The 51,457-nt window shown below is 52.7% G+C and carries 33 protein-coding genes; 26 read left to right on the top strand and 7 right to left on the bottom strand.

Going from position 1 to position 51,457, the window contains the following annotated elements:
- Together VF399_13105 and VF399_13100 are read right to left on the bottom strand one after the other, a co-directional pair.
- Positions 1-1,914: pyruvate formate lyase family protein (locus tag VF399_13105; GenBank protein HEX7321281.1), on the bottom strand; the 1,914-nt coding region annotated here is incomplete at its 3' end.
- Between the two features lie 9 nt (positions 1,915-1,923).
- Positions 1,924-2,751: a glycyl-radical enzyme activating protein gene (locus VF399_13100; protein ID HEX7321280.1), complete on the bottom strand. Its 828-nt coding sequence runs from the start codon at positions 2,749-2,751 to the stop codon at positions 1,924-1,926.
- Positions 2,752-2,874: 123 nt separating this feature from the next.
- Between VF399_13100 and VF399_13095 the strand changes: the two genes are divergently transcribed.
- The 12 genes from VF399_13095 to VF399_13040 all read left to right on the top strand — a co-directional run bounded on the left by VF399_13095 (position 2,875) and on the right by VF399_13040 (position 18,205).
- Entirely contained in the window at positions 2,875-5,628 is a 2,754-nt protein-coding gene (locus VF399_13095; GenBank protein ID HEX7321279.1) for a HEAT repeat domain-containing protein, read from the top strand.
- Between the two features lie 29 nt (positions 5,629-5,657).
- The gene (locus VF399_13090) at positions 5,658-7,184 is read left to right on the top strand and encodes a right-handed parallel beta-helix repeat-containing protein (protein HEX7321278.1); all 1,527 of its coding nucleotides are present in this window, start codon (positions 5,658-5,660) and stop codon (positions 7,182-7,184) included.
- A 118-nt stretch (positions 7,185-7,302) separates the two neighbouring features.
- Positions 7,303-10,269 carry a preprotein translocase subunit SecA gene (secA, locus tag VF399_13085; GenBank protein ID HEX7321277.1) on the top strand — a complete coding sequence of 989 codons (2,967 nt, stop codon included), beginning with the start codon at positions 7,303-7,305 and terminating at the stop codon, positions 10,267-10,269.
- Complete coding sequence (locus VF399_13080; GenBank protein HEX7321276.1) at positions 10,266-11,369, top strand: aminotransferase class I/II-fold pyridoxal phosphate-dependent enzyme; 1,104 nt, start codon at positions 10,266-10,268, stop codon at positions 11,367-11,369. Before secA ends, VF399_13080 begins: the two co-directional genes overlap by 4 nt.
- A gap of 13 nt (positions 11,370-11,382) precedes the next feature.
- Positions 11,383-12,822, top strand: coding sequence for an HD domain-containing phosphohydrolase (locus VF399_13075; protein HEX7321275.1), 1,440 nt, complete (start codon positions 11,383-11,385; stop codon positions 12,820-12,822).
- Positions 12,823-12,907: 85 nt separating this feature from the next.
- Positions 12,908-13,711, top strand: coding sequence for a phosphate ABC transporter substrate-binding protein (locus VF399_13070; GenBank protein ID HEX7321274.1), 804 nt, complete (start codon positions 12,908-12,910; stop codon positions 13,709-13,711).
- The gene (gene pstC, locus VF399_13065) at positions 13,708-14,541 is read left to right on the top strand and encodes a phosphate ABC transporter permease subunit PstC (GenBank protein ID HEX7321273.1); all 834 of its coding nucleotides are present in this window, start codon (positions 13,708-13,710) and stop codon (positions 14,539-14,541) included. Before VF399_13070 ends, pstC begins: the two co-directional genes overlap by 4 nt.
- 6 nt (positions 14,542-14,547) lie before the next feature.
- Positions 14,548-15,390, top strand: a complete 843-nt coding sequence (pstA, locus tag VF399_13060) for a phosphate ABC transporter permease PstA (protein HEX7321272.1) — start codon at positions 14,548-14,550, stop codon at positions 15,388-15,390.
- Between the two features lie 211 nt (positions 15,391-15,601).
- Positions 15,602-16,348, top strand: a complete 747-nt coding sequence (locus tag VF399_13055) for a phosphate ABC transporter ATP-binding protein (protein HEX7321271.1) — start codon at positions 15,602-15,604, stop codon at positions 16,346-16,348.
- A complete protein-coding gene (gene pstB, locus VF399_13050; GenBank protein HEX7321270.1) occupies positions 16,345-17,094 on the top strand; it encodes a phosphate ABC transporter ATP-binding protein PstB in 750 nt (249 codons plus the stop codon). Before VF399_13055 ends, pstB begins: the two co-directional genes overlap by 4 nt.
- A gap of 16 nt (positions 17,095-17,110) precedes the next feature.
- Complete coding sequence (phoU, locus tag VF399_13045; GenBank protein HEX7321269.1) at positions 17,111-17,776, top strand: phosphate signaling complex protein PhoU; 666 nt, start codon at positions 17,111-17,113, stop codon at positions 17,774-17,776.
- A gap of 111 nt (positions 17,777-17,887) precedes the next feature.
- Positions 17,888-18,205: a hypothetical protein gene (locus VF399_13040; GenBank protein HEX7321268.1), complete on the top strand. Its 318-nt coding sequence runs from the start codon at positions 17,888-17,890 to the stop codon at positions 18,203-18,205.
- Between the two features lie 7 nt (positions 18,206-18,212).
- Here VF399_13040 and VF399_13035 read toward each other — a convergent pair whose 3' ends face one another.
- From VF399_13035 to VF399_13015, 5 genes are read right to left on the bottom strand one after another with little or no spacing between them, the layout of a single operon-like run.
- Complete coding sequence (locus VF399_13035) at positions 18,213-18,695, bottom strand: hypothetical protein (protein ID HEX7321267.1); 483 nt, start codon at positions 18,693-18,695, stop codon at positions 18,213-18,215.
- Between the two features lie 40 nt (positions 18,696-18,735).
- Entirely contained in the window at positions 18,736-22,566 is a 3,831-nt protein-coding gene (locus VF399_13030; protein HEX7321266.1) for a C25 family cysteine peptidase, read from the bottom strand.
- 18 nt (positions 22,567-22,584) lie between these two features.
- Complete coding sequence (locus tag VF399_13025; protein ID HEX7321265.1) at positions 22,585-22,773, bottom strand: Trm112 family protein; 189 nt, start codon at positions 22,771-22,773, stop codon at positions 22,585-22,587.
- Positions 22,752-24,239 (bottom strand): glycosyltransferase, encoded by a 1,488-nt coding sequence (locus VF399_13020; protein ID HEX7321264.1) that lies wholly within the window; start codon positions 24,237-24,239, stop codon positions 22,752-22,754. The genes VF399_13025 and VF399_13020 overlap by 22 nt, the downstream gene beginning before the upstream one ends.
- Positions 24,236-25,423, bottom strand: coding sequence for a hypothetical protein (locus VF399_13015; GenBank protein HEX7321263.1), 1,188 nt, complete (start codon positions 25,421-25,423; stop codon positions 24,236-24,238). Before VF399_13015 ends, VF399_13020 begins: the two co-directional genes overlap by 4 nt.
- Positions 25,424-25,663: 240 nt before the next feature.
- On the opposite strand from VF399_13015, the gene VF399_13010 reads away from it, so the two are divergent.
- From VF399_13010 to VF399_12945, 14 genes are all read left to right on the top strand, one after another.
- Entirely contained in the window at positions 25,664-26,893 is a 1,230-nt protein-coding gene (locus tag VF399_13010; GenBank protein HEX7321262.1) for a hypothetical protein, read from the top strand.
- Between the two features lie 153 nt (positions 26,894-27,046).
- The gene (locus VF399_13005) at positions 27,047-27,877 is read left to right on the top strand and encodes a T9SS type A sorting domain-containing protein (protein HEX7321261.1); all 831 of its coding nucleotides are present in this window, start codon (positions 27,047-27,049) and stop codon (positions 27,875-27,877) included.
- 128 nt (positions 27,878-28,005) lie between these two features.
- Positions 28,006-29,151 carry a poly-gamma-glutamate synthase PgsB gene (pgsB, locus tag VF399_13000; protein ID HEX7321260.1) on the top strand — a complete coding sequence of 382 codons (1,146 nt, stop codon included), beginning with the start codon at positions 28,006-28,008 and terminating at the stop codon, positions 29,149-29,151.
- Between the two features lie 88 nt (positions 29,152-29,239).
- Positions 29,240-29,689, top strand: a complete 450-nt coding sequence (gene pgsC, locus VF399_12995) for a poly-gamma-glutamate biosynthesis protein PgsC (GenBank protein ID HEX7321259.1) — start codon at positions 29,240-29,242, stop codon at positions 29,687-29,689.
- Between the two features lie 11 nt (positions 29,690-29,700).
- Positions 29,701-30,813: a poly-gamma-glutamate system protein gene (pgsW, locus tag VF399_12990; protein ID HEX7321258.1), complete on the top strand. Its 1,113-nt coding sequence runs from the start codon at positions 29,701-29,703 to the stop codon at positions 30,811-30,813.
- Positions 30,810-31,640, top strand: a complete 831-nt coding sequence (locus VF399_12985; protein ID HEX7321257.1) for a hypothetical protein — start codon at positions 30,810-30,812, stop codon at positions 31,638-31,640. Before pgsW ends, VF399_12985 begins: the two co-directional genes overlap by 4 nt.
- A gap of 19 nt (positions 31,641-31,659) precedes the next feature.
- Positions 31,660-32,628, top strand: coding sequence for a hypothetical protein (locus VF399_12980; protein HEX7321256.1), 969 nt, complete (start codon positions 31,660-31,662; stop codon positions 32,626-32,628).
- A 9-nt stretch (positions 32,629-32,637) separates the two neighbouring features.
- Entirely contained in the window at positions 32,638-33,609 is a 972-nt protein-coding gene (locus VF399_12975; protein HEX7321255.1) for a hypothetical protein, read from the top strand.
- A complete protein-coding gene (locus VF399_12970; protein HEX7321254.1) occupies positions 33,606-37,169 on the top strand; it encodes a C25 family cysteine peptidase in 3,564 nt (1,187 codons plus the stop codon). The genes VF399_12975 and VF399_12970 overlap by 4 nt, the downstream gene beginning before the upstream one ends.
- 28 nt (positions 37,170-37,197) lie before the next feature.
- Positions 37,198-38,508, top strand: a complete 1,311-nt coding sequence (locus VF399_12965) for a YCF48-related protein (protein ID HEX7321253.1) — start codon at positions 37,198-37,200, stop codon at positions 38,506-38,508.
- Positions 38,509-38,671: 163 nt separating this feature from the next.
- Positions 38,672-42,097 carry a C25 family cysteine peptidase gene (locus tag VF399_12960; protein ID HEX7321252.1) on the top strand — a complete coding sequence of 1,142 codons (3,426 nt, stop codon included), beginning with the start codon at positions 38,672-38,674 and terminating at the stop codon, positions 42,095-42,097.
- A gap of 320 nt (positions 42,098-42,417) precedes the next feature.
- A complete protein-coding gene (locus tag VF399_12955; protein ID HEX7321251.1) occupies positions 42,418-45,399 on the top strand; it encodes a C25 family cysteine peptidase in 2,982 nt (993 codons plus the stop codon).
- 109 nt (positions 45,400-45,508) lie between these two features.
- Positions 45,509-48,574 carry a C25 family cysteine peptidase gene (locus VF399_12950; protein HEX7321250.1) on the top strand — a complete coding sequence of 1,022 codons (3,066 nt, stop codon included), beginning with the start codon at positions 45,509-45,511 and terminating at the stop codon, positions 48,572-48,574.
- A 189-nt stretch (positions 48,575-48,763) separates the two neighbouring features.
- Positions 48,764-51,457, top strand: a 2,694-nt coding sequence (locus VF399_12945; protein ID HEX7321249.1) for a C25 family cysteine peptidase, incomplete at its 3' end; no start/stop codon positions are given.

Below are 51,457 nucleotides of genomic sequence, written 5' to 3'. Positions count from 1 at the left end.
GAAATGACCGCCCTTCGTGTTGGGCCGTCCGTCGACAACTTTGAAAAAGCTCTCAAAGATGCGCCGCATGACGCGGTCGGCGTAGTCGTCATCATTGCCGTACTTAGGTGTACGGTCCCGAACCAGCTCAAGGACCGGCGCGTATCCCTTGAAATCCTGCCGCAGGGCTTTTGCCAGTCGCTGCATCGTGAAATTCTTGTGGTCAAAAACATTGTATTTCACAGCGGTCAGCGAATCGGTCACGGTCCCGATGCCTACGCCCTGGATATACGTCGTGTTATAGCGGGCTCCACCGCCGTGGTAATCTTTCCCTTTCTTGATACAATCATCGATAAGCAGGGACATGAATACAGCCGGCATATGCCGGGCATAGATCCGCTCGATGGTCTTGTTGCCTTTGATCTTGATATCAATGAAATACTTTAGCTGGTGCTCAAAAGCGGCGTACAGCTGGCCATAATTCCTGAATTTCCCCGCCGTGCCGGTCCGCCTTCCGATATAGCGGCGGGTCAGGGGATCCTGGCCATTGTTCAACGTCAGTTCAAGGATCTTGGGCAGGCTATAGTACCCGGAAAGGATATAGCTTTCCTTGCCGAAAGCGCCGGTCTCGACGCAACCGCTCGCGCCGCCGTTGCGGGCGTCGATCAGTGATTTCCCCTGTCTGAGCATTTCCTTGATGATGATGTCGGTGTTGAATATTGAAGGCTGTCCAAAACCGGTCCGCACGATCTTCAGTGCCCGGCGCAGGAATTCTTCCGGGCTTCTGCGGCTGATCTGGACCATGGAACCAGGCTGGAGGATCCGCATGTCCTCGATCACGTCAAGGATCATGTACGAAAGCTCGTTGGTGGCATCCGAGCCGTCCGACTTGAGACCGCCGAGATTAATCAGGCAAAAATCCGTGTAGGTGTTGCTTTCCTGAGCGGTCACACCGACCTTCGGGGGCGCTGGTTGGTTGTTGAATTTGATCCAGAATGCCTGGAGCAGTTCCCGCGTTTGTTCCCGCGTGAGGACGCCGCGGTCCAGGTCCCGTTTGTAAAACGGGTACAGGTGCTGGTCAAGGCGGCCTGGATTAAATGAATCCCAGGTGTTAAATTCGGTCACGACGCCAAGGTGCACGAACCAATAGTACTGCAGGGCTTCCCAGAACGTACGGGGAGGGTGCGCGGGCACACGCCGGCATATATCCGCCAAGCGCTCAAGCTCGCGCCGGCGCACCGGGTTTCGTGCGCGTTCGGCGAGCTGCCGGGCAGCGAGCGCGTGGCGCTGCGCGAACTGTATCAGGGCGTCAGCCGCGATCGCCATCGCCGTAAGTTCCTCCATTTTGCTTACGGCCTCAGGGTCGCGTCTGAAATCGAGCCGGCCGATCGCCTGTTGTATCAGAATTTTTAAGTCATTGAATCCGTTGCAATATATTTTATTATCGAGCACGGCGTGACCAGGCGTGCGCTGTTCCATAAATTCGGTGAAGACGCCGGCGTGATAAGCTCGTTTCCAGGGTTCATCAACCTCCCGAAAGATCCGCTCCCTGATCGAGCGCCCTTTCCAGAAAGGTATGATCATCTTTTCATAGATCTCCCTGGTTTTTGGCGCGACGCGGAAAGAAACTTTTTCACGATCGTTGATGATCCTGAGGTCCTGGAGGCTGTGGACGCAGATCTCGGGATAGGTGGGCGTTGCCTTGGGTTCAGGGCCCCTTTCGCCGATGATCAGCTCACCGTCCCCGATGTAAATCTTTTTGCGGCGCAGGATATGTGCGAAAGCAAGCGCGCGCGCGACCGGGATCGATACGCGGCCAGGCATGGCGCTTTCGTAGAAGCGGGTGATCAATAACGCGCGTTCCGGCGAGACCGAAGGCCTGGCGCCGACGCTTTTTTCGCGCAAGGCGCGTATCCTTTTGCTCAAACGGACCATGGTCCTGTCCTAGCCGCCAATGCGCACCGGGATCCCGCCCGATATCAGTTCCTTTTTTACCGATTGCAGCCGTCTGGGGGTCGGCGGTTTCAGACCGGCGAGCTGGAATTTTTTGTGCATGCGGCGGTACTTGTCCGGGCACAGGTAATTGTACGGTAAAACACTGACTGACTCGATCCCCCGCAGCGAAGCGGTAAAGCGCGCAAGCGCGCGGAGATTTCGACTGCGATCAGTGATGCCCGGTATGACCGGGAACCGGATACAGACCCGGGCTTTATTCCGGATCAGCCAACGCAGGTTTTCCAGGATCTGATCATTGGTAACACCGGTGTATTTCCGGTGTTCGTTTTCATCCATGAGCTTTAAGTCGTACAGAAACAGATCGACCAGGGGATAGATCTTATTGAGGACCGGCCGCGGGGCGTGCCCCGATGTATCAAGCGCGGTATGGATCCGGGCCTTCCGGCATGCCCTGAGCAGGGCTTCAAGAAAGACCGGCTGCATCAGCGGTTCGCCGCCGGAGACCGTGACCCCGCCGCCTGAACGCTCGAAAAAAGGTTTGTCCTTTATGATCTCGTTCATGAGCCGGCTGACGGTTATATCATGGCCCACCACATTTTTCTTAGCCGTACTGCTCATGAAAAGGCGCGTGTACTTGGGCCGGAAAAGATCAGTGATCCTTTCGGGCCGGGGGTTTAGACTTTCAGGGTTCTGGCACCACTTGCATGACAACGGGCATCCTTTGAAAAAAACCGTGGTCCGGATGCCCGGTCCGTCATGGATCGCGTACCTGATCAGGTCAAAAATAATGCCATGCGCACGGTTCCCGGTCGTCACGAAGCTATTATTATGATTTTGCAGCAGTTGTCAATAACGCTGCCGCAATAGGTATTTTGCCGCCGTTGACAGCACTGAGGATATGAATATGCTATGGTCCATGACATCCCAATAGGAGGAACCATGATTTTCATGATCCTGTGTGTTTTTATCTCAACCGAGCCGGACAGCCTGTGGCGCGTGGAACATAAGTACGTCGTAGAAGGACTCAGCCTTTTAAATCTGAGCCGGTCTGACCTTGAATATGATAAACAATGGATACAGGATGATTTCCGGCTGCAAGTTGTCAGCAACCTGATGGACCATCCGCTGCAAGTACCTGATTATGTCCTGGCGTCGGGCCGGGCATTGAAGGGCATGAAACAAATGGAATACTATTTTGGATTTGCCTGCCTGCAAATGACCGGCAAACAGTTCAGCGTAACCCGACCCAAAGGAAAAGATATCGAAGAACTCGTGGCGGGGACATGCCAGGAGACCAAAATACGGCTGGATAAGGCATTCGCGCGATTGACCGCGGCTGAACGCGACAGCTTGATCTACACCGCACCCACGCTGTGGGCCGACGAGGCCGATTCTGAGGTACGCGGATATGCTGGCGCGGTCCAGTCCGAGTTCGGCGTAAAGCGCGATACCGGTTTTACACTCGAGCTGGTGGAGGTTCTGCGCCTTTCAAAGAAGATCGACATAACGGAGATCAACGGCGCCGGCGCCATGCTGGCCCGGGGTGTGCAGGCACTGCTCCCGCTGGTTAAGGAATTAAAGAAAAATATCGGCCCCATGAGAATAAATATCGAGGGCGTGGAAGGCGGCATCATCAGCACCTTTGAACTGCCTGGTGGCGGCCGCGCCGTCATCGGCGGCCCCGAGGATAATGTCTACCGCGATGACTTTACCGTCATCATTGATCTGGGCGGTAATGACGTGTATGAAGGCAGGGTCGGCGGCGCGGTCGGTGATTACGGATATCCGGTGAGTTTTGTTCTGGATCTTGCCGGTGACGACATGTACCGGAACAACAAGAAACTGGTAAATCAGGGCGCAGGGTTGTTCGGCGCAGGAATGGTTTGGGACCTCGAAGGAAATGACACCTACACGGCGTTCCATATTTCCCATGGAGCCGGACTGTACGGCTGCGGTATGCTGGTTGATGAAAGCGGCGATGATGATTATCGCGCCGGTTACTTCACGCAGGGCGCGGGCAACTTTGGTTCGGGGTTCATGATCGAACGCAATGGCGACGATCGCTTTCAGGCATTCACCTGGGCCCAGGGCGTGGGCGGTCCCCGGGGATACGGTCTTATTGCCGACGACAGCGGTGATGATACATATTACACGGGCGGTGTTTACCTGCACATGCCCCTTGATCCCGATCAATACCGCTCGTTCTCGCATGGTTTCGGGTTTGGCTGGCGTGATGTCGCATCGGGCGGGATCGGTTTTTTGTATGATCGCAGCGGCAATGATAAATACATCGCTGAAGTCTATGCCCAGGCGTCATCGTATTGGTTCGCGTTGGGCATGCTGCTTGACGAGCAGGGCAATGATTTATATTGTGCGGCCCAGTACTCGCAGGGCGCCGGGATCCATTTTTCCGTGGGCGGTTTGCTCGACCTTGAAGGCGATGATCATTATTTCTCAAGGTTCGGACCTTCGCAGGGCGAAGGGCATGACCTTGGCATTGGTTGGCTCCTGGACAAGGACGGGAACGATGTTTATTACGCCTCGGGAGGCCAGGGGATAGGTTTGAGCAATGGCATGGGTATCTTCGTGGACACGCGCGGCAATGACGACTACGGCTCGCGCGAATCAATGAGCCAGGGCGGGGTCAACTGGGCCCGAGGCACGGGCAGCATGGGTCTTTTCGTCGATTTGCAGGGCGATGACCGGTACGCGGAAAAGAACAAAGGAGCGAACGATCACGTCTGGACATACGGAGAGACAGCCCTGGGCATGGACCTGGACGCGGTGGAACCTAAAATCGAGGAATGGGAAGACACGACCGCAATTTTTCCTGAAATGGATACGATGAAGACCGATTCAGCGAAGATGGCGCAGTTGTTCCACTATGCATCATTATGGCAGGTGTGTGCCGATATCGGCAAGGTGCGCACTGGCCGCCGCATGCTCAAACAGCTTTATGGTTCCAGGGCAGTAGCTCACATTTTCAATTATGAGTTCGCTACCTCTGACGGACTGGTCTTTGAGGCGATCGAAAATATTTTCAAGGAGTTCAAGGATACGGCCACGGTTTATCTGTACAAAGGCCTTAAAGCCGAAAATGACACGGTCATGCGCAACTCGATCTATTTCCTTGGAAAACTTGAGATCAAGGAAGCATGCGACTCGTTGACCAAGATGCTGGAAGATGCCGATAACGATACTTTAGTAGGTCCGCTCGTTCAATCCCTGGGTTGGATCAAGGACCGCAAAGCTGTTCCCTATATCATTAAATTTCAGGATCACCGTTTCGAACGCACGCGGCTGCGCGTGGCGGTCGCGCTTGCAGATATCAAGGATACGCTGGCCATACCAACTCTGATTCATCAGTTGTCCGACCGTTCATTACTGGTAAGGATCGCGGCCGGTGCCGGCCTGTCCCAGATGGGCATGGCGTCGGTAAGGCAATTATTGCAGGAACTGGGCCGGGCGAAAACTGATCCGTATCGCGCGCTTTTGATAAAAACCCTGGTCATGTCCTATCAAAAACTCGAAGCAAGGGATAAGACCGCGGACGTGAAAAAGCAGTTGGCAAGCGCGGTGAAACCATACGTGTCATCAGAGCACGCAGCTTTGAGAAAGCATGCGCTGGCGCTCATCAGGGAAGCGGAGGGGAAAGGCATGCTGGCGCCGACGGAGCTGTTTTTAAATGATTGAAGAAAAGTAAATAAAAACAGGAGGCTTGAATGGTAAAAATATTTTTGAAAATCATCATAGCCTACTTTATTTTTGGCATGTGCTTTATGTCGACGGCTACGAATTATTACGTGGCGACATGGGGTAATGACAGCTGGAGCGGCCTTTCATGGGATTCGGCGTTCGCCACGCTGCAGCATGCAGCAGATATAGTCAACCAGGGCGATTCGGTTTTTACGGCAAACGGTGATTATACGGGTTTTGATCTAAGATCAGGCGGCACGCAGTTAGCACCTATTGTTTTTAAGGCTAATGGTTCATCGGTTCAAATTGTTAACCAAAACCCGGTCACGCCTGATGGCATCAACATAGAGAACGCGGACTGGGTGGTCATTGACGGTTTTGAAGTCATCGGCATAACCAGGGCGGGAATACGCGTCGCGGTATCACAGCACGTGACCGTGCGAAATAACTACTGCTCAACCAATGGCCGGTGGGGAATATTCACGGGATTTGCCGACTATGCGGTGATCGAAAACAACGAATGCTGTTATTCGCAGCAGGAACATGGGATTTATTTCTCGAACAGCGCAGACCATCCGGTTATCAGCCATAATGTTTCGCATCACAATAACGCCAACGGCATACACATGAACGGAGATGCATCAATGGGCGGCGATGGCTTGATAACCGATGCAACCGTGGAATGCAATATCATCTATGAAAATGGAGCGGCCGGCGGGTCGGGCATAAACTGCGACGGCGTTGCCGAGTCGAGGATCTATAACAATCTTCTGTACTCAAACCATGCATCGGGGATAAGTCTATACATGATCGATGGTTCTGCCGGTTCGTATCGCAATAAAGTCTACAACAATACGATTCTGAACGCGTCGAACGCGCGCTGGTGTGTTAATATCAACAGCGGATCATACGGCGATACTCTTTACAATAATATCCTGATAAACCTTCATGACTGGCGCGGCAGCATTTCGATTGATTCGTCCTCCATGCCCGGATTTTGTAGCGACTATAATGTCGTGATCGACCGCTTCAGCACGGACTGGGGCAATACCGTTATCACGCTGGCAGAGTGGCAGGCATTGGGTTATGACCTGCATTCAATGCTCGCCGACCCGCTCGACAGTATATTTGTGAACTACGCGGCAGGGGATTACCATTTGCGAACATTCTGCCAGGCAATGGATGCCGGCACATCGGCAGTTTTTCCGCTAGTTCTTTTTGATCTCGAAGGTATTTCCAGGCCACAGGGACCGGAATATGATATCGGGTGTTACGAAGTATACCAGGGGAAGATAGAAGAAGAAAAAGTCAGCGGTCCAGAGAAAGCAAATAATGCCGGTATTCGTATATGTAAGGATAAAATCACGTTTGAAGGGGTTGAACACGGTACTATAATCTCGATCTACGATCTTTCAGGCAGTCTGGTTCATAAAACGGGCAGGCTTTACAGCTCTTTTTATGTTACCCGGCAGCCTATGTCCGGCGGTGTCTATTTCTGCCGGCTTGAAACTCCAGACAGAACGTGCATCGATAAGGTATTATTGCTGAAGTAATACTGATAACACGGCAATCTTTCCGAAAAGTTTTCTCCCTTGAAACCAACCATTTTGACCTCCGTCAACGCGTACATTGACACGCTTATTTTATTCTATATAATATTGGCGAAAGATCATGCTGCAAAAGGTTTTAGGCAAGATATTCGGCACGCAGACCGAGCGCGAATTAAAGCGGCTGTGGCCGATTGTCGATGAAATTAACGAATATTTTGAAAAATTCAAAGGCATTGACCTCCTAAAAACATCAGAAGATCTCAAGAAAAGGATCAGCCAGGGCGAAACTCTTGAGGCTGTCCTGCCCGAGGCGTTCGCCCTGGTCAAGGAATGCTGCCGGCAGCTCGTCGGGAAAAAGTGGACCGTGGTCGATATCGAGACGGAATGGAACATGGTGCCTTTTGACGTGCAGCTTATCGGCGGGATCGTGCTGCAGGAGGGGAAGATCGCTGAAATGAAGACCGGTGAGGGTAAGACCCTAGTCGCTACGATGCCGATGTGCCTGAACGGGTTATCGGGCAAGGGTGCCCACCTGATCACGGTGAACGACTACCTCGCGCGCCGCGACCGTGAGTGGATGGGGCCCGTGTACGAGTCCCTGGGTCTGACGATCGGCGTGCTTCAGCAGGGCATGGACAATGTCGCGCGCAAGGCGGTCTATAATTGCGATATTAGTTACGGCACCAATAACGAGTTCGGCTTCGATTATCTCCGGGATAACATGGTCTGGCGGCTCGAGGACAAGGTGCAGCGCGGCCATAATTACGCGATCGTGGACGAGGTGGACAGCATCCTGATCGATGAAGCCCGGACGCCGCTGATCATTTCCGGTCCGGTGGAGCACGAGACTAAGGGTTTTGACGACCTCAATGCCATCGTGCAGCGGCTGAACTCGGCGCAGACCGTGTTCGTGAACCGGGTCGTCGAGGAGGCGAAAAAACTCCTGGCCGAAAATAAAGAGCAGGAGGCGGGCTTAAAGCTTCTCCAGGCGCGGCGCGGTTCGCCTAAGAACAAGCAGCTCCTCAAACTGGAGCAGGAGACCGGTATAAAGCGTCTCATCGAGGAAGCCGAGCTGTCCCTGCTGAGGGAAAAGAGTTACCACAAGATCGACGACGAGCTCTTTTTTGTCATCGAAGAGAAATCCAACGTGATCGACCTGACCGAAAAGGGTCTGCAGTCCCTCTCGCCGAATGATCCCGAGAAGTTCGTGCTTCCGGATTTGAGCATGATGATCGGCGCCGTTGACCGTGACGATAAACTGACGCCCAAGGAAATAATAGCGGCCAAGGAAAAAGCATACCAGGACTATGGTAACAAGAGTGAGATCCTCGCCAGCCTGCGCGCCCTGCTCAAGGCTTATTCACTGTTCGAGAAGGACGTCGAGTATGTCGTGCAGGAAGGCAAGGTGCTGATCGTTGACGAGTTCACGGGCCGGCTCATGCCGGGCCGGAGGTTCTCGGACGGCCTGCACCAGGCCCTTGAGGCCAAGGAACATGTGCGGGTGCAGGAAGAGACGCAGACGCTCGCGACGATCACGATCCAGAACTATTTCCGGATGTACTCAAAGCTCGCCGGTATGACCGGTACGGCGGCGACCGAAGCCAACGAATTCTTTACAATTTATAAACTGGACGTAGCCGAGATCCCGACCAAGGCAGCGGTGCGCCGGATCGACTATGAGGACATCGTGTACCGCTCCAAGCGCGAGAAATACAATGCGATCATCGACGAGATCGCCAAGTGGTACGAGAGGAAGCGGCCGGTCCTGGTCGGCACGACGAGCGTCGACGTATCCGAGGTTCTTTCCCGCCTGCTCCAGCGCCGCGGCGTGCCCCATGAAGTGCTCAACGCGAAGCACCACCAGCGGGAGGCCGTGATCGTCGCCCAGGCCGGTCAGGCCGGGGCGGTCACGATCGCCACGAACATGGCGGGTCGCGGCACCGATATCAAGCTGGGGCCGGGCGTCGTTCAGTGCCCGAGCAAATGCGTGGTCAAAGGAGAGGCCGCGAACGTCGACCCGGTGAAGGAGAAGGTGTGCCTTGAGGAACTCCCATGCGGGTTGTACATCATCGGCACCGAGCGCCACGAAGCCCGCCGGATCGACAACCAGCTGCGCGGCCGGAGCGGACGGCAGGGCGACCCGGGTTCGTCAAAATTTTTCCTATCCCTGGAAGATGACCTGATGAGAATCTTCGGTTCTGACCGGGTTGCCGACATCATGGACCGGTTCGGCGGCGGCGACCAGAAACCGCTGACCCATCCGCTGGTGACCCGCGCCATTGCCAACGCGCAGAAAAGGGTTGAAGAGAACCATTTTGAGATCCGCAAGCACCTGCTTGAGTACGATGACGTCATGAACAAACAACGCGAGGTCGCCTACAAGCTGCGGGACACGATCCTCCGAGGCGAGGGCTTGAAGGATATGGTGTTCAAACATTTTGAGGACGCCATCGAAAGCAGCCTCCTTAAATATTCCGACCCCAAGGTGAATCCGGAAGAATGGGAATGGGACGCGATCAAGGGTGAATTCAACATGCTGTTCCTTACCGAAGTGCCGATCCCGTCGGAAATGATATCGCGGATCAAGCAGGAAGAGCTGCTTGATTACCTGCTGGACAAGGCGAAGGAACGGTTCAGCTGGCGGGAAAAAGAGCTGCCGCCGGAATTGCTGAACGATCTCATGAAGTACGTGCTTCTGGGCACGATCGATAACCGGTGGCGCGAACACCTGTACGCGCTGGACGCTTTGCGCGAGGGTATTAATCTGAGGGCTTACGCCCAGAAAGATCCCCTGATCGAATACAAGCAGGAGTCCTTCAAGATGTTCGATGATCTCTTAAGTGACGTTGCGCGGGATATCACGGGTCTTATTTTTAGGGCCCAACCGGGACCGGTGAAACGGAAACCGGTGCAGACCCGTGAGTACAAACCGAACGCCGACGTGAAGCCCGGAACCTCCGCGGAGCAGCCCGGGCCGGTAACTGCCACCGCTCCGCTTGCGGCACAGCAGAAGGTCGGCCGCAACGATCCCTGCCCCTGCGGCAGCGGTAAAAAGTACAAAAAGTGCTGCGGAAGGAATGCTGCATGAGGCCGTATCAGGTGCATCTTTTTAACGATGAGGCGAAGGTCCCCCGGATCCTGCCCGCCGACCCCGTGTTCATCCATGAGAACCGGCGGTACGTCAATTTCGCGACGTTCAATTGCCGGCATTTGTATAACAACGAGCATTTGAAGGAGACCGCGAAGCTCACGATCGAAGAACGGGGATTGGCACCAGCTGATGGCGAGACCGAGATCATCAACGAGATCAAAAAACGCATGACCGATTTCAAAAAGACCGATTCCCTGATGTTGTTCCCGGATGAAATAACCGCGATCTTCGCCATCTGTTCGCTGTTCGGTGACAAAGTGACTTATTTCGCCGATCATGAAACATCAGCCGGCATCCTGTCAGTGCTGCAGCACCGTAACTGCGAATTGTATTCACACCAGGATATAGACCATCTGCGCAAGGTATTGAGCGCGCACAGCAACCGGGTCGTCGTCATTGACGGCCTGTACGAATGGATCGGCAGCATCGCGCCCGTGGCCGATCTGATAAAGGCGGCGCGGGAACAGGAATCCATTGTCATCGCGAACGAACTGAATTCGTTCGGCCTGCTGGGGCGCGATGGCCGGGGGTTTATCGATCTCTTTAACCTTTACGACGAAATCAATTTCGAGATCGGCAGCTTCAAGAAGTTCCTGGGCGGGTTTGGGTGTTATATCGCAGCCAAAAAATATCTATTGAACCAGATCGAGGACAATATCGCTCCTTTTTCCGAAACGCTGCCATCGTTCCTGCTGGCGGTTAACGTGACCGCCCTGGACCTCATCCGCAACGAGAAGACCAACAAGGCGGTATTTCAGAAACTTTGGAACAACAGCCGATATTTCATTAACCGTCTGAAACAAATTGGCTTTAAGACCAAAAGCGAAACTCCTGTCATCGTGGTCTCAATGAACAACAATGATGAAGCGGCGGAATTGTCCAAGCGGCTGTTTGACGAAGGGATCATAACGGAACAGCTCAGGGAACGCGTCCGGCTGTCAATTTCGGTCGAGCACGCCAAGGCCGATCTCGACTTCTGCCTTGACCGGTTCGAGTCGATCGCGCGCGCTACCGGATTCCTTAATAAGCTGGCGTAAGGCAATAAGGACAATGACCATGTCAGAAATTCCCAACGAACCAGCAGCGAGTGAAATCGAGTCTCTTCGCCGTAAGTTGGCGCTCATGCAAGAAAAGGTCGCCGCGTGTGAGCAGACGCAAAAGCAGCTGACCGAGGAAGAAAGGTTTCTCTCCGAGATATTCGCGAGCGTCCAGGACGGGATCAGCATTCTTGACAAGGATCTTAATATCATGAGGGTCAATACGACCATGGAGCAATGGTACAAGCACGCCGTTCCCCTGGTCGGTAAAAAGTGCTACGCGGCATACCACGGCCGCAACCAAACCTGCCGGGTATGTCCGACGGTCCGCGCCATGAAGAATAACCGGGCGGCGTTCGATATCGTTGCTAAGCGCGGCGCCTGCGGCGAGATCATCGGCTGGCTTGAGCTCTATTCGTTCCCCCTTGTGGACATGACGTCGGGCATGACCAAGGGCGTAATCGAGTATGTACGCGATATTACCGAGCGCAAGCATGCCGAGGACGAACTGAAAAAAAGCGAAGCCAAGAACCGGGTTCTGTTGAAAAGCATCCAGCTGCCCGTGGTGGCGCTGAAAAGTGATATGACCGTATTTTACTGCAACGAAGCATACGGGAGCTTTGTCGGCAGATCCATCAGCGAACTGGAAGGCAAGAACTTGATCGATCTATTCCCGGCGTTCAACAAGACACTGTTATATCAGGCGTACCTCAGGGTCCTGGAAACCGGTAAGGCCGAAGAGGTTGAGGGCAGCATAGGAGACAAACTGGTGCATACATGGATCTACCGTACCCAAGACGGCATCCTGGCGATCGCCGAGGATGTCACGGGACGGCAACGCGCCGAGACCGAGCTCAAGGAGAGCTACGAAAAACTGCATCGCACCATGGAACAGACGATCCAGGCACTGTCCGTGACGCTGAGCAAGCGCGACCCGTACACGTCCACGCACCAGCAGCGGGTGACCCAGCTTGCCTGTGCTATCGCGCTGGAGATGAGATTGACCGATAACCAGGTATCCGGGATGCGCGTGGCCGCGATCCTGCATGATATCGGCAAGATCTACGTTCCGTCCGAGATCCTGAGCAAACCCACAAAGCTAAGCACCGCTGAATTCGGCATTATCAAGACCCATCCCAAAGCCGGTTATGATATCCTTGCCAGCATAGAATTCCCGTGGCCGGTCGCGACCATCGTGCTGCAGCATCACGAGAAACTCGATGGATCGGGATATCCTTTAAGCCTTAAAGGTGATCAGATCCTGCTGGAAGCCCGTATCCTGTGCGTCGCCGATATCATCGAGGCGATGTCATCGCACCGCCCTTACCGTCCCGCGCTGGGAATTAACAGTGCGCTTGACGAGATCGTTCAGAACCGGGGCATCAAATTCGATCCCATCGTCGTCGACGCCTGCGTGAGGCTGATACAGGATAAGGGTTATAAGCTGGACTGATCAGTCGTAAAGGCACTCGGCCACTTCAATTTTCGCCAAGTTCCTCCGGCAGTTGACGATATCCAGATTTTGGATATAATGGTGTGTGCGTACCCAGAACCTGGCGCTTGTTCTTATAATGCTTTCGGTTGCCTGCATACCAAAAGACCAGGGCATCGTCATCGCCGGCTCAACGTCGGTCCAGCCTTTTCTGGAAAAACTCGCCGATATTTATATTGCTCAGCACCCGGGAATAACCATTAATGTACAGGGCGGCGGATCCACAGCCGGAATCCAGGCTGTGGTCAATAAGACATGCATGATCGGGACATCGTCTAGGAATCTGAAGGCAAGCGAGAAGGGTTTAAATGCATACCCCATGTGCTATGACGGCATATCGCTGATAGTGCATCGGGTAAATCCGGTAAGAAATCTCACGCTGGCGCAGATCCGGGACATCTTCACTGGTAGAATAACAAACTGGCAAGATCTTGGTGGAGAAAATATGGAGATCATCATGGTCACACGTGAAGAGGGTTCGGGAACAAGAGGCGCTTTTGAGGAAATGATAATGCGCAAGGAAGCGATCAGCGATGCATGCCTGGTGCAGGATTCGAACGGCGCGGTGCGTGAGATTATCGCCCTGACCCCGCAGGGCATAGGTTACATATCGGCCGGTCTGGTTGATGACCGCATCAAGGCTTTAAGCATCGACGGCATATATCCCAGTTTTGAAAACATCGCTTGCGGTGACTATGAACTCATCCGGCCGTTCCTGTTGTTGACCAAGGGAGAGCCGTCAGGCTTGACAAGGGAATTCATTGATTTCATTCTCTCTGCCGAAGCCCAGAAAACGCTCAAATCGGTCGGTCTGATCCCGATCGATGATATGAAATGCGAAGGAAAATGAAGGATAGAATCGCGCAGCGGATTCTGGTGGTAATTGCATTTTCAGCTGTCCTGTCGCTTTTTTTGATATCCTTCTTCATTTTCCAGCAGGGCGTGCCGCTTGTATTCAAGGTTGGTCTGGGTAATTTTTTCTCCACGCACTGGGCACCGACCCAAGGGCAATTCGGTATTCTGTCAATGATCATTGGGTCTTTGATCGTTACGGCCGGAGCCCTGGTTGTGGGAATACCCTTGGGTTTATCCTGCGCCATTTTTCTTGCGGAATTCTCGTCCAAACCCGTGCAGAATATCCTTAAACCGATAATCGAGCTGCTTGCGGGTATCCCTTCGGTGGTCTACGGATTTATCGGCGTGGTTGTTCTGGTCCCGGTAATTCGCACCCTTTTCGGAGGTTCGGGATTTTCGGTTCTCGGAGCAAGCCTTGTTTTGGGTATTATGATCCTGCCAACGATCGTCAGTATATCCTTTGATTCCATCAAAGCCGTACCATCGACTTATCGGGATGGTTCGCTTGCGCTGGGCGCGACACGCTGGCAAACGATATTAATGGTCGTGCTTCCCGCATCGCGTTCCGGGATCATCGCGGGGATCATATTGGGCATGGGCAGGGCGATCGGAGAGACCATGGCCGTCATTATGATCGCAGGAAACGCCCTCCGCATTCCACATTCCATTATTGACTCGGTACGGACCATTACATCAACGATCGCGCTGGAACTCAGCTATTCGACCGGAGACCACCGGGCGGCGCTTTTTGCCTGCGGTTCAGTTCTCTTTCTGATAATAATAATTTTGAACATCGTTGCCATTCGGATTACAAAACGGACATAGACGGACATGGTATTCAGGATCGGACCGAGAACCAGTCAGATCATTGCCTATGCTGTATTATTGACCATGACCGTGTTAACGGTGCTGATCTTGGTATTTATTATCGGGTTTGTCCTGAAAAACGGTTTTGCTCAACTGAACTGGAGATTTCTGACTGAAAAAACCTTTGAAATGGGTAAAGAAGGCGGGATCTTACCGTCGATTGTCGGTACTTTGTTGATCGCGTTTTTTTCCATCCTTATCGCAACACCGCTGGGTGTGGGTAGCGCAATATACCTGTCGGAATATACAAAGGCCGGATCGCTCAGGCGTATTATCAGCTTTGGCGCTGACTGCCTGGCAGGCGTGCCTTCAATAATTTTCGGATTATTCGGTTTTATCTTTTTCGTCATTACTCTGAAACTTGGATGGAGCATCCTTTCCGGCTCGTTGACATTGGCGCTTATGATATTGCCCACGATCATACGGACATCGGAAGAAGCGATCAAAGCCGTTCCCAGGTCCTACCGCGAGATCAGCTATTCGCTGGGCGGCGGTAAGTTCGACACGATCGCGAAGGTCGTTCTGCCCACTGCGATTCCCGGGATCCTGACCGGGATCGTGCTCGGTATCGGACGCGCCGTGGGAGAGACCGCGGCCGTGATCTTTACCGCAGGCGCGTCGTTGAACATCCCGGCGTCTGTCTTCGCTTCTTCGCGCACCCTTGCCGTACATTTTTATATTCTTGCGCGTGAAGGAATCTCGATGCCCAAGGCTTACGGAACCGCCACGGTTCTGATCATCCTTATCCTCTGCATCAATTTCATCGCTTACCGGTTGATGCACCGGTACATGGCACGGTACTATTAAATGAAAAAGACGGTGATTTGAGGTTATGAGGTTAAGATGTTATGAAGATACGGGGGATGCGGGGCAGTGGGGATATGATAAAAAAGAAGGGATGAAAAGGTGAATGGATGAAGAGATGAAAAGAAATACGGCTGGATATCAGGATAACAGAAAATCAGGAAGTGGATAACAGGATGTCCGAATATCAGGGAGAAAATCGGCAATGCAACAAATGGATCACAAGATCGTTATAAAGGATCTGTGCGTCTACTACAATGAGATCCAGGCATTGCGGGATGTCAACCTCGTCATCCACTCAAACGAAATACTGGGGGTCATTGGACCCGCCAATTCAGGTAAGAGTTCCCTGCTCCGGGCCATCAACCGTTTGCCTGAAACGGACAATGCACGGTATGATGGCAGTATCTTGCTCGATGGTACTGATATAGACGCCATTTCCATCAATGATCTGAGGCGAAGGATCGGCCTGATATTCGCGTCCCCCATTGTTCTGCCGGGTTCCATATACAAAAACCTTACTTACGGCCCAAAGTTGCACAACCGGCACAGCCGGCGCGAGCTGGATAATATCGTGCAGGAGTCGCTGACCGCTGCCAATCTGTGGGACGAGGTCAAAGACCGGTTGTTTGATTCCGCGTCCACGCTGTCCGGTGGCCAGCAGCAGCGGCTGTGCATCGCCCGCACGCTAGCCCTGAGGCCGGAGGTCATCATGATGGATGAACCATGCTCGGGACTTGACCCGATATCCACCACCAAAGTTGAAAGCACCATGGAATCATTGAAGAGCAAGTATTCGTTCATCCTGGTGACCAATAACACCAAGCAGGCGGCGAGGGTCAGCACGCGGGTAGCATTCTTCCTGTCCGGGGAGCTGATAGAAATGGACCGGACCGAGAAGATATTCACCAGCCCACGTGACAAGCGCACCAATGATTACATCAGCGGCAGGTTCGGATGATCATCAAGACCAGTGGTCTCAATCTCTTTTACAAAAAATTTCATGCCCTGATCAATGTCAACCTCAAGGTCAGGGAGAACCTGATCACGGGCATCATCGGTCCGTCAGGGTGCGGCAAATCGACGTTGCTGAGGGTATTTAACCGGATGAACGATTCGATCGAGGGCGTTAACGTGACCGGCAGTGTCATCGTTGACGGGGAGAACATATTCTCGCCGCTCTGTGACCTGACCATGCTCAGGAAAAAGGTGGGCATGGTCTTCCAGCGGCCCAACACGTTCCCGTTGTCGATATTCGACAATATCGCCTACGGGCCGAGGGTATGGTCCATGTCCGACCGGCGGACACTCAATGAGATCGTGGAGCGTTCGCTCCGAGCGGTCGATCTGTTCGAAGAGGTCAAGGGTATATTAAAGAAAGGCGCCCTTGAACTTTCCCTGGAAAAACAGCAGCGGTTGTGCATCGCGCGTTTACTGGCGGTCGAGCCGGAGATCCTGCTCATGGATGAACCCTGTTCCGCGCTTGACCCGATCGCTACCACCAGGATCGAAGAATTGATGATCGAACTCAAAAAGAAATATACCATCATTATCGTTACGCACAACATGCAGCAGGCTGCCCGCATCGCGGACGAAGTGGGTTTTATGCTGCTGGGTGAATTGATCGAATTCGATTCGGCCAGCAAGATGTTCACCAATCCGTCTGATGAACGGACTTTCAACTACATCAGCGGAAGGTTTGGTTGATTTTTGAAGGAGGCGTATGGATATCCATTTTGACGAACAGCTCAGAGAATTGAAAAATGATATTTTCAAGATGGCGACCATGGTCGAGGAATCGATCCATAAGTCACTTGAAGCCCTGAAAAAGCGAGATATAAAGAACGCGCAGCACATCCGCGAGATCGACAAAGAGATCGATAAGCTGGAGATCGCCATTGAGGAAAGATGCGTTGAGCTCATCGCGCGCCATCAGCCCGTGGGTGCTGACCTTAGATTCCTGATCGGGGTCATAAAGATGAACAGCGATCTGGAGCGGATGGGTGATCATGCCGTCAATATCGCCGATTGCGTGCACTTTCTCGCCGAGGCGCCCCGGATCAAGCCCGTCAGCACGATCTGGACCATGGTTACGATCGTCAGCGAAATGCTTAAGGACAGCGTCGATAGTTTCATGAGCAATAACGCAACGCAGGCGCAGAAAGTGTGTGAACGGGACAGCGTCGTTGATGAGATGCGAAATGACATAACCAGGATCATGCTCACTCATATGCTCGAGCAGCCGGATAAGATCGGCGCCGCCCTGCAGTACATCTCTGTGGCGAGGAACCTGGAACGGATCGCCGACCTTTCCACCAATATCTGCGAGGACACGATCTACATTGCGCAGGCGCGGGTCATCAAGCATCACGCGGAGCAAAAGAAATAGTAATTGGTTATTGGTAACTGGTAATTTGAAAACAGTGACTAGAAATCAGTAATTAGTAACCAGTGATCAGTAATTAGAAAAGAAAAAAATCATACAACAAAGGGGGCTTATATGGAAAAAAAGTTCACCGCTTTAAGGATCATTGCGGTAGTCTTGAAGGTCCTGGCTTGGATCGATGCCGCGTTGGCCGTGATCCTGTTCCTCGTATGCCTGGTGGCCGGAGCCGCCCTGCCGAGATTCGCGGGTCCGTACGGCGGCAGCTACGGCGCGTATGGAGCCATGGGTGGCGTGGTCATGGCCTTTACCGTGCTTATTCTGGGTGCCTTTTATTTTATCGCTTTACTGGCATGGTCTGATATGATCTATGTTTTCCTATCGATCGAGGAGAATACTCGGGCCTTGAAGCCGCCAGCGGCTTTGCAGCCATAGGCAGGTACTAAGCTCCAGAACCGGCGACGAATTCCTGCTTCAGCACTTCAGTGATAGCGCCGGCCTTTTCGCGTGGGATGACCAGCGCCAGGATGGATAATGACGAGCTGATCATCTCAATGTTTATGCCAAGTTCGGAAAACTTGGCAAAGATCTGTCCCGCTGCGCCCGGGGCGGCAAACCCTTTCGCGCCGTAAAGGATGAGGAGCGCGCGGTTTCGGTCAATGCTCACCTTTCTCGCGCCAAAACGTACTTTCATCGAATGGATCAGCCTTGTTAAACGGGGGATATCCTGTTCTGGGACCGCGAACGAGATATCGGCGCGTTTCCGGCCCCGCTGCGTGGTCGTGATGGCTTCAACGTTGAACCCCTGCTGACCCAGGGAACTGAAGATCTGCGCGGCTACGCCCTGCTGGTCGAAAACGCCATACAGTGTGACCTTTGCGATCTGTGATTTTGTGTCGATGCTGGAAAGTATGCTCCCTGTCATTTTTCGTCCCCGGGTTACCCGCTTGGATCCATACGGCCGATCACCTCGCGATGATGAATTTTTCCGTCACTTCGTCCTGATGTCCTTCCGCTTCAGCCGCTACTTGCACGAGGTAAACCCCGTTGCTCAATTCCTCACCGTATTCATCCAGACCATCCCAGAAGATCTGATTATACCCGGCGCCACGGGGTTGCGGATCAATGACCTTTATCAGCCGCCCCGCGATGCTGAAGATTCGGAGCTTCACGGTGCCGGATGCGGTGAGCCGGAACGTGAACCATAAACCCTTACGGTCCAAGACCGGGTTCGGGTACACGAGAAGGTCCTCTAATGATATCCCGCCGAACTGCTCGGTATTAAGGATCACCTTCAAAGTCGTTTGGTTGAAATTGTTATCATTTACGTTGACGGTTATGGTGTCGACCGATTCAGGGAGGAGGATGCTGGTGCTGAACTTGCCTTCGGTGTAGGAATTCTGGTCGTAAAGGAAGAAATTCCGCAGATCGATCTTCTCCTCGACATCCTGGTTGATGTAAAGGTAGAAACCGCGGGCGTCCTCCTTTGAATTCAAGAGATTGATACCGCTTTCATCGCTGACCGTGCCGGTCAGAACGAATGCCGAGTCAACCCAGTCGCCGTCGTTCAACCTGCGACCGCCGTCATAGAGCGTGACGGCCGGACCGGTCTGGTCGGTCGAAGGCAGGGCGCTGCCGTAGACCGGCAGCGAGTCCCGATGACCGCTCAGGAAATTTTTATAGGTGCTCAGCTTGATAACCGGGAGATCATTTGTTACGATCCGCGGTGCAGGGAACCGCGCGGTATCGGTGTTCCAGAAGCCCTTGTAAAATTCCTTGCCGTCGATATAGTAGCCAAACGGGACAAATGTACTGGGGCTGCTCTGGACCAGGCGGTACACATACCCGGCGATCCGGTTTATGGTCGTCTCGTCAAAATACGGGATCGTGTCGCCGTTCCGCACGAACGCCGAGATATAGTAAGCCGGTTCGCCGGTCGTAACTTTCAACAGTTCCATGGGCCGCACCGAGTCCGGGGTCGCGGTCAGGTTCATGCGGCGCTGTACCTTGCGCAGTTCGGTCGCGGGATCGCCGATAAGCAGGTAGTGACGGTCGCCGAACCGTTTCGCATCGATAAAATACTGACCCATGGTCCAGTTCGTATCCGGATCGGTGACCATTTGGAACAGGCGGATGCCGATCGCCTGGTTGCCGTAATTGCTGGTGCCGCAGGAAGCGGCGATCGTGCCGATCGCGCCGTCAGGTATCCGGACGAATTCCTCGCCGATGCACTCGTAATTTGAATCGTCAAAACGACCGACCGTGCAGGAGCCGAAATAATACAACCCGTTGCGGCGCCCGTTGTTGATCTTGGGGATATCGGTCTGCTGGTAAAAAATGATCTGGTGGGAGAGCTGATGCGTGTTGCCGTGCCCGATGTACGCGCCAAGCAACGCGCCCCGGTTGATCTCCTTGATGAAATCACCCTGCGCGTTCGGTTTTGTCGTATTCGCATCATAGTTAAACGGCTTATAGCTGACCATGTAAACCTTGACGTGGTTGTAAATGGATTCGGCTACCGGGACGAACATGGATTCGCAGCACTGGCAGTGCATGGGTCCTTCCCACCCATAGTTAGTGGCCCATTCATCGTCACCGGCGCACAGGACCCGCTTGTTCCAGATGCCGTCGATGTCTTTGGACTCGTAGCTGATCATTTTGTCGGTGAAATCCCTTACTTCCTTGGTCGTCCGGACCGTGATCCGGCCGAGGATCATGTCTTCAAAGCCTTCGAAATTGACAAATTCACCTTCGTAGATAAAATTCGGCGGCATGCCGGGGTTGCCCACGAGTATGGTCCCCGTGTCGATCATCGGCACGTAATTGGGTGGATTTTCCTTTTGCAGGTTGTTCTTGTAGTCGTAGGTCGCATCCCCGACCAGCAGGACGTAGGTCGGATACTGTGTCCAGTTGTCCGTGGTGTAGTGGAGGAAATGCTTGATGGCAAAAGGATCGAATTTTCCGTAATTGAAATCGTTATAGATATCATCCACCATGACGATCTTGGTCGAATATTTGCGCCGATGGTATTCCACCAGGGGCATCAATGCGTTGTAGAACTTGCGGTGGGTGATTATCAGATATTCGGCGCCCGCGTCCGGTTCTCTGAGCCGGCCCGGTTCAGCCGCGATGAGAACGGCCGGTTTGGTCAGGGAGAGTTTGGAAAAATACAGCAGCTGGAATGAATCCGCTGTTCCAGACAGCAATAATGTGCTGCCCTGAACCGTTGCCGAATCTATTTTCGGTACGAATGGATCGGTGATGTCCAGGACGAACGGCCTGGGATCAGCATCCAGGCATTTCATGGTGTACGCGCCCGGCGCTGCCAGCCATGAATGGAACGGGGAATCCAGGTACGCTACCCGCCGGTATTGGATGTCCAGGCTGTTGAAAAGCACGCTGTAATTAGATGTGTTCCCGGACAGCCTTATTATATTGAAAGCGAAAAGCGACGAATCGCCATCGATCGAACCGTACCCGCTGATGTAAGTAGGCGGCCACCGATCGTGGCCTATAACCGCGATGGTATCATAGCAAATGGTTTCGTCATTGAGCAGCATTTCGTACCCGAAAGGACCCGGCGATGAAAGGGGGAAGATAGCGGCGGTCACTCGCACCGCGCCCGACGCATGCGGATGCTGGATATTGAACTCAGCGCCGCCGGTTGGTCCGCTACCGGGTGATATATCTTTCCAGTACCAGTTGGTGCCGGAACGCGGGATATTGCCGACGTCCTGTTCAAGGTGCACGATCTCATTAGCCGTGGAATCCGGCGCCGAGCCATCCCAGGTCGCATCGGTCACGGCCATGCGTTTGCCCGCTTCACCGCCGAACGTGAACCAGTAAACGTTCGCATATGTAAAACCGTTTTCCAGCCATGCCAGGGCTGAATCCGTGGTATAATGACTTGCCGGTAGTCCATAAAAAAGCAGATAGTCGTCCTTGTCGAACATGCCATCATCGGCGCCTGACAAAAATACCGGGACCGAGACCAGCGAATCAGCGAACGGCTGGTGGACGTTCCCCGGTAGATCATCATAGGTAATGGTGTAGATCTTCATGGTGTTCGGATCAAACTGCCTGGGATCAAGCCCGGCTTTTCTGAGCTCATCATATCCAATTTTGTACAAACCTTCTTCAGTGACCTCGATCTTGAACCAGGTATGGCCTGAGAACGGGTTCGCGCCATTCCTTTCCTGTTCACGCCGCCACGACTTACATTGGTCATAGTTGATGACGGTTGTGCGGTAAACGGGCGCAAAAAGATCTGGGGGAACGGCCCTGATCACTGGTTTTCCTTTGAAAGAAATGGACAGGCGTATCTTGTTCGATACCGAGACCTGCTTTTTAATGGGATTGCAACGCACCGGATGGACCGTGATGGTGATGGTGTTAAGATCGCGGTAGTACGATGGCGCGGAAACGCTGACTGCCTCTTTCGGGAATATTTCGTTCCGGCGGTACACCGGCCCCAGCACGCTGATCGTTTTAGGCGCCGGTTCTTCATAGACGGCAAGCGGGCGCGCCGGTTCGACAATGACGTTCTCCATGACCGACTGCTGATTCTCCAGGACCCGGACATCGGCTGTCGCACCCTGGGGAATACCGACCGTTAGAATCACGGAAGGCAAGTCCGGCTCGCCAAAATCGCTGAGCCAGACGGCTTCGTCGAACCGGTATTCGTCCTTTGTGAGCAGGTCCGGTCTAATGGTTATTTCCAGGCCGTTTTCAGAAAATGTTTGGATGACGGCCGCCGTGCATAAAAAAGGAATTGTGATCAGGGTTAAAAACCGCATAGGGACACCCCCCAGCTATTATTTTTTATTTTTCTCTGTCTTGGTTGTAGCCCGCGCTTCATCGATAAGCATGATCGGTATGTCATCTTTTACCGGGTAAGCGAGCAGGCAGGCATGACATACAAGTTCTTCCGGGTCCTTACGGTAATCCAGTTCACCCTTGCATTTCGGGCACACCAGGATATCTAGGAGTTCTCTCTTGAGCATAATGCCTCCTGGGGTTTGACCGGGACGTTGACCTGTTTAAACGATGAAAGACCCAGACTGAGAAAACCAAAACTATAGAACATCAAAAAAGGAATGAGGATGAGTTGAAAGTTCACCGTGACATAGATCAGGCTGATGAACATGTAAAGCCCGAACAATATCTCCATTAACGGGATGATGAATTTCGTGTCCTGGCGGTAATTCTGCCTGGAACCGCCGCTCTTGGGCGTGCGGGTGAAACTGTTCCTTTTCTTGAACAGCGCCTCGCATAAAGCTTTGGCGTTGGATAGCGAGAGCCCCATGCTGTAGGCGATGACGCTGGCGATGTAGGGCAGTTTTTTCATGTAACCCTTATATGATTCGCGCTGCGACAGGGCATACAGGAATGGGTAACCGAAAATGCCGATCGTGAAGAATGAGGCAAGGATAAAATAGGAGTCCGGTACCATCTCCTCGACCTTGAAATATACGAGCGGGAGCGACAACAAGGCGATGAAGACCATGGCGATGAAGTTGACGTGGCAGGTAAGGTGAACAAAAGCCTCATACTTCGCGACCGGTCGCAGGTTCGATCTCATGATCGTGCTCAATAGTTTACCCGCAACCTGGATCGTTCCTTTTGCCCAGCGGTTCTGCTGGATCCGGTAGCTGTCGGCGCTGTCCGGCAGTTCTCCCGGAACCACGCAGTCGCCTCGATAAACGATCCGCCAGCCGTTGAGTTGAACCCGATATGACAGGTCAAGGTCTTCGGCAAGCGTGTCGCCCTGCCAGCCACCCGCGTCCATGATCGCCGCTTTTCGCCAGATCCCGCAGGTGCCGTTGAAATTAATATAAAAGTTCGCCCGCGATTTGACTTCCTGCTCGACCACGAAATGGTTGTCGAGGCTGATCGCCTGGCTCCTTGTAAGCGATGACTCGTTTGGATTAAGATGGCCCCACCGCGCCTGGACCGCCGCGACGTCGTCGTTCTCGAACTCGCCGATAAGGGTTTTCAAAAATCCGACCGGCGGGACAAAATCGGCGTCAAAGACCGCGAGAAAGTCGCCGCGCGCTCTCTTTACGCCATAATGCAGCGCTCCTGCCTTGAACTCATGACGCGTGCCGCGCTGGATGTGTTTTATGTCATAACCTTTGGCGATGTAAGTATTGGCGAGATTGGCGGCGATCAGCGATGTTTCATCGTCAGAGTCGTCAAGAATCTGCACTTCCAGCTTGTCTTTTGGATAATCGAGGCGCATGACGCTGTCCACCAGCCGGTGGACCACGTATTTTTCATTATAAATAGGGAGCTGGACCGTGACCACAGGATAGAATGCTGGCGTTAAGCGCTTGGGGAAGTGTTTTTCAAACCATTTTGTCAGGATCTTGAACTTAAGGTAGTAAAAAATAAGGATGTAAGAATGCAGGGAATAGACAAAAAGGACCAGCAGGATTATCGTATAGATAAAAAGGGTTATGCCGATCAATCAATCCCCTTGGGTACGTCCTTCACCTCGATCAATGGCAATCCCTGGTTAAGTGATGATTTAAGAATATTAAGTTGAAAATATCCCATGATGGTAATATAGAAATAAAGTTTACTCAATTTCCCTGGTTTGTCAATGGTGATGATACTGACGATGGAGTTGTTTATTTCCAGGCATACGCGAGGCGGGATATCCCGTTTGTCCTTGAGCGTGATCAAAAGGTATGGGCGTGAAATATTGTCAAACTGGACCAGCGCCGATTTTATGCCGGACTGGTCTGCGATCAAACCGTCCAGATATACCGGCTGGTCAGTTCCAGCCAATCGGCTGACCTTCTTGGCGTTATTTTGGGTTTCGGCGAGCCCGTAGATCGACACTGGTGCCATCGTGCCTAACATGTCATCGACGTCCCCTTGATTATATTGTGCCTGGGTCGTGAGTACAAACAGAGAATCTTTCCGGTTGAGTTTGTATGATATGCCCAGCGAAGCCAGCCTTTTTTTCAGATATCCATTCAATTGTTTAGCGTCGATCAGGCTGTCGCGGCTGCGTAAGACATAGTCTACCCATGTTTTAACGGGCGAATTGATATCCTTTACCTTGTTATACCGGGTAATGGAAACCTGCCAGTATACCGAGGAATCAGGCAATCCGGCCCATACGAACACCGGAAGGCAGGTCTTTCTGGAGATCAAAAGGGTCCCGACCATCTGTTTCCATTTGTCTGGCGCCAGGAACGGAACATTCGCTTTAAATCGATAGGCATATACGCCAGGCTGGCTGTCGTTTATGAACTCAAATTTATCGAAATCCAGCATCCGTGTTACCTGCGCGAACATGTTGGATTCCTCGCCGCGGGCTGATTGTTCCCACTTTCCGTCCTTTTTTTGGTATTCAATATCGCCCAACCCGACGTATTCATATGTCAATGCCGGAGAACCTTGCGATGTCCATTGGACTTTGTTGCGTTCGGCGCGGCCGGCCACGCAGGACCCGCCTGCCTGAATGAACATGGTATTCGTTTTCATGCGGTATTCATACTCAAATGACTGCTGCTGTTTGAAATTTGCCACCCACTGGCCAATGTCTTTCACCGGGTCGGGCGTGTAACGGACATACTGGACACAGGCTATCACCAGCAGCAAAACAGGTACCAGGGTATATCTTATTAAATGGCCGATCATGAATGATAATACTTAAAAGCAGTCTAAAATCAAGGGGATCAGAAACAAGAATGTTCTACCCTTGATAAAAAACAGCCGGGTCAAACAGGTACTTGACAACTTGCTAATTGTTAATATACTTAAGTATAGTTGACTAAACAAGGGAGGATACGGGATCATAAAAGATTGAAGGCGGTTTTTAACATAGCTTTATGAAAAAAATTTTAGTTAGAATTAAAGAAAAGGAGGTTATCAGTGAACATGAGATATCCGATATTAATTGTCCTCACAGTCAGTATGACCGCGTTCGGCGCATGGGAAGCTGTGGGACCGTACGGTGGTGATGCAAGGTCAGCGGTTGTTTCTTATATTAACGATAACATTGTCTACGTGACCTCGAACAACAGCCCGACCAATGTTGCCAAATCGACCAACGGCGGAATCAACTGGACCACGGTCGGTTCGATCGCCAATCAGGCCTATTGTCTTGCGATCGATCCCACGAACAATAATAAACTTTATGCCGGAAGCGGGCACGTGATCTACCGAACGACCGATGGTGGTGTCAACTGGGCGTCCACGTCGATGTCAAACAAGTACATCTATGGCATCATCGACATCCCGGGTACACCGGCTACTGTTTATGCATCAGGTATGAGTTGGGATGGTGCCAAATGGGTAATGGCGTTTTTTAAAAGCACGGACAGCGGTGTTTCCTGGAGCACGACCACGCTGAATACGGTCCAAGGTCAGTGCAACTGCATCGCTGTTGACCGCTTGAATCCCCTTACGGCATATGTTGGCGGATACTGGAGCGATAGCCTCGGCACTTACCCGGCAGTTTTTAAGACCACAAACGGCGGTACGAACTGGACCGACATAACCGGGACGATCCCGTCCGGCGCATACTATATATATTCACTGGCGGTTCACCCGACGAATTCCAGTATTGTCTACGCCGGGACCTATTTGAGCGGTATCTACCGATCGACCGATGGCGGCAGTTCCTGGACCCAAACCAGCACCAACTACTACAATTACTCCATGGCCACCAGTATTGCCACTCCCGATGAGGCATTCGCTGGCGGCTACAATGAGATCTACAAGACGACCAATGCCGGCGCATCGTGGTTTTCAGTGAACACAGGACTTGCCGGGTATGGCTTCTATGGCCTGGCCGTGAGCCAGTCATCAAGCTCGAGGGTCTATGCCGCTGATAATAACGGTGTTTTCAAGACGACCAGTGGCGGTACCAGCTGGTCCAATACCAACAACAATCTTAATCTCGGTTCTATCTGCAGTTTCGCGGCCGCTCCGTCGTCACCGTCAACCATGTATACTTCGTTCGAAGCGATCGGTGTTTTTAAAACCACGAACAACGGAACCGACTGGGCGCAGGTACCAACGCCGGTGGGGTGCGGCAATATCTGCGAATTCGCGGTGAATAATACCAATCCCAATATCGTTTACGCGTTAGAGGGGTCTGGCTGAGGCAACGCCGAGCTCTACAAGAGCACAGACGGCGGGTCCGTCTGGTCAAGCCCTCTGGACAGTTATTACGCTGATGGCGGGGCGCTGGTCATCGATCCCAACAACAACAACATAATTTACAGCGGCGGATATGTTTACACTACCACCTACCTGATGGCGGTTTCCAAGTCCACGGACGGTGGAACAACTTGGGCGAGGGAGACACTCACCACGGTCTACGGGACATGCAATGCGCTGCGCGTCGATCACACGAACTCCAGCGTAGTTTATGCCGGTGGCTATACCGGTTTATATAAAAGCACGGATGCCGGCAATACATGGTTTTTATCAAGCACCGGCTTGAGCGGAACCGTGAACGACATTGCGATCGGTTCGACCAAGGCCAACACGATCTATGCGGGTTCGTCTTCGGGCGTCTTTAAATCGACCAATGCCGGCGCGAGCTGGACCAACAGCGGGTGCACGAACGTGTATGCTGTTCTGATCAACCCGGCCAACGAGAACGAGATCTATGCTGCGACCTACACCGGCGTTTACATGAGCACGGTCGGTGGCGGCAGCTGGATGGCAATTAACAGCGGTTTGCAGAATACCTATGTCACATCGCTGGGCATAAACCAGGGCAACTGGCTGTTCTGCGGAACCGAGGGGGCCGGCATGTACCGTTGGAGCCTTCTGGTGGGCGCCGATGAGAACAATGCGGGATACACCAGGATGAAGATCGATGCCACGCCAAACCCGGCGCATGGCGTCGCGGTCATCCACTATACGGTCGAAAAGCCCGGGTTTGTGATCGTCTCGATCTGCGATATCCAGGGTAGAGAGGTCGTACAGCTGGTTAATGAAAAGAAACCGGCAGGTACGTACAGCGCGGGCTGGAACGGTGAAGATGCCGGAGGACGCGGACTACCGGCGGGCGTATATTTCTGCCGGCTGGCGATCAATGGCGAAACATCCATGAAAAAGATCGTATGGTTGAAGTAAGGGATCATTTTCGTATCAATTAAGAAGGGGAGGCACTCGCCTCCCCTTCTTAATTGATATTCCTCTTGATTTTCGGTTAATTGTGGATATATTATATAGTGCAATCTAACTACGGCATATTTATTCTCATGGCATTACTTGTTGTTTTTTTGATCATCGGCCGCCGAGAATGGCTCCAGCACCAAAAAAACCTTAAACTCATTCCCTTGAGGATCATCGTAAACGGGACCCGGGGCAAATCATCGGTCACCAGATTGGTGGGAGCCGGCCTGAAAGCCGGAAACCACAAAGTGATGTCGAAAACGACCGGTACCAAACCGCGCATGATCCTGAATAACTTAAATGAAATACCGATCGTACGGCTGGGAAAGGCGAATATCAAAGAACAGATCGCGATGGTAGGGAAAGCGGTCAGTAACGGGCTGAACGCCATTGTTTTTGAAAACATGTCCCTGCGGCCTGACCTACAGTGGACAGAAGAGACCAAGTTGGTCCAGCCGAAGATCGTGGCGATCACCAATGTGCGCGCTGACCATCTCGACGTCATGGGGCCGACCCTGGCCGATATTGCCCGGCACTTTATTAACGCGGTCCCGCGCGGCTCCACCGTGATCACGGCAGAACAGGACTATTATCATTTAATGAAAGATCTATGTTCAAAACGCGGGATAACTATCATCCAAAGTCAGCCGAACGATATCAGCGCCGGCGAAATGGCCAGATTCCCGTACTATGAACACCAGGAAAATGTCGCCCTGGCATTGGCGGTATGTTCATCCCTCGGCTTGAAAAGAGATCAGGTCCTGCAGGAGCTCTACCGCTGCCGGCCGGATCCCGGAGTACTCCAGAAGTACGACCTTGATCTGGGGGGCAAGCGCGCGACACTTATCAATGCGCTGGCGGCCAACGACCCGGATTCTACCTATCGTATCTTCGAACAGCTATCGGAGCCGGGCGTCCATACGTATATCCTGGTCAATTGTCGCAGCGACCGGATCGACCGGTCATTGCAGATGGCCGATCTGGTGAGCCAAAAAATGCCGGCGGAGATGTATTTCGCGACGGGCGCCAACACTATGCCTTTCGTGAAAAAGGTCCTGGCGTCAGGGATCGGTCGGGAAAAGATCCTGAACCTTGGCGGCAAGAAGGTCGAGGATGTCGTCAATGCGGTCGGTGACCGGATCCGTGACCGATCGCAGATATTCGCGATCGGAAACATCGTCGGCTACGGCGAGAGCCTGATCGCTTGCTTCGGGCAAAAGGCGAGCAAATGATTACGGAGATGATAAAGATAGATTGCGGCGATAATGCAACGAATTTTAAACGATCCAATCGCTGTCATCTTATTTTCGCGGAGCGAAAATGTTGATCGTCGCGATCGGCCTGGGCATGTTCATAAGTCTCCTTTTCACTGAAACGATCGGACTCGCGGCGGGCGGCGTTGTCGTGCCCGGTTATATCGCCATGTACATGCATCAGCCCGTTCAGATCATCAGCACGATAGCGATCGGCATCATTACCTTTTTGATCGTCAAGGTAATAGGCCATTACGTACTGTTGTATGGAAGGCGTCTGCTTATCATCTGCATAATCATCGGGTACCTGCTTGGTTATGCTACGAAACTATTCCCCCCGATCACGTTTTCAGCTCAGACCATCGATATTGCCACCATCGGTTTCGTCGTGCCCGGTCTAGTCGCCTACTGGATACAGAGGCAGGGCATTGCCGAAACCATGTGCGCCATGATGATCGTCTCAATCCTGGTGCGTTTCATCATCATCGTCCTTACCGGCGGTGTGATCGCGCCATGACATCATAAGCCATGAAGCTGAAACTAAGAACGGAAAAAGTGCCGCTGTACATTCTTGTCATTATCGGCCTGCTCTCGCTCGCCTTCATGGTGATCGAGCTGAATGTCAGGGTAAGGATGTTCGCCAGCCATTATCAGGAAAAGAAAGCCGCTTCGGAATTGACCTCGCAGCTCATGTCCTCGATAAGGGAAAAGCGGCTGAGCGACGGTTTGGTGATCGACCCGATCAACGATCCCAATGAAACAGGCATGGTCGGTCTGCAAAATTCGCTGATCACGACCGAACCCGGCGATCTTACCGCGAAGTTGACCGCATTGAACCCGAATTTCGCGGCCGTGATCGTGCAGCTGCTGGAGCAGTGCGGTGTGAAAAAAGGCGATGCGGTCGCCGTGTCGTTTACCGGTTCGTTCCCGGTGCTCAACATCGCGGTTATCGCCGCCGGCGAGGTTCTGGGACTGAAACCGGTGATCATCGCTTCCGGCGGCGCGTCAATGTGGGGCGCGAACGATCCCGCGTTCACCTACCTGGACATGGAGCGTTATCTTTACGACCAGGGAATGATCAGGGACCGTACCCTTGCCGGTTCGATCGGCGGCGTTGATGATATCGGCCGGGGATTGAGCCCCGAGGGCCGGGATATGATAATCCAGTCGCTGGAGCGTAACCAGGTCCGGGTCATCAAAGCTGAGAACCTGGAAGCGGCGGTTAAAAACAGGATAGCCCTTTACCAGGAGTACGCGGCCGGGCGGTCGCTGGCCGCGCTGGTTAATGTCGGCGGCAGCGCCGTTGCCCTGGCGGGGTCTGAAGTACCTTCCGGCGTCATTGACCAGGTCCAGTTCTCGATCAACAGGGGTCTGGTCGGCGAATTCCTGCGTTCTGGGATACCGGTGATCAACCTCGATGATGTCAATCAACTCGCGCGCGAATATGAAATACCCAGGGCTCCGATCCCGCTGCCCCGGCCGGGTAAAGGCAGAATCTTTTATGAAGCCCGCTATTCGGTATTCTGGGCAACGTTCTTTGCGGCGATCATGTTCATTATTCTTTTTGTTGTCCTTCGCATCGACGTTGACCACTATGTCAAACGCGCGATCACCGGGAAAGGAAAAAAGGAGGTCCCATGACCGGAATAATATTGGCGGCATTACTATGCGGGCAGATCAGCAGCGTGAAATCGGCGAGCGAGGTGACGATCAAGATCCAAACCTCGCAGGCGGAATCATATCATCTGGTGACCAAAGCCCAGCCGTTGACGGTCACAGCGCAGGGGCCGACCTGGCTTCGTGTTTATACCAGGATACCATGGCCCGCGGAAGACAAGGGCGTGAAGGGTTATAAGCTCATCATGCAAGAGAACGACGTGAAGGAGAAGTTCGTCACGTTCGAGACCGAACGGTCAAAGGTCGCTCGTCTCGGCTCCACACGGCTGAGCAAATGGCGTTCGTTCTACATCAACGTGCCGCCGGGCGAAAATATGTACCGGTTCATCTTGTGGACAGCGCCGGCCGATTCCGTGCTCCTCAAGTTCGCCTACGAATCACCGGCCCAGTGGTCCGATATCGTGCCGGCCGAGTACGGCGAGAAACTGCAGGCCGTCGAGGATGAAAAGATCATCAATTACTACGAAACCACCAGGTCAAAACCGATCATGCTGGAGATCACGGGTCCCCAGAAATTAAAGATTATATCGCGCCTGGCCTATGCCATGGACATGAACAACGAACAGGTCTACAGTATTGTGGTCAAGGAGAACAGCCGGATCGTGAAAAACAGCACATTCCGCGCGTACCGGTCAGAGACCACTTCGTATCAGAACCGCCCCGATGTGGTTCCGTCCAACCCCCACAGCTTCTACGTGAATGTAAAGAAAGGTAAACACCGTTTCGAGATCACGGTCGGCGGCAGCGGGACGGAAAGCGCCGGGTTGCGATGCTTGGTAAAACAGAAATGAAATATCGGAGTAACCCACCATGACGCTCTTATTGGCATTGTTCGCGTTCTTTGATTACTCGCTATCCGCCCGAGCCATCCTGTCGTATGATGACAATATTTTTTCCTATTCCCGGAAATATCTGGACGAGTTCATGGCACACACGAATCCCGAACGTTTTCCTTTTGAGACCTACGATGATCTGACTAACGACGTCAGTCTGGAACTCCTTTTAAGGAATAAATCCACAAAGGGACGCACCACGACCGCAAACCTTGCGCTGTCAACCCGCGGTTATTATATAAACGAAGAAAAGAACTATGCCGTCTACAATATCGGCATCAGACAGGCGTTCGGCCGTTTCGCCGTAAAGATCGACTATCTGTTCATGCCGGATTATCTGATCCGCTATTACCAGGAACCAGCGGGCACTGATTACGCAGGGTGCCGGTTCACTGAGCACCTGATAACGATGAAAGGAACCTACCGTGTGAAAACCGGTATGACCGCGTCGGCTTCGTTCAAACGCGAGTTTGATAATTACATTGAGGGTTTTGACGTTTATGATTCGGAGAGCTATCGGTTCGAGCTGGAGACGGTGCTGCGTGCAAGTAATTATTTCGAACCTGAATTGTCCTATGAATTCAAGGATTCCAGGGCGCAGGGGCCAGTGCCCGATATTTCCTATGTTCAGCACCAGGGCCGGATAATCCTGGCAATGAGGACAAAGGTGCCGCGGCTTTCTGAGGTCACTTTTGATTACCTGATAGCTTACCGGCTGTTCACGACCGACCTTGGGTCGCTGATCGATTCGCCCCATAGCGGCCGGGCTGACCTCGGGAACCGGATCCGTCTGGCCGGGGAAGTCCCGGTGCTGACCGGACTGCGTCTTGTTCTGAACTACTCATGCGAATTCAGAAATTCTTTTTCCGACACTTATCTCCAGGTTGGCGAGCTCAAAAATTTCCGTAAGCAAACAGCGGGTGTCGGGATCGAATTCACGTACTGAGGAGGCCCTATGCTGAAAGCACGAAACATTTTGTTCTGCCCAATTCTCTGCTTCTTAGCCGCCTGTCATCATCCGGTCGATGATACCGGCGCGTTCGTGATCATCAGCGAATGCCGGTTGCCTGGATATTCCCGGGATGTCGACATCCAGGGCGGCTACGCGTATATAGCCAATGACCAGGGTGGTCTGCAGATCGTATCCATTGCCGATCCGGAATCGACCTTTGTCGTTGGTTCATATGTCACCCAGAAGAACTTCCAGGGCGTTTCAGTCCGCGACACTTTTGCCTACATCGCCGTGGCCGCTTCCGACGGCGGTATGATGATCCTGAACGTGAGTGACCGGTCCAATCCGCTTTTCGCAGGTCAGGATGCCTGGTTTTACGCTTATAATATCGCGGCCCCGGAAGGGGACACGCAATACGCTTACGTGGCCGCGCGTTACTGGTTCATCGTGGAAGATGTGAGCTGGCCGCAGTACCCGAGCTATGTGCGTCGGTTCTCGACACCGGGCAATGTCCATGATCTTTTCGTGATCGATTCCATTGCGTATCTGGTATGCGAGCAGATGGGACTCCTGGTCTACAATCTCCAGCATCCCGACAGCACGGCACTGGTCAGCGAGCTGGACACGCCGTCCAACGCGCGCAGCTTGTTCATTACCGGGCCATATGCCTATATCGCGGACGGGTATGACGGCCTGGTGATCGTCGACCTGAGCGACCTGGATAGCCCCGCGATCATCGGGTCATATGACACGCCCGGCTACGCTCAGGGAGTCTCGGTGCAGGACAGTCTGGCATTCGTAGCTGACGGGAGCGGCGGTCTTCAGATCATTAACGTGGGGCAGCCGGCCGCGCCGGTTCTTTACGGCGAGATCAAGACACCCTACGCGTACAAAGTGCATACGGACAATGGTTTGATCTGTCTTGTTGACAGGGACCTCGGGCTAGTTATAATACAGGAAGAAACACAACCATGACCGTACTTCTGTCGTACGTGCTCATTTCGGCGCTGCTACCGGCAAGTATTGATCCGCAGATAGATATTCTCGCCAAAAACTCGTCGTCACTGGAAATCAGCCTGACACCTGGCAGCGAGACCGGACCGGGTACGATAACAAGGTTCATATTCTCGAGCACCGAACCGGCCTTGACCATTGTCTCCATGGCCTGTGATACGACTGCCATCGAAAGCTCCGGGGATCAGAACTATGTTGGACCGGGAGGGTTCGCGGAGATAGGAAATGCCATGATCCTGGCGGGCTACCGGATATATCCGGTCATTATCCGCAACAGGGTGGTCGAGCGCGGGATGGAGATTAACTTGAAAAAAGCAGTGCTGCGCCTGGCATGCCGCGGTTATGATAATGTCCGGCTGGCGCCCAGCCAGGCAGCGGTTTATAAAAATCTTATTCTGAATTATGAATATGACCCTCATGTCGAGCCGCAGGGTTTATTGATCATTACGCCTGCATCGTTCTACAACGCGGTTTTGCCGCTGGCTGACTGGAAAGAAAAAAAGGGCTGGACGACCACGGTCGCCACGCTGGCGCAGACCGGGAATACCAGCACATCCATAAAAAATTATATCAGCAACGCATATTACAACTGGGATCCTGCGCCCGAGTATGTCATCCTCGTCGGCGATAAGGACAGCTTGCCGGCTTTCGCGATGCCGGCAAACCCGGTCAACATCACTGATTATCTGTACGGCCTGATCGATGGCGGCGACTTTATTGCCGAAATAATGGTCGGCCGTTTATCAGTGTCGAATGCCAATGAATTGCAGACCCTGGTCGCCAAGATCGTGGGTTACGAAAAAACGCCCTATACGACCGACACGACATGGTTCAAGCACGCGCTCATGGTCGCTGCCAATTATCCCTACGATACGATGACCACGCCGATACCGACCAAGCGGTGGGTCAGAGAGAAACTGCTCCAACATTCTATCAGCCCGGTGGATACTATATACGATCCGCCTGTTTCCAACGGCCAGGCCGCGATCACGAATGCCGTGAACCAGGGTGTCAGCATTATCAATTACCGGGGCGGTATTGCCGATCCCTACGGATGGGACCGTCCCACTTTTACCAACACCGACGTCGTAGCCCTCACGAACGGGTGGAAACTTCCCGTAATAACGAGTATTGTCTGCAATACCTGCAATTTCAATTACCCGGCGTGTTTCGCGGAGACCTGGCTGCGCGTCGGCAATCCCGTAACGCCGAAGGGCGCGGTCGGTTTCTTCGGCGCGACGACGCCAACGACCCATAGCCGGTGGAACAACTGCCTGGATTACGGGATCTACTGGGGTTTGACCGAGGACAGCATATACAGTTTTGGGCCAATGACGTACCGGGGCAAAATGGAGGTGTACTTCAACTTCCCGTTCGAAGTGTCGCCGGACAGCGGCGTGGAATATTATTTCAACGCCTATAACCTGCTGGGTGATCCATCCCTCGAATTGTGGACCGCGGCACCCCGGTCCATTAACGTCAGCCACGCGTCGTCCGTGCCGGTCGGCACGAACGCTATCTCGGTTTCGGTGCAAACCGGATCGTCGCAGCCTGTAAAGGACGCGCTGGTCAGCCTATACAAGCAAAACGAGGTCAAATCCGTCGATTTCACCGATGCCGGCGGTATGGCATATTTTCAGATCTCCACCACGACCCCCGATACCTTATTCGTCACTGTTTCCAAGCATAACTGCGCCCCTTACTGCGGATACTTGCTGGTCAATAATTCGGCCGTCTATGTCGGATATCTCAGCCACACGATAAGCGATCCCGGCGGCAACAACAATGGGGAGACCAATCCAGGCGAGACCATCCAGATGGCCGTGACCTTAAAGAATTACGGCACATCAACAACCGCTACCGGCGTGACCGCGAAGCTGACCGACAGCGATCCCCTGGTGACCATAACGGATTCGATAAAGAGCTTTGGTGCGATCAGCCCGGGCGGGACCGCGACCGGTTCACCGTATGTTTTTTCGGTATCGACTGGCGCGAAGGATGGTCGCATTATAAAATTCAACCTGAACGTCACGTCTGGCCAGGGCAGCTGGAATTCCGTGATCTGGGTGGAAGTTAAAGCTCCCCAGTTCCGGGCACAGCGTTGCCGCATCGTGGACGGCGGGAACGGTGTTCTGGAACCTGGCGAAACTTCCGACCTCAGTATCTGGATCGTGAATTCAGGCCGACTTGCCGGCGGCAATATTACCGGGGTCCTGAGGTCGCGCAACCCCGGTGTTTCGGTCAATGATTCTCTGGGCGCTTTCGGCACCATACCAGTTGGTGATTCGGCGGAGAACGCCAGCGACCGTTTTGCGGTGTACGCTTCACCGCAGCTCGCGCCCGGGCATGTAATCGATATGTATGTCCTGTTGTCAGGAGATCAATCTTTCCGGGACACGGTTTATTTTTCAACGACCATCGGAGTGGTGACAACCGCATCACCGTCAGGACCTGACGATTATGGTTATTACGCTTATGACAATACCGACGCCGGGTACACGGAGACGCCGGCCTACAGCTGGGTCGAGGTCGATCCGGCGCTGGGCGGGTCCGGCACTGTCCTGACGCTGGCGAACGATCAGACGCGCACGGTCGCGCTGCCTTTCAGTTTCAAGTATTACGGGTTGAATTACAGCAAGATCTCGATCTGCTCCAATGGTTACGCCGCTCTGGACTCGACGTGGATCGCGGATATGTACAACTGGCACATCCTCTCGAGCCTGGGGCCTCCGCTGCTCATGGCTGCGTTCTGGGACGACCTTGATCCCAATGCCACCGATTCCAGCGGGAACGTATGTTATTATAGCGATGCCGCGAACCACCGTTTCATTGCCGAGTGGTCGAGGATCCAGCATTTGCACAACCCGACCTCGCCGGTGCCGGCGGAACTGCAGACATTTGAGATCGTCCTGTATGACCCGGCATATTATCCGACCCAGACCGGCGACGGCGAAATAATCTACCAGTATAAGAAGATCAGCAATGACGACCACTGGCATAACTATGCCACGTGCGGTATTGAGAACTACGGACATACGTCAGGTCTTGAGTATACTTACGCCAATGTGTACGCGGCGGGAGCGGCCGCCCTGATCAATAACCGGGCGATCAAATTTACCACGGACCAGCCGGATCCATATCCCGGAGTGGAAGAACTTGGGAAGCTGGCGGGAATAGGCGGAAAACTCGACCTGCAGATATTCCCGAATCCTGCCAGGAGCAACCTTATAATTAAATTCCAAATTCCCAATTCCCAATTCCAAAATTCACCCCCACCCTTGCCCTCCCCCCTCGAGGGGGAGGATAAAAGAGGGGGGGATTATTCAAATATTTCATTAAGGATCTACGATGCGACTGGCAGGTTAACAAAACAATTCAACCATTTAACCATTCAACCATTTAACCAAATCGCCTGGTTCGGTTCAGATGATGCGGGCCGTCGTCTTCCTGCCGGTGTTTATTTCATTGAACTACAATCGGGGGAGAACAAGGTAATTGAAAAAGTCATTATAACAAGGTGAAAATATGGGTAGCGCGAAAGGAGCATAGATGAGGAATATAAAGATATTTATGGGACTGCTGTGGTGCCTGAGTTTATCGGCCAGTTTCGCATACCAAAATTTCCATGGATGCACCCTGGCACCGGACAATGCAACAGGTTGGGTCGTGACCCTGGATACCATGATTATCCTGAAAACCACCGACGGCGGTGTGAACTGGTTCGAGCAGGCCAACCCGGCCGACCGCAGGTTTTTCGATGTCACTTGTTTTGGAAACCAGAACGTCTGGACATGCGGTGTCCTGGGGCAGATATGTTACACCAGCGATGGCGGTCAGAACTGGGCGATCCAGCTTGGGGGAGGTGGTTCGAAATACGCCACGCGCGTGGAATTCGTTGATATTAATCACGGTTGGACCGTGGGCGGAGACGGCGTTATTTTGAGGACCACGAACAGTGGAGCCTACTGGGAAGTGAATTTCACACCATTCACCTTCCTGCCAGAACTGTACGGAGTGTCGTTCATTGATACTCTGAGGGGCTGGATCGTATCAGGCTGGCCTGATTCAGTGGATATCGGCCAGGCGATCATCGCGCGTTCAACCGACGGAGGGATGGTCTGGGATTCCCTTTTTTTATGCACGAACTATGACGACTATTTTGACATTCACTTCTTCGATGCGCTGAACGGCATTATTGCGGGCGGCAACGAACAAAATTACGCTGCCCTGGTTTTGAGGAGCACGGACGGCGGCGTCAGCTGGAACCAGATCACGGTGCCGGGCAACGCGTTCTACCTGAGGGCAGTTGATTTCGTGGGCGGGCAGGGCTGGGCAGTGGGCAGGTTTGGAACGATAATCCATTCCCACGACGATGGTCAGACCTGGACGTTCCAGACCAACCCCGCGACCTCGACGCTTTTTGACGTCGACTTTTCAGACACGCTCCATGGTCTTGCCTGCGGCACCAGCATCATTCTTTACACGTATGACGGCGGCGAGACCTGGCACGATGGAACGGGTGTCGAGGAAGCAGATAAGTGGGAAGCGGGAAACGGGAAGTTGGAAATTTATCCGAATCCGTTTACGAGAAGCCTTACGGTTAAATTCCAAATTCCCAGTGCCAAATGCCAAACAAATTCCAAATCACAAATTTCAGTACAAATCTTTAATGCAGCAGGCAGGTTCATAAAACAATTTAGCCGTTTATCCGCCATGCAGTATGGCGGAATTCAACCATTTAACCAGATCATCTGGGATGGTTCAGATGATGCCGGTCGTCCGGCACCTGACGGCGTCTATTTCATCCAGCTGAGCGGATGTGACATACCTGTGACCGCCAAGGTCATATTGAAAAGATAGGGGATTTGGGGATCAGTGGGTAAGGGGATAGAAAGACACGGAGATGAGGGGATGCGGGGACGAGAAGACGAAAAGATGCGGGGATATGAAAAGGATTGAAGATGGGAAGTTATGAGGATAAGAGGTTAAAAAAGATTGAAGATAAAGGGAAAAGCGTAAGAAAATGAAAAGGATCGCGATCCTCGCTGCTGTGTTCCTCGGATCGGTTTTTGCGCAGAGCGGCGCGCGTTACCTGATCATTACGCATGACAGTTATTATGACGCGCTGGTGCCGCTGGCCGATTGGAAAACGCAAAAAGGCATGAAGGCAAAGATCGTCCGCCTGTCCGAGACCGGCAGCGATTCAACCCAGATAAAATCGTACATCGTCAATGCCTATAATAACTGGCAGATAAAACCCGAATACCTGCTGCTGGTCGGCAATCCCCAGCAGATCCCATTCGTGCGTTTTACTTACAATTACGATTTATCGTACAGCGATAATTATTATGCGAATGTCGTTGGGGATTTCTACAACGAACTGATACCGGCGCGGCTGTGGGTGTTCGACACCGTGCATGTAAAGACCATCGTCAACAAGATCCTTGGTTACGAGAAAACACCTTTTATGGACGACCCGGACTGGTTCAGAAAGGCGGTTACCATCGCCAACGAAGATGATTACCCGCCGTACTCGGACTCCACGTATTTTGCTGACGCCGATTATGCGCACCGCCTAATGGACAACGCCAGTTTCCCGCATGTTGATTCCTTTTCGCAGTACGCCGGTAATAATAACAGCGACGATGTGATCCAGGCATGGAACGACGGGCGGACATATATTTTGTACCGGGGGGTCGGCGGGTATTACTGGGACTATCCATTCTACGACATCTATCCCCTCACGGATTGCCACAACGGGTACAAAATGCCGATCATTATTTCGGGCACGTGCGCGACGATCGAAGAGATTGGATACGAATGGATGTATGCCGGAACACCGGACGAGCCTAAGGGCGCGGTTGGATTTTACGGAACGACCGACATGCTGATGGAAGCGGCCGAGAAAAGGAGTGCGCTTGCCAAGGGTACCCTGCGGAATATCTTCTGTGACAGCATGGCAACACTCGGCAAAGCGGCCGAGTGGGGCCGTCAGACTTATGTCCACACGTTCGGGAATACCCAGGAATACAACTCCTGGACATGCCTGGGCGATCCTGAAATGACGGTCTGGACCGGCACGCCCAGATCGCTGGACGTGACGCACTGGCCGAGGGTATGGATCGGGGAATCACTAATCGTAACCGTGAAGCATGATTATCAGCCGGTGGAAAGCGCGCTGGTATGCATAAGAGCGAGAAAAGACACAACGGTTTACCACTACCGGCGCACCAACGCCAGCGGCACAGTAACGTTCATTGATACACTCCCCATCTCGGATACGGCTCTGGTCACGGTGACGGGCAGGAACCTTTTGCCGCAGACGGATACGGTCCTGGCCGGTTATCAGGGTGGTCCCTCGCTCATGTACGATTTTCACCTGGTCCTGGACACTACCGGCGGCAACGGCAATTACATACCAAATAACGGCGAGGATATAGAACTGGCGGTCTGGATGCTCAACGTCGGTGATTCCACTGCGCACGGCGTGACCGCCATCCTTGAGAAAGCGCAGGCCGATCCCTATTTTCAGATCGCCGATACAATCAAAGCGATCGGCGACATTGCCAGCCTGGATTCGGCATTTACGTCGGCGGACGGTTTTAATATTATAATCGACCAGTATTGTCCGGACAGTCACCTGGTCAAGCTCAAGCTGGTCATGACCGATGCAGACAGCCATACCTGGATATCGTTCTTTAATGTGCTGGTGTACAGCGCGCGGCCGTATCTTATTTATATGTCACACGCGGTCCTGGACACCGCCAATGGAACTGGGAACGGTGACTATTTTGTGAATCCGGCAGAAGACATCGAGATGCCGGTGTGGATAAAAAATATCGGCGATTCGATCGCCGTGGCAGTCACCGGCGTGATCCAGAGAGATACGATCGATCCGTATTATACGCTTCACGATACGCTTAAGGGCTTTGGCAATATCCTGCCCGCGGACACAGCCTGGACCGGCGCCGACGGGTTCAATGTGCTGGTCGACTCCGGATGCCCTGACCAGCATGTCATCAAGCTGCGGTGCACGCTTTCGGATGCTCTGGATTCAACGTGGATCTATGATATCGAATTGATCAATCACTCGGCAATGCTTGTCATCACTCAACACTGGGTGAACGATACTCTGAAATATGTCATGCCGCGGGATACGGCGCCGCTATATCTGGAACTCCATAATATCGGTTCGGGGATCGCGGACAGTATCACCGGCACGCTGGTATGCGCTGATTCATTCTTTCACGTGATCGACGGCGAAGCCTATTTCGGTTTGCTCCCGCCCGACGGTATCGGGTCCAACCATTCTGATCCCTTCCTGATATCGGGTGATTCATTGTCGCCGGCGGGTCACGCGGTGAACTTAAAAATCGTGCTTGAATCCGGCGCTTACCGCGACACGCTGGATTTCACGGTCTATATCGGTCAGCGCGATTACGTCGTCTGGGACCCGGATCCCAACCACACGAGCGGTTTTGTCATGCATACGAAACTGGCAGCCCTCGGGTATCTGGGTGACTACACCCAGGGCTTTCCGGCCGGGTTTTTGAATATTTATAAAGTGTTTTTCGCCAGCCTGGGCATGTATCCCAACAAGTACACGATCTCATATTCGAACCCCGATATATTCGAGATCGTCCGCCATCTTAATGCCGGCGGGCGAATGTACCTGGAGGGCGGCGACGTCTGGTACAATGACCCTCTTAGCGGCGGCTATGATTTTGCATCGCAGTTTTCGATCGACGCGATCCAGGGCAATATCGGTTATTTCACCGGTCTGATCGGCGTGTCCGGGACATTCACGAACCAGATGAGTTTTAGCTATACCGGCGAAAGCTCATCCATCGACCGGATAGACCCTACGGGGAACGGCATCGCCGTGCTCAGGAACGTTTATAACAGTAATAATTGCGGTGTGGCAGCGAATCACCGGACGGTCGGCATCTCGGTAGAATTCGGCGGCATGGTGGACGGCTCGCCGCCGTCGACAAAGCTCGCGCTGGCCGATTCCATAATGCGTTATTTTGGCATCCTGCCGGGTCAGGCGGTGGGCGAGGGGCTGTCAATGAAGGATGATCTTGAGTTCCGCGGGCTCAGGGTATGGCCGAACCCTTCCTTTGGACGGACCGTAATAAAGTATGTAGTAAGTAGTAAGCCGCAAGATTCAGTAGGGCAAGGCTTTAGCCATGCTAAGTCAAGCAAACCTGAAGGTTTGCCCTACTACATCAAAATCTATGACGCGGCCGGCAGACTGGTGAAATCATTTAACCATTTAACCATTCAACCATTTAACCAAATCACTTGGACCGGTGCCGATGAAAACGGTCGTCGTGTCCCCGCCGGCGTGTATTTCGTGCGGCTGGCCATCGGTCCCGTAGGGGCCACTGGCACCGCAGGGGAAGCGGACGGGGAGAAGTGGACAGAGAAGGCGATTCTTTTAAGGTAGCCCCGTGTTTTCTTCGAAAACGGGACGCTCATTTTGGCAGTCAAATCACAAACAGGATTTGAGCCAAAATGGCGAGGTTAAGAGGTTATGAAGAGCGGAAATAATGAGAGAAAGGATCATATCCTCCCAACTTCCTATCCTCTCAACTTCGAATTTTTTAAGTTTGGGAAGTTATGAAAAGCTGAATACATGGAAGGATAAAAAATCGCAGCCTCACAGCTTCTTATCTTCCCAACCTCATCTTTTATGCTTGTCACATTGCCACTTGACTTAAGTCTTCACGGTGCTTATAATATATAAAGCATACAATGCAAATATCCATGATTTGCCGTAAATCTTTATTACTTATCTCGCTGTATTTTATTATTGCAGCATCCCTATTTGGTCAGGAGACCGGCGCCAAATACCTGGTTATCGCGCACGATCAGTTCTATAACGCCGCTCTGCCGCTCGCAGCATGGAAGCACAAGAAAGGCATGCGTGCAAAGATCGTCCGGCTGTCGGACGTAGGGTCCACCGCGGACCAGATCCGGAATTACATCTTGGACGCGTACAATAACTGGCAGATCAAGCCTGAGTTCCTACTGCTGGTCGGAGCACCTAATTTTATACCATTTCCCCAGTCCGGTACATATACTGACAATTACTATACCGATATGAACGGGGATGTGTTCAATGATATCTTGTCAGGACGGCTTACAGTCCATGATACGCTCGAAGCCAAGACCGTGGTCAATAAAATCCTTGTCTATGAAAGGCATCCGGATACGAGCGATACTTCGAGGTTTTTGAAAGGCGTGGCGATCGCCAATACTGACGGTAGCTGGACGAGCGACTCGATCTACCTGGAGAATATGCGTTATTGGGCACAGCTTATGGATGGCGCGGGTTATGTAGGGATCGACACTTTAGCTGATATTTACGGCGATAACTCGACCGACGTCATCAACGCGGTCAACGAAGGTTGCATGTTTGTCGTGTACCGGGGATCGGGCCTTAACAACTGGTATTCTCCTTTTAACTGCAATCCCGATGCCAGTAATAACGGCGTGAAACTTCCGATCGTGCTGTCCATGACCTGCTGCTGCATGGGTACAGGAGCAACGCCGGCGGTTGCCGAGCGCTGGTTCCTGACGGGCACTCCGACAACGCCGAAAGGCGCAGCCGGTTACTTTTCGACGACGACAGTGATTGGCGGCGGGGCTCATCTGCGAAGCGCCGTGAACAAAGGTTTTGCCAGTGCTGTGTTCATGGAAGGGAAAAAGACCTTTGGTGAGGCGTGCGAGAAAGGCCGTATGAATGTTTATCACCTATACGGGGCGACGAACGAATACCGCGGCTGGACAACGATCGGCGACCCGGAAATGAATATCTGGATCTCCAACCCGCGGCGACCGGTGATCACGCACCCTGTGGTTGTCCATCTGGGCTACAATAGCATAACTGTTAACGTCAACGTCAACGGTCAGCCCGAGCCTGCCGCGCTGGTCTGCGCCATGCAGTCAGATACGATAATATACGAGACCGGTCTGACGGATTCTTCAGGTAATGTTTCTATCTCTTTTACGGTTCCCGGTATGGATACGATCTATCTCACCGTGACCGGTCATACGCTTTTGCCTTATGAGGGATATATACTGGTCAGCCCGGAAGGCAGTTTTGTCACTTACCTGAAGCACGAGATCGTCGACACGGTCAGCGGCAACAACAACGGCCGCGCCAATCCCGGTGAGATCATCACCCTGCCTGTCTGGGTCAAGAATTACGGCAGCGACACGGCACTGGGCGTTACAGGTGTGCTCAGGGTCACCGGCAGCATAGCGACCGTAATCGATTCGTTAACGGATTTTCTCGATATCGCCCCGAATGATTCTGCGCTTTCAGATCCGCCCTTTATTTTCGATGTTGATAGCTTTTGTGATGACCAGGCAAGGATCGATTTCGACCTTTCATGCATTAGCGCCGATGATACATTTCCTTCGGTGTTCTCAGTGTATGTCTGCGCCCCGAAGCTGATATATGACCATTCGACGGTCACGGGCGGCAATGGGAATAACACGCTGGAGCCGGGTGAAACCGCGAACCTGATCCTTGCCGTGGAGAACACCGGTTCCGAGACCGCCGCCGATCCCCATGCAGTATGCCGGGTCGCGGCGAGTACGTACTTACGGATCGATGATTCCGTCAGTATCTACCAAAGCATCGCTCCTGACAGCGTGCGCGACAACGTGGTAGATCCCTTCATTATCACGGCTGACAGCATGACACCGATCGGCACCACGGTAGACCTGAGCGTTGAGATCACCACCGGGTGGTCAGTCGATACCATTGAGTTCTTTCTGGTCGTTGGAAAAAAGAACTATCTGATCTGGAACCCGGATCAGACTCCCAATCCGGGTATTGTCATGAATTCGACCCTGACCGCGCTGGGGTATACCGGTGATTACGCGACCTCGCTGCCCGCCGACCTTACGCTTTACCAGGCGGTATTCGTGTGCGTCGGGGTCTATCCGAATAACCTTATCATTTACGCGGGCAGCCCTGAAGCCACAGCCCTGGTTGATTTCATGAATAGCGGTGGAAGGCTGTACCTGGAGGGCGGCGACGTTTGGTATTATGACCCGATGATGAACGGCTACAATTTTGCCCCGCATTTTGGCATCCAGCCGGCCGGGGACGGAAGCAGCGATATGGGCCCGGTAGCCGGCGCGAACAATGCTTTTACAGCCGGTATGATCTTTCAGTACGGCGGCGAGAACCAATTTATGGACCAGATCAATCCCACGAGCGGTTCATTTTTAATATTCAGCGACCAGGACGATTATTATAATTGCGGAGTCGCGTACAATGCCGGTAATTACCGGACGGTCGGAGCGTCATTTGAACTGGGCGCCCTGATCGACGCGAGCGGCGTATCGACAAAGGGGGCGCTGTTGGATTCCATCATGCATTTTTTCGGTATATACACCGGGATCCAGGAAGAGCCGGGCAGGATGGGGCCGAACGCGATCGTCGGTTTCCGCGCGTACCCCAATCCGTCTACCAGAAATCTTACGATTAAGTTTCAAATTTCATCCCTGATTAAGTCAGGGACCAAATCTCAAATTTCAATCAAGATTTACGATACAACAGGCAGGTTGGTAAAATCATTTTATCAATTACCAATTACCCAATTACTCGATTACTCGATTACTTGGGATGGTACCGATGAAGTCGGCAGAATCGCGCCAGCCGGCGTTTATTTCATCCATCTTGACACTGGGGACGACAGCCGGATGCAGAAAGTCATTATTGTCCGTTAGTTCTAGTCCGGGCATATAGACCGCCTGGCAAGTATTTTGTATTACCCTTGACTATTACCCGATTCGGCATATAATGATATTTACAACACAATTCCCGAAGGGAGATATAATGAAACGATTTATCATTTTTTTTATAGGTATGGGTTTAGTTTTTAGCCAGGATATCGGAGCCCGATATCTCGTCATCACGCATGATAATTTTTACAACGCGGTCCTGCCCCTGGCGCAGTGGAAAAATAAAAAGGGCATGCGCGCCAAGGTCGTAAAACTCTCGGAAACGGGATCGTCAGCAGCTCAGATCCGGAGTTACATCATGAACGCCTATAGTTCATGGCAGATCCCGCCCGAGTATGTTCTATTGGTGGGTGCCGGTAATTATCTGCCTTATCCAACGGTTAGCGGTACTTATTCGGATAATTATTATACGAACATGGATGGCGATATATATAATGAGATCCTGTCCGGAAGGCTGACCGTGCACAGCGACGCGGAAGCACAGAATGTGGTCAACAAGATCCTGCTCTATGAACGCACTCCGGACTTGACCGACACTTCATGGCTCATTGACGCTTGCCTGATCGTGCGGGATGATTACGAGACTTACAGCGATTCCATATACTGGAGCGATGTCAGGCATGCCCGCAGCCTGATGAGAGCAGCCGGTTACAGGAACATTGACACGCTGAACCGGCGCAGTGGCAACAATACGACCGACGTCATCAACCGGGTAAACGAGGGCCGTGCCTTTGTAGTGTACCGGGGACAAGGCGTCAACAACTGGTGGGATCCGTTCTCAGTGAATCCATCACTGACCGCGAACGGCGCAAGGTTGCCGATCGTACTTTCGTTCACCTGCTCGACCTTAGGTACGGGCGGTACGCCGGCCGGTGCCGAGATGTGGTTTCTTACGGGAACGGCTGCGAATCCAAAGGGGGCGTCGGGTTATTTCGCGACCACGACGGTAATCTCACATCAGGCTTATCTCCGGAGTGCGGTTTGCGTGGGTTTCTTCGACGCCTTGTTCGCCGACCGGAAGACCACCTTTGGTGAAGCCTGCGAGCAGGGCCGGCAATATGTATACCAGCAGTATTCATCATCATCTGAATATTACGGGTTTAATACGATCGGCGATCCTGAGATGAATGTCTGGACCGCCATGCCCAGGTTGATCACGGTGACCCATGATTCGATCCTCTATGCCGGTATCCAGGATACCCTGACCGTCACTGTCCAGCAGGCCGACAGTTTTTTAAAAAGCGCGCCAGTCTGTATCGTCATGGATACGATTGTCTATCAGGTCGGTCATACCGACAGTATGGGGACGGTGTCGTTTGCGCTGGCCATACCGTATCCGGGGATGCTTGATCTGACTGTGATCGGCAAGAATCTGAATCCGTACGAAGCACAGATCCCGGTGAGCGGCGGCAGCGCGTATCTCGCCTATGATGGTTGCGCGGTCGAGGATTCTTTGGGCGACGATGATGGTCTGGTCGACCCTGCGGAAATTATCATGCTCGGTGTGAGCATTACGAACCTGGGCATTGATGCCGCCACCGGCGTAAAAGCGACGCTGTCAACAGCCGATTCATTTACGATAATGAGCGACAGCGTGTCGTATTACGGTGATGTCCCGGCCGATTCGGTCGCCGTCGGTTTAAACCCTTTCGTTTTTGCTCTCAGACCGGACGCGGTCGCCCACGCGATCCGGTTCGCGCTGGCGATCAACGATGACAGCGGGCATGTATGGAACGACAGTTTTTCGGTACTGACAACGGGTTCGAACAGTTCAACCGGACCCGATCTTTACGGTTACTATATCTATGACGATACGGATACACTGACCGGCAACGCTCCGGTGTATGACTGGTTGGAGATCGCGACGGCTGCCGGTGGTCCGGGAATGATCGTTTCGGAGATAACGGACGAGGATGCCGACACGGTAACTGTTCCTTTGCCCTTCGATTTTCCATATTATAGCATAACTTACAATACGATCGGTCTGTGCTCCAATGGGTTTGCCGAGCTTGGGTATTCGACCCATCGTTTTGGCATGAATACGCCGATACCCTCGCCGGCTGCACCATCCAGGTTTTTATCGGGTTTCTGGGATGACCTCAACCCCGGAGCCAATGGCGACATTTATCAGTACTATGACTCGACCGCCCATCGTTGGATCCTGGAATACTACCAGTGCAGCCATTACGATTCAGTTAATAACCTCGAGACATTCCAGATCATATGCCGGGATCCGGTATATCACCCGACACCGACCGGCGATGGCGAAATCCTGTTCCTTTATAACCATGTTGCCGACGCAACGAGCAATTCCGTCGGCATCGAGGATGAGACTCAGATGCGTGGTTTAGAATATGTATATAACGGCAGTTATGACCAGAATGCCGCGGCATTGATCGACAGCAGGGCGCTGCTAATAACGACAAAACCGCCTTTTGAACCGTTAAACCCCTGGTTATATCTGGTCAGCGCAGTAGTAGATGATTCGCTGGGCGGCAATAACAATGGTATTTTCGAGCCGGGTGAAACGCTCGCGGTCACGGTATCGGTGGGCAACGACGGGAACGACAATGTCTTCGGGACCCTCGGCACGATCAGAACCAGCTCCTCATCGGCCGTGATCACGGACAGTCTGGCCGACTTTGGCGACATATTTGTCGACAGCACCGCGGCAAACACGATCGAACCTTACGGGGTTATCATTGATTCCAATCCCACCGATACGATCATCGGTTTTACCGTCAACTTTGAAGGGAACAGCGGCGCTTACCAAGGGCAGGTCTATTTCACCATGTTTATCCATTCATCGACGGGTATTGATGAGTTGGGGATAAGAGGGGTGGGTAAGACGATGCTGTCGGTGGCACCGAATCCGTCTTCGGGGAACATGTTGATTAAATTCCAAATAAAAAATTCTAATCCGCCACACAGTATGGCGGATCAAATGAATGCCCAATCTCCAATGTTATTGAAGATCTATGATGCTGCTGGTAGGTTAATAAAGTCTTTTAATCTACCTGCTACTGACTACTTACTACCTGCTTCCATCCAGTGGGATGGTACCGATGAAATCGGTAGAAACGTCCCCGCTGGCGTTTATTTCGTTAGACTGGAAACGGGCGAGGAGAAGTGGACGGAAAAGGCCGTTCTGCTTCGCTGAACGATGAAGTTAAGAGGATATGAAGTTGTGAAGAGCTGAATTCATGGAAGGATAAAAAATCGTAGCCTCATAACTTCTTATCTTCCTAACTTCTATCTTTTCTCCTTGTAATATTGCCTCTTGACTTAAGTCTCAATTGGATTAAAATATTGATAATATTAATTAACTATAAAGGTTAATGATTAATCGATGAAGAAACTGCTTTTAAGCATCGCTTTTCTTTGCGGACTGTCGATCAGCCAAGACTTGGGTGCCAGGTACCTGATCATCACCCATGATAATTACTACGACGCGATCCTGCCGCTGGCGCAATGGAAGCATAAAAAGGGAATGAGGACCAAGGTCGTCAAGCTCTCGGCGATTGGATCGACTTCGACCGCGATCAAAAACTACATTGTCAACGCGTACAACAACTGGCAGGTCAAACCCGAATATCTGCTGCTCGTGGGCGCCCCCAATTATCTGCCGTTCCCGCAAGTGGGCGGCGTTTACACCGACAATTACTACACGAACATGGACGGCGATATCTATAATGAGATACTGTCCGGCCGTTTGACCGTTCACAACACGACCGAAGCCCAGGCCGTCGTTGCTAAGATGTTAAAGTATGAAAGGGCACCCCTTATCACCGACTCGCTTTGGTTTAAGAAAGCGTGTCTGATCGTCAATGAAGAAGGTAATTATGCCTACGATACCATCTACTGGAACGACGCTAAGTACGTGGCGAATCGTTTAGTCGCCAACGGGTATGTATATGTTGATACTTTTTCAAGAAATCAGGGTGATGATTATAACTCAGTCATCAATGCCGCGAACCAGGGGCGGGATTTTGTCTTGTACCGCGGTAACGCGACCAATAATTGGTACATGCCCTTCAATGTAAACCCGGATAATCTTGCCAACGGAGAAAAACTGCCGATAGTCGTTTCAGCGACATGCGGTACGCTCGGTACCGGCGGAACGCCGGCAACGGCGGAGCGCTGGTTCCTTACCGGCTCGCCGACAAATCTTCGTGGGGCTTCCGGATATTTCGCGACCACAACCAGCGGGTACAATCTGGCGCACTTGAGGAGCGCGGTCGCCCGCGGATTTTTTGACGGGATTTTTGTCAATAAATGCCGCACTTTTGGGCAGGCATGCGAAAACGGCAGGATCCGAGTATATCAGACATACGGATCCTATTCTGAATTTTACGGGTTTACCACGATCGGCGATCCGGAGATGAACATATGGACGTCGAACCCCAAGCCGATCGTCGTTGTCCACGATACCGTATTGTTTCCCAATATCAACGATACCATGAACGTTCAGGTCTTCAAGCAAGGCACAGCCGTGGAGTCGGCTTATGTTTGCATTATATACGATACGGTTTTATATCAAACGGCTTATACCGATATTAATGGATCCGCGAGTTTTTATTTTACCCTTCCTGATACGGGACACATGGACATAACCGTGACCGGGAGAAATCTGTATCCATACGAAGGCCAGATACCAGTAGCATGCAACAGCGCGTACCTTGCGTACGATCATAATACGATCAATGATTCGCTGGGTGATGATGACGGCCAGGTCGATCCGGGAGAGACGATCCTTTTATGGGCAACCGTTCACAATATGAGCCCGATCACCGCCGAGGGCGTAGCAGCATATCTGCGGACCAACGACACGCTGGTCTTTCTTGGCGATAGCGTATCTATGTACGGTACTATTCCAGGAGGAAACTTGTCTTCCGGCTTGAACCCGTTCATCTGCAACGTATCAAGCCATACCGACTCCCACGCGATCGATTTCAGCATTGTTATGAAAGACGCTTACGGCGATACCTGGGGCGGGAATTTTTCGATCATAACGACGGGAGAGGAAAACGGCGGCGGAACCGGTCCTGATCCTTATGGTTACTATATTTATGACGATACTGACAGCGCCTCAGGCAACGAGCCCGGCTATGACTGGTTCGAGATCGCGGCTCCGACCGGGGGACCGGGCAGTATTATCCCCGAGATCACCGATGAGGACGCAGACACGGTGACTATTCCGTTGCCTTTTACTTTTAACTTCTACGGCATAACCTATGATTCCATCGGTATATCATCCAACGGTATCGTGGAACTGGGGGCCGCCACTTATGCGCTTGATGATAACGGACCCATCCCTCGTCCCGGACGACCCAAAAGGCTTTCCGCGTCGTTCTGGGACGATCTTGATCCCAGCACCGTGGCCAATGGGCACGGCGATATTTACCAGTATTATGACGCAGCGTCTCACCGTTGGATCCTGGAATACTATCAGGTGGCTTTGGGATACGGATTTTATTCCTGGGAGACCTTTCAGGTCATCCTGCGCGACCCGGCATATTACCCGACGCCGACGGGCGACGGCGAATTCCTTTATTTTTATGATTCGGTCAGCAATGTGAATAGCAGCACGGTCGGCATTGAGGATGAGACCGAGACGCGCGGATTGCAGTATGTTTTTAACGGTCTCTATGATAAGCATGCAGCGGTGCTTCAGGATGGCCGTGCCTTATTGGTGACGACGAAGCCGCCGGTCGAGGGCGCGCATGAGCCGTGGCTGCATCTAACCGGGCATATGACCGGGGATTCACTGGGCGGTGATGGTGACGGGGTACTGGAGCCCGGCGAGACGGTGCAGGTGGCGCTGACCGTAGCGAACGGCGGGGATACGCTGGCCGGGAGCGTGTCGGGTACGGTCCGGACGGCGTCATCGAGCGTGGTGCCGGTTGATTCATTGGCGGATTTTGGGCGTATCGCGGCCGGTGGTGCCGCGGGCAATATGACGGATCCGTTCGAGATCACGATCGCGGCCAATCCGGTGGATACGGTGGTGGGTTGCGTGGTTCATTTTGTCTGTAACGGCGGG

The organism is bacterium, from assembly GCA_036382775.1.
Taxonomy (GTDB): domain Bacteria; phylum Hydrothermota; class Tepidihabitantia; order SM23-42; family JAOAFX01; genus DASVHD01.
The sequence above is the reverse complement of the archived record's forward strand: the minus strand, read 5'-3'. Positions and strand labels throughout refer to the sequence as shown.

Bases quoted from the DNA above. Each gene is read 5' to 3' on its own strand.
- VF399_13075 (HEX7321275.1), top strand. From the start codon at position 11,383: ATGACCATGTCAGAAATTCCCAACGAACCAGCAGCGAGTGAAATCGAG.
- VF399_13005 (HEX7321261.1), top strand. From the start codon at position 27,047: ATGGCGGTTTCCAAGTCCACGGACGGTGGAACAACTTGGGCGAGGGAG.
- VF399_13030 (HEX7321266.1), bottom strand. From the start codon at position 22,566: ATGCGGTTTTTAACCCTGATCACAATTCCTTTTTTATGCACGGCGGCC.
- VF399_13035 (HEX7321267.1), bottom strand. From the start codon at position 18,695: ATGACAGGGAGCATACTTTCCAGCATCGACACAAAATCACAGATCGCA.
- VF399_12955 (HEX7321251.1), top strand. From the start codon at position 42,418: ATGATTTGCCGTAAATCTTTATTACTTATCTCGCTGTATTTTATTATT.
- pgsB (HEX7321260.1), top strand. From the start codon at position 28,006: ATGGCATTACTTGTTGTTTTTTTGATCATCGGCCGCCGAGAATGGCTC.
- pgsC (HEX7321259.1), top strand. From the start codon at position 29,240: ATGTTGATCGTCGCGATCGGCCTGGGCATGTTCATAAGTCTCCTTTTC.
- VF399_12965 (HEX7321253.1), top strand. From the start codon at position 37,198: ATGAGGAATATAAAGATATTTATGGGACTGCTGTGGTGCCTGAGTTTA.
- pgsW (HEX7321258.1), top strand. From the start codon at position 29,701: ATGAAGCTGAAACTAAGAACGGAAAAAGTGCCGCTGTACATTCTTGTC.
- VF399_13010 (HEX7321262.1), top strand. From the start codon at position 25,664: ATGAGATATCCGATATTAATTGTCCTCACAGTCAGTATGACCGCGTTC.
- VF399_13015 (HEX7321263.1), bottom strand. From the start codon at position 25,423: ATGATCGGCCATTTAATAAGATATACCCTGGTACCTGTTTTGCTGCTG.
- pstA (HEX7321272.1), top strand. From the start codon at position 14,548: ATGGTATTCAGGATCGGACCGAGAACCAGTCAGATCATTGCCTATGCT.
- VF399_13080 (HEX7321276.1), top strand. From the start codon at position 10,266: ATGAGGCCGTATCAGGTGCATCTTTTTAACGATGAGGCGAAGGTCCCC.
- VF399_12980 (HEX7321256.1), top strand. From the start codon at position 31,660: ATGACGCTCTTATTGGCATTGTTCGCGTTCTTTGATTACTCGCTATCC.
- pstC (HEX7321273.1), top strand. From the start codon at position 13,708: ATGAAGGATAGAATCGCGCAGCGGATTCTGGTGGTAATTGCATTTTCA.
- VF399_13025 (HEX7321265.1), bottom strand. From the start codon at position 22,773: ATGCTCAAGAGAGAACTCCTAGATATCCTGGTGTGCCCGAAATGCAAG.
- VF399_13095 (HEX7321279.1), top strand. From the start codon at position 2,875: ATGATTTTCATGATCCTGTGTGTTTTTATCTCAACCGAGCCGGACAGC.
- VF399_13040 (HEX7321268.1), top strand. From the start codon at position 17,888: ATGGAAAAAAAGTTCACCGCTTTAAGGATCATTGCGGTAGTCTTGAAG.
- phoU (HEX7321269.1), top strand. From the start codon at position 17,111: ATGGATATCCATTTTGACGAACAGCTCAGAGAATTGAAAAATGATATT.
- VF399_12970 (HEX7321254.1), top strand. From the start codon at position 33,606: ATGACCGTACTTCTGTCGTACGTGCTCATTTCGGCGCTGCTACCGGCA.
- VF399_12950 (HEX7321250.1), top strand. From the start codon at position 45,509: ATGAAACGATTTATCATTTTTTTTATAGGTATGGGTTTAGTTTTTAGC.
- VF399_13090 (HEX7321278.1), top strand. From the start codon at position 5,658: ATGGTAAAAATATTTTTGAAAATCATCATAGCCTACTTTATTTTTGGC.
- pstB (HEX7321270.1), top strand. From the start codon at position 16,345: ATGATCATCAAGACCAGTGGTCTCAATCTCTTTTACAAAAAATTTCAT.
- VF399_12985 (HEX7321257.1), top strand. From the start codon at position 30,810: ATGACCGGAATAATATTGGCGGCATTACTATGCGGGCAGATCAGCAGC.
- VF399_12975 (HEX7321255.1), top strand. From the start codon at position 32,638: ATGCTGAAAGCACGAAACATTTTGTTCTGCCCAATTCTCTGCTTCTTA.
- VF399_13055 (HEX7321271.1), top strand. From the start codon at position 15,602: ATGGATCACAAGATCGTTATAAAGGATCTGTGCGTCTACTACAATGAG.
- VF399_12960 (HEX7321252.1), top strand. From the start codon at position 38,672: ATGAAAAGGATCGCGATCCTCGCTGCTGTGTTCCTCGGATCGGTTTTT.
- secA (HEX7321277.1), top strand. From the start codon at position 7,303: ATGCTGCAAAAGGTTTTAGGCAAGATATTCGGCACGCAGACCGAGCGC.